At 67.2% G+C, this 57,671-nt stretch carries 49 protein-coding genes and 1 rRNA gene (1 of these 50 running past the window's edge); 37 read left to right on the forward strand and 13 right to left on the reverse strand.

Going from position 1 to position 57,671, the window contains the following annotated elements; genetic code table 11:
* The first annotated feature begins 7 nt into the window (after nucleotides 1–7).
* The 3 genes from rrf to AC1AYX_RS04145 all read left to right on the forward strand — a co-directional run bounded on the left by rrf (nucleotide 8) and on the right by AC1AYX_RS04145 (nucleotide 2,129).
* Nucleotides 8–124, forward strand: a 5S ribosomal RNA gene (gene rrf / locus AC1AYX_RS04135).
* Nucleotides 125–393: 269 nt separating this feature from the next.
* Nucleotides 394–1,278, forward strand: a complete 885-nt coding sequence (locus AC1AYX_RS04140) for a Cof-type HAD-IIB family hydrolase (RefSeq protein WP_476502312.1) — start codon at nucleotides 394–396, stop codon at nucleotides 1,276–1,278.
* 5 nt (nucleotides 1,279–1,283) lie between these two features.
* Nucleotides 1,284–2,129 (forward strand): HAD family hydrolase, encoded by an 846-nt coding sequence (locus AC1AYX_RS04145; RefSeq protein WP_476502313.1) that lies wholly within the window; start codon nucleotides 1,284–1,286, stop codon nucleotides 2,127–2,129.
* 44 nt (nucleotides 2,130–2,173) lie between these two features.
* Here AC1AYX_RS04145 and AC1AYX_RS04150 read toward each other — a convergent pair whose 3' ends face one another.
* Both AC1AYX_RS04150 and AC1AYX_RS04155 read right to left on the reverse strand, forming a co-directional pair.
* Nucleotides 2,174–2,815, reverse strand: coding sequence for an alpha/beta hydrolase (locus AC1AYX_RS04150; protein ID WP_476502314.1), 642 nt, complete (start codon nucleotides 2,813–2,815; stop codon nucleotides 2,174–2,176).
* Between the two features lie 101 nt (nucleotides 2,816–2,916).
* Nucleotides 2,917–4,413: a DASS family sodium-coupled anion symporter gene (locus AC1AYX_RS04155; RefSeq protein WP_476502315.1), complete on the reverse strand. Its 1,497-nt coding sequence runs from the start codon at nucleotides 4,411–4,413 to the stop codon at nucleotides 2,917–2,919.
* Nucleotides 4,414–4,619: 206 nt separating this feature from the next.
* Here AC1AYX_RS04155 and AC1AYX_RS04160 point away from each other — a divergent pair, with 206 nt between their 5' ends.
* The 4 genes from AC1AYX_RS04160 (at nucleotide 4,620) to AC1AYX_RS04175 (ending at nucleotide 8,824) form a co-directional block, all read left to right on the forward strand.
* Complete coding sequence (locus AC1AYX_RS04160; protein WP_476502316.1) at nucleotides 4,620–6,341, forward strand: NAD-dependent malic enzyme; 1,722 nt, start codon at nucleotides 4,620–4,622, stop codon at nucleotides 6,339–6,341.
* A 90-nt stretch (nucleotides 6,342–6,431) separates the two neighbouring features.
* Entirely contained in the window at nucleotides 6,432–7,412 is a 981-nt protein-coding gene (locus tag AC1AYX_RS04165; protein ID WP_476502317.1) for a LysR family transcriptional regulator, read from the forward strand.
* A 142-nt stretch (nucleotides 7,413–7,554) separates the two neighbouring features.
* Nucleotides 7,555–8,184 (forward strand): sugar O-acetyltransferase, encoded by a 630-nt coding sequence (locus tag AC1AYX_RS04170; RefSeq protein WP_476502318.1) that lies wholly within the window; start codon nucleotides 7,555–7,557, stop codon nucleotides 8,182–8,184.
* Nucleotides 8,185–8,194: 10 nt separating this feature from the next.
* On the forward strand, nucleotides 8,195–8,824 hold the full coding sequence (locus AC1AYX_RS04175; protein ID WP_476502319.1) for a sugar O-acetyltransferase: 630 nt from the start codon (nucleotides 8,195–8,197) through the stop codon (nucleotides 8,822–8,824).
* On the opposite strand, the gene AC1AYX_RS04180 is transcribed toward AC1AYX_RS04175, so the two are convergent.
* Nucleotides 8,775–9,539 (reverse strand): MurR/RpiR family transcriptional regulator, encoded by a 765-nt coding sequence (locus AC1AYX_RS04180; RefSeq protein ID WP_476502320.1) that lies wholly within the window; start codon nucleotides 9,537–9,539, stop codon nucleotides 8,775–8,777. The genes AC1AYX_RS04175 and AC1AYX_RS04180 overlap by 50 nt on opposite strands.
* A 207-nt stretch (nucleotides 9,540–9,746) precedes the next feature.
* Here AC1AYX_RS04180 and pyrB point away from each other — a divergent pair, with 207 nt between their 5' ends.
* The 7 genes from pyrB to pyrE all read left to right on the forward strand — a co-directional run bounded on the left by pyrB (nucleotide 9,747) and on the right by pyrE (nucleotide 16,225).
* Nucleotides 9,747–10,709: an aspartate carbamoyltransferase gene (pyrB, locus tag AC1AYX_RS04185; protein WP_476502416.1), complete on the forward strand. Its 963-nt coding sequence runs from the start codon at nucleotides 9,747–9,749 to the stop codon at nucleotides 10,707–10,709.
* On the forward strand, nucleotides 10,709–11,143 hold the full coding sequence (locus tag AC1AYX_RS04190) for an aspartate carbamoyltransferase regulatory subunit (protein ID WP_476502321.1): 435 nt from the start codon (nucleotides 10,709–10,711) through the stop codon (nucleotides 11,141–11,143). The genes pyrB and AC1AYX_RS04190 overlap by 1 nt, the downstream gene beginning before the upstream one ends.
* A gap of 9 nt (nucleotides 11,144–11,152) precedes the next feature.
* Entirely contained in the window at nucleotides 11,153–12,601 is a 1,449-nt protein-coding gene (locus AC1AYX_RS04195; protein WP_476502322.1) for a dihydroorotase, read from the forward strand.
* Nucleotides 12,602–12,694: 93 nt separating this feature from the next.
* Nucleotides 12,695–13,642 carry an orotidine-5'-phosphate decarboxylase gene (gene pyrF / locus AC1AYX_RS04200; protein WP_476502323.1) on the forward strand — a complete coding sequence of 316 codons (948 nt, stop codon included), beginning with the start codon at nucleotides 12,695–12,697 and terminating at the stop codon, nucleotides 13,640–13,642.
* A gap of 55 nt (nucleotides 13,643–13,697) precedes the next feature.
* Nucleotides 13,698–14,525: a dihydroorotate dehydrogenase electron transfer subunit gene (locus AC1AYX_RS04205; protein ID WP_476502324.1), complete on the forward strand. Its 828-nt coding sequence runs from the start codon at nucleotides 13,698–13,700 to the stop codon at nucleotides 14,523–14,525.
* Nucleotides 14,513–15,484, forward strand: coding sequence for a dihydroorotate dehydrogenase (locus tag AC1AYX_RS04210; RefSeq protein ID WP_476502325.1), 972 nt, complete (start codon nucleotides 14,513–14,515; stop codon nucleotides 15,482–15,484). Before AC1AYX_RS04205 ends, AC1AYX_RS04210 begins: the two co-directional genes overlap by 13 nt.
* A 39-nt stretch (nucleotides 15,485–15,523) precedes the next feature.
* On the forward strand, nucleotides 15,524–16,225 hold the full coding sequence (pyrE, locus tag AC1AYX_RS04215) for an orotate phosphoribosyltransferase (protein ID WP_476502326.1): 702 nt from the start codon (nucleotides 15,524–15,526) through the stop codon (nucleotides 16,223–16,225).
* Between the two features lie 151 nt (nucleotides 16,226–16,376).
* On the opposite strand, the gene ybaK is transcribed toward pyrE, so the two are convergent.
* The 3 genes from ybaK to AC1AYX_RS04230 all read right to left on the reverse strand — a co-directional run bounded on the left by ybaK (nucleotide 16,377) and on the right by AC1AYX_RS04230 (nucleotide 19,006).
* On the reverse strand, nucleotides 16,377–16,886 hold the full coding sequence (ybaK, locus tag AC1AYX_RS04220; protein WP_476502327.1) for a Cys-tRNA(Pro) deacylase: 510 nt from the start codon (nucleotides 16,884–16,886) through the stop codon (nucleotides 16,377–16,379).
* Nucleotides 16,887–16,980: 94 nt separating this feature from the next.
* A complete protein-coding gene (gene gap, locus AC1AYX_RS04225; RefSeq protein ID WP_034526007.1) occupies nucleotides 16,981–18,039 on the reverse strand; it encodes a type I glyceraldehyde-3-phosphate dehydrogenase in 1,059 nt (352 codons plus the stop codon).
* A 217-nt stretch (nucleotides 18,040–18,256) separates the two neighbouring features.
* A complete protein-coding gene (locus AC1AYX_RS04230; protein WP_476502328.1) occupies nucleotides 18,257–19,006 on the reverse strand; it encodes a thiamine diphosphokinase in 750 nt (249 codons plus the stop codon).
* 39 nt (nucleotides 19,007–19,045) lie between these two features.
* Between AC1AYX_RS04230 and AC1AYX_RS04235 the strand changes: the two genes are divergently transcribed.
* The 14 genes from AC1AYX_RS04235 to AC1AYX_RS04300 all read left to right on the forward strand — a co-directional run bounded on the left by AC1AYX_RS04235 (nucleotide 19,046) and on the right by AC1AYX_RS04300 (nucleotide 32,055).
* Nucleotides 19,046–20,008 carry a fused MFS/spermidine synthase gene (locus tag AC1AYX_RS04235; protein ID WP_476502329.1) on the forward strand — a complete coding sequence of 321 codons (963 nt, stop codon included), beginning with the start codon at nucleotides 19,046–19,048 and terminating at the stop codon, nucleotides 20,006–20,008.
* A gap of 21 nt (nucleotides 20,009–20,029) precedes the next feature.
* Nucleotides 20,030–20,806 (forward strand): spermidine synthase, encoded by a 777-nt coding sequence (locus AC1AYX_RS04240; protein WP_476502330.1) that lies wholly within the window; start codon nucleotides 20,030–20,032, stop codon nucleotides 20,804–20,806.
* A gap of 278 nt (nucleotides 20,807–21,084) precedes the next feature.
* Nucleotides 21,085–21,804 carry a translation initiation factor IF-3 gene (gene infC / locus AC1AYX_RS04245; protein WP_034526013.1) on the forward strand — a complete coding sequence of 240 codons (720 nt, stop codon included), beginning with the start codon at nucleotides 21,085–21,087 and terminating at the stop codon, nucleotides 21,802–21,804.
* Entirely contained in the window at nucleotides 21,785–21,982 is a 198-nt protein-coding gene (gene rpmI / locus AC1AYX_RS04250; RefSeq protein WP_034526016.1) for a 50S ribosomal protein L35, read from the forward strand. The genes infC and rpmI overlap by 20 nt, the downstream gene beginning before the upstream one ends.
* 52 nt (nucleotides 21,983–22,034) lie before the next feature.
* Complete coding sequence (gene rplT / locus AC1AYX_RS04255; RefSeq protein ID WP_476502331.1) at nucleotides 22,035–22,418, forward strand: 50S ribosomal protein L20; 384 nt, start codon at nucleotides 22,035–22,037, stop codon at nucleotides 22,416–22,418.
* A 119-nt stretch (nucleotides 22,419–22,537) separates the two neighbouring features.
* Complete coding sequence (xerD, locus tag AC1AYX_RS04260) at nucleotides 22,538–23,473, forward strand: site-specific tyrosine recombinase XerD (protein ID WP_476502332.1); 936 nt, start codon at nucleotides 22,538–22,540, stop codon at nucleotides 23,471–23,473.
* 37 nt (nucleotides 23,474–23,510) lie between these two features.
* Nucleotides 23,511–24,350: a ParA family protein gene (locus AC1AYX_RS04265; protein WP_476502333.1), complete on the forward strand. Its 840-nt coding sequence runs from the start codon at nucleotides 23,511–23,513 to the stop codon at nucleotides 24,348–24,350.
* 9 nt (nucleotides 24,351–24,359) lie between these two features.
* Complete coding sequence (locus tag AC1AYX_RS04270) at nucleotides 24,360–25,262, forward strand: segregation and condensation protein A (protein WP_476502334.1); 903 nt, start codon at nucleotides 24,360–24,362, stop codon at nucleotides 25,260–25,262.
* The gene (scpB, locus tag AC1AYX_RS04275; protein WP_476502335.1) at nucleotides 25,259–25,831 is read left to right on the forward strand and encodes an SMC-Scp complex subunit ScpB; all 573 of its coding nucleotides are present in this window, start codon (nucleotides 25,259–25,261) and stop codon (nucleotides 25,829–25,831) included. Before AC1AYX_RS04270 ends, scpB begins: the two co-directional genes overlap by 4 nt.
* A 117-nt stretch (nucleotides 25,832–25,948) precedes the next feature.
* Nucleotides 25,949–26,764: an NUDIX hydrolase gene (locus AC1AYX_RS04280; RefSeq protein WP_476502336.1), complete on the forward strand. Its 816-nt coding sequence runs from the start codon at nucleotides 25,949–25,951 to the stop codon at nucleotides 26,762–26,764.
* Nucleotides 26,765–26,944: 180 nt separating this feature from the next.
* Nucleotides 26,945–28,225, forward strand: coding sequence for a quinolinate synthase NadA (nadA, locus tag AC1AYX_RS04285; RefSeq protein WP_476502337.1), 1,281 nt, complete (start codon nucleotides 26,945–26,947; stop codon nucleotides 28,223–28,225).
* A 29-nt stretch (nucleotides 28,226–28,254) separates the two neighbouring features.
* Complete coding sequence (locus AC1AYX_RS04290; RefSeq protein WP_476502338.1) at nucleotides 28,255–29,892, forward strand: L-aspartate oxidase; 1,638 nt, start codon at nucleotides 28,255–28,257, stop codon at nucleotides 29,890–29,892.
* A gap of 19 nt (nucleotides 29,893–29,911) precedes the next feature.
* Nucleotides 29,912–30,817 (forward strand): nicotinate-nucleotide diphosphorylase, encoded by a 906-nt coding sequence (locus AC1AYX_RS04295; protein WP_476502339.1) that lies wholly within the window; start codon nucleotides 29,912–29,914, stop codon nucleotides 30,815–30,817.
* The gene (locus AC1AYX_RS04300; protein ID WP_476502340.1) at nucleotides 30,814–32,055 is read left to right on the forward strand and encodes a cysteine desulfurase family protein; all 1,242 of its coding nucleotides are present in this window, start codon (nucleotides 30,814–30,816) and stop codon (nucleotides 32,053–32,055) included. Before AC1AYX_RS04295 ends, AC1AYX_RS04300 begins: the two co-directional genes overlap by 4 nt.
* Nucleotides 32,056–32,082: 27 nt before the next feature.
* Here the strand turns inward: AC1AYX_RS04300 and AC1AYX_RS04305 are convergent, their stop codons facing one another.
* Nucleotides 32,083–32,277 carry a hypothetical protein gene (locus AC1AYX_RS04305; RefSeq protein ID WP_476502341.1) on the reverse strand — a complete coding sequence of 65 codons (195 nt, stop codon included), beginning with the start codon at nucleotides 32,275–32,277 and terminating at the stop codon, nucleotides 32,083–32,085.
* 151 nt (nucleotides 32,278–32,428) lie between these two features.
* Here AC1AYX_RS04305 and AC1AYX_RS04310 point away from each other — a divergent pair, with 151 nt between their 5' ends.
* Both AC1AYX_RS04310 and AC1AYX_RS04315 read left to right on the forward strand, forming a co-directional pair.
* Nucleotides 32,429–33,589, forward strand: a complete 1,161-nt coding sequence (locus AC1AYX_RS04310; protein WP_476502342.1) for a DUF2974 domain-containing protein — start codon at nucleotides 32,429–32,431, stop codon at nucleotides 33,587–33,589.
* A gap of 116 nt (nucleotides 33,590–33,705) precedes the next feature.
* Nucleotides 33,706–34,440 carry a hypothetical protein gene (locus tag AC1AYX_RS04315; protein ID WP_476502343.1) on the forward strand — a complete coding sequence of 245 codons (735 nt, stop codon included), beginning with the start codon at nucleotides 33,706–33,708 and terminating at the stop codon, nucleotides 34,438–34,440.
* 85 nt (nucleotides 34,441–34,525) lie between these two features.
* Here AC1AYX_RS04315 and AC1AYX_RS04320 read toward each other — a convergent pair whose 3' ends face one another.
* From AC1AYX_RS04320 to AC1AYX_RS04330, 3 genes are all read right to left on the reverse strand, one after another.
* Entirely contained in the window at nucleotides 34,526–35,449 is a 924-nt protein-coding gene (locus AC1AYX_RS04320) for a LysR family transcriptional regulator (protein ID WP_476502344.1), read from the reverse strand.
* A 92-nt stretch (nucleotides 35,450–35,541) separates the two neighbouring features.
* A complete protein-coding gene (locus AC1AYX_RS04325; RefSeq protein WP_476502345.1) occupies nucleotides 35,542–36,192 on the reverse strand; it encodes an HAD family hydrolase in 651 nt (216 codons plus the stop codon).
* A gap of 85 nt (nucleotides 36,193–36,277) precedes the next feature.
* A complete protein-coding gene (locus tag AC1AYX_RS04330; protein ID WP_476502346.1) occupies nucleotides 36,278–37,192 on the reverse strand; it encodes a helix-turn-helix domain-containing protein in 915 nt (304 codons plus the stop codon).
* 141 nt (nucleotides 37,193–37,333) lie between these two features.
* Between AC1AYX_RS04330 and AC1AYX_RS04335 the strand changes: the two genes are divergently transcribed.
* From AC1AYX_RS04335 to AC1AYX_RS04350, 4 genes are all read left to right on the forward strand, one after another.
* Complete coding sequence (locus tag AC1AYX_RS04335) at nucleotides 37,334–40,063, forward strand: family 43 glycosylhydrolase (RefSeq protein WP_476502347.1); 2,730 nt, start codon at nucleotides 37,334–37,336, stop codon at nucleotides 40,061–40,063.
* A gap of 78 nt (nucleotides 40,064–40,141) precedes the next feature.
* Nucleotides 40,142–42,724, forward strand: coding sequence for a glycosyl hydrolase 53 family protein (locus tag AC1AYX_RS04340; protein WP_476502348.1), 2,583 nt, complete (start codon nucleotides 40,142–40,144; stop codon nucleotides 42,722–42,724).
* Between the two features lie 96 nt (nucleotides 42,725–42,820).
* Nucleotides 42,821–47,989 carry a family 43 glycosylhydrolase gene (locus AC1AYX_RS04345; RefSeq protein ID WP_476502349.1) on the forward strand — a complete coding sequence of 1,723 codons (5,169 nt, stop codon included), beginning with the start codon at nucleotides 42,821–42,823 and terminating at the stop codon, nucleotides 47,987–47,989.
* Between the two features lie 329 nt (nucleotides 47,990–48,318).
* Nucleotides 48,319–50,328, forward strand: a complete 2,010-nt coding sequence (locus AC1AYX_RS04350; RefSeq protein WP_476502350.1) for a bacterial Ig-like domain-containing protein — start codon at nucleotides 48,319–48,321, stop codon at nucleotides 50,326–50,328.
* A 229-nt stretch (nucleotides 50,329–50,557) separates the two neighbouring features.
* Here the strand turns inward: AC1AYX_RS04350 and AC1AYX_RS04355 are convergent, their stop codons facing one another.
* Nucleotides 50,558–52,354, reverse strand: a complete 1,797-nt coding sequence (locus AC1AYX_RS04355) for a bifunctional ADP-dependent NAD(P)H-hydrate dehydratase/NAD(P)H-hydrate epimerase (protein WP_476502351.1) — start codon at nucleotides 52,352–52,354, stop codon at nucleotides 50,558–50,560.
* 179 nt (nucleotides 52,355–52,533) lie between these two features.
* Here AC1AYX_RS04355 and AC1AYX_RS04360 point away from each other — a divergent pair, with 179 nt between their 5' ends.
* On the forward strand, nucleotides 52,534–53,286 hold the full coding sequence (locus AC1AYX_RS04360; protein WP_476502352.1) for a carboxymuconolactone decarboxylase family protein: 753 nt from the start codon (nucleotides 52,534–52,536) through the stop codon (nucleotides 53,284–53,286).
* An 88-nt stretch (nucleotides 53,287–53,374) separates the two neighbouring features.
* Nucleotides 53,375–54,976, forward strand: a complete 1,602-nt coding sequence (locus AC1AYX_RS04365; protein ID WP_034526041.1) for an ABC-F family ATP-binding cassette domain-containing protein — start codon at nucleotides 53,375–53,377, stop codon at nucleotides 54,974–54,976.
* 16 nt (nucleotides 54,977–54,992) lie between these two features.
* Here the strand turns inward: AC1AYX_RS04365 and AC1AYX_RS04370 are convergent, their stop codons facing one another.
* Both AC1AYX_RS04370 and AC1AYX_RS04375 read right to left on the reverse strand, forming a co-directional pair.
* Complete coding sequence (locus AC1AYX_RS04370; protein ID WP_476502353.1) at nucleotides 54,993–56,171, reverse strand: pyridoxal phosphate-dependent aminotransferase; 1,179 nt, start codon at nucleotides 56,169–56,171, stop codon at nucleotides 54,993–54,995.
* A gap of 190 nt (nucleotides 56,172–56,361) precedes the next feature.
* On the reverse strand, nucleotides 56,362–57,306 hold the full coding sequence (locus AC1AYX_RS04375) for a hypothetical protein (protein WP_476502354.1): 945 nt from the start codon (nucleotides 57,304–57,306) through the stop codon (nucleotides 56,362–56,364).
* A 279-nt stretch (nucleotides 57,307–57,585) separates the two neighbouring features.
* On the opposite strand from AC1AYX_RS04375, the gene AC1AYX_RS04380 reads away from it, so the two are divergent.
* A protein-coding gene (locus AC1AYX_RS04380; RefSeq protein ID WP_476502355.1) for an MptD family putative ECF transporter S component crosses the window boundary here: on the forward strand, nucleotides 57,586–57,671 show its beginning. 547 nt of this gene lie beyond the right edge of the window; only the first 86 of its 633 coding nucleotides appear in the window; its start codon is at nucleotides 57,586–57,588; its stop codon lies off the right edge, out of view.

Raw genomic sequence — 57,671 nt, forward strand, 5'->3', positions numbered from 1 at the left:
GAAGATTTGCGGCGGTCATAGCCCAGGAGAGACGCCCGGTCCCATTCCGAACCCGGAAGCTAAGACCTGGCACGGCGATGGTACTGCACCCGAGAGAGTGTGGGAGAGTAGCACGCCGCCGCATCCATACGATAAGGAAGGCCCTTGGTCGAGCAACAGCTCCCAAGGGCCTTCACGCATATCCGAACCCACCCACCACACGCGCCCCCGCCGGCACGCCGGGGACCACCCTCTGACGCGCGTGCCGCGCGCCACCTCCCGCCAGCGGGAGGAAACACACTCCGACATTGGGTAGCTCTTGCGGGGCGGGGAAAAATCTATATAACCTTCGCTTGTTGAAATATGTTGCGGTATGATGTTCTGTGTCCTGCGGCCGCCAAGAGAAAGGCAGCGATGATGCCCGCCGATACTCCGAAAATCATCTTTCTTGATGTGGATGGGACGCTCGTCGATTATGAGAACAACCTGCCCGACTCCGCCGTCGGGGCGATTCGCGAAGCCCGTGCGAATGGACACAGGATCTACATCTGCACCGGTCGTAGCAAAGCCGAGGTCTATCCGCCATTATGGGAGATCGGGCTGGACGGCATGATCGGTGGTAACGGCAGTTATGTGGAGAGCGATGGCGAAATCGTCATGCACCGGACATTGAGCCTCGACCAGTGCACGCGCGCCGTCGACTGGTTGGACGCGCGTGGACTCGCGTTCTATCTGGAAAGCAACAGCGGATTGTTCGCCAGCAGGGATTTCGAGAACGGTGCGTTGGAGGCTGTACGCGCCTATTCGGCGCGCAAAGGCAAAACGAATGCGGATACGATGACCGTTCACGACGGATACCCGGACATGATCTACGGCGGCGAACTGTATCGTGATGACGTGAACAAGATCAGTTACGTACTCGGCTCCCAACAGGATTTCCTCGATGCCGAACAGGAATTCGACGACATGCATAACGGCACCTGGGGCGGTAGGGGAGCGACCGCCCTATGGGGCGATCTCGGTGTCAAGGACATCACCAAAGCACATGCCATCGATTGCCTGCTCGCATATCTCGGTGCCGATCGGGCCGACACCATCGCATTCGGTGATGCGGCCGTCGACGTGCCGATGCTCGAATACTGTGCCTATGGCGTGGCAATGGGTAACGGGTCGCCCGACGTCAAGCGGGCCGCAGATCTCGTCACCGACGACGTCGAAGAGGATGGTCTGGCGCACGCGTTCGCACGACTTGGATTGATCGGGCGTCGGACCACGGAAACAGGACACGGTGAAAGGTGAAGAACATGAACCGCAGCATCATCTTCCTCGACATCGACGGCACGTTGTTCGGGCGTGACCATATCATCGCCCCATCCACGCTTGACGCGATTCATACCGCGCAACGCAACGGACATCTCGTCTTCATCGATACAGGGCGTTCGCGTCCCGAAATCGATGACGACGTGCTCGCGCCCGGATTCGACGGCATCGTCGGTTCGGTCGGCGCCTACATCGAGATCGGCGGCAAAGTGCTGCTCGACCGGTTCATCGATCCCAAGACGGTGACGCGCGTTACGCGCGTGTTCGATGAGATCGGCGTCAACTACATGTGGCAGTCGTCACAGGGATTATGGGCGTCGGCCGGATATATGGCGCACGTCGACTGGGTGCGCCGCAACCTGCGCGCCGACTACGGCGGCGATTGGTGGCGTGTACTCGAAGCGAGCAAAGCCGACGCCTGGCTTGATCACGTCGATCTCGGCGAACTCGTCCCCGCCTCGAAATGCAAGTTCTTCGCACCACCCTCGTCACGACTCACGTTGGACGATATCCGTGAAGCCGTCGGCGATCGTCTCCACATCGTCAGCGGTTCGATGGGATTGGAGGCGCCGACGAACGGCGAAGGGATGACGCCGGGAATCGACAAAGGCACCGGACTCGCATACGTGGCCGGTCTGTATGACGTCGACATCGCCGATACCATCGCCATCGGCGATTCGGAGAACGATACCGAGATGATCGAAACGGCCGGCGTGGGCGTCGCCATGGGCAATGCGACCGACGGCATCAAGGCCATCGCCGATTGGACCACCACCGCGGTGGACAAGGACGGCATCGCCGTCGCCTTCCGGCATCTCGGTTTAATCTGATTCGCAAGCCGCGACACGGCGGAGGAAGGGCGGAATAGGAAAGTTCAAAGTTCAATGAACTTTCTGATGCCCTCGATCTCCGTCTCACGGATGGCGTGGCCCATGCCGGTGTATTCGCGGGATTCGAGGCGACCGGTCTCTCCGAGCACACGGTGCGCGGTACGCTGGTCGTCGATTGGGATCGTGCGGTCTTCGGAACCGTAGAGCAGCAGGAAACGCGTATCGCCGGCGATCGCCGCGCCGTCCGTAGACTCTTCGCCCTTGAACGACGGGCTCATCAGAATCGCGGCATCGAACACATCGGGGTGTTCGCGCACGATGCGGTAGGACATATAGCCGCCCTGCGAGAATCCTACGAGGATCTTCCGCCGGGACGCGAACATCGGCGAATCCAGCAGCGCGACCACCGCATCGCCCACCGCTGAGCACTCCCGGCGTCGCTCCTCGACGCCGCAACCGTCCGGATACCAGTAAGCGCCGCCCATATAGTCGCGGTCGTAGGTGCCGTGGAACGACAGGTAGCTCGGGGTCCGTCCCGTCCCCGCATACACGCCGTCGATGACGCGGATCATCTCACGCTCATCGTTGCCGTAGCCGTGGAACATGACGAACAGACGGTCGTCGGCCGCCCTCCCATCGCCGTCCGTGGCGATGGTTTCGATACGGTTCACCGAACTGAGACGCATGATCGTTCCCTCCTGTCGCACATGGCCGTGCGTCGCATGCCATCCGTGACACGCGACGCACGTTTTCCTTCAGTGTCTTCAGTGTAGAGGGAACCCGGCCGTCACCACAGGCCGATGAGTCTCCACCATCCCAGACCGACGGTCAGATAGATGGCGACCGTCACCACGCCGCATACCAGGCCGACGCACAGGAACTCGGCGGTCTTCACGTAGCCCGCGCCGTAGATGAGCGCGGACGGGCCGGACGCGTAATGCGTCATCGCGCCGATCAGACCGGACGTGCAGCCGAGCAGCAGCGCCGTCGCCATCGGGGGAGCGCCGGCCGCGACCGCCACGGACAGGAACAGCGTGTAGATCGCCACGACCTGCGCGAGTTCGGAGGCGAACATGTAGTGCAGCAGGAAGTAGCAGACGGTGAGCAGGACGAGCACCACCGGCCAGGACCAGCCTTCGATGGAATCGGCGATGAACGCGCCCGCCCATTCGGTCACCCCCAGTTCGTTCAACGGGGTGGCCATGCCGACGAGGATGCCGAAGAAGATCAGCGTGGACCATGCGGACGAGTTCGCCGCCATCTCCTTCCACGTGATGATGCCCGTGACGAGCAGCACGGCGACGCCGAGGAACGCGACGGTCGTGGCGTTGATGCCGGTGATCTGGCCGGTCGCCCACAGGACGAGCATCGCCGCGAAGGTGAGCAGCATGATCCACTCCTTGACGGACAGGCGTCCCAGCGACTTCAGCTCGGCCTTCGCATCCGCCTGCGCGCTCGGCACGTGCCTGACGCTCGGCGGGTAGATGAGATAGACGAGCGCGGGGATGACGATCAGACACAGCAGGCCGGGCACGATTGCGGCCAGAGCCCATGTGCCCCAGGAGATCGGTGCATCTGAATCGGAGGCGAGTTGGGCGACCACCGGGCCGGCGGCCATCGCGGTGATGAACATGGAGGAGGTGATCGCGTTCACGTTGTTCGCGGTGATGCACAGGAACGCTCCGATGCGGCGGCGCGACTCATCGGACTTCGGCGTGGATTCCTGCACGTCGCTGATCGACGTGATGATCGGGAACAGGATGCCGCCCAGACGCGCCGTGTTCGACGGCGTCGCCGGTGCGAGCAGCAGATCGGCCGCGGTCAGACCGTAGGAGATGCCGAGACTGGACTTGCCGAGCAGGCTGATGAACACGAGCGCGATGCGTCGGCCCAGTCCGGTCTTCACGAATCCCTGGGCGATGAAGAACGCGGCGACGATCAGCCAGATCGACGCGGAGCCGAGACCGGAGAACGCGGCGGTCTTCGGATCCATCGTGCCGGTGAGCATCGCCACGGTCAATCCGATGATCGCCACGGCGGACGTGGGCAGCGGCTGGAGAATGAGCCCGAGGATCGTGCCGAGGAAGATCGCCAGCATGTGCATGCCTTGGGCGGTGAGGCCGTCGGGCACGGGCACGACGTAGATGACGAGGGTCACGGCGATGCAGATAGCGGCCTTGAGCGCCTGCGCATGCGGGATGGAGGCTGCGGCCTTGGCCGCCGCCGGCGTCGCGGAGACCGACTGCGCGCTCGGGGAAGACTTCAACGGTATGGACATGGTCATCGTGACTCCTTCATTGGGGCTGTCCCTCCGGACTTCATCGGTGGAGGGAACGGATGATGCGACCGATTGCCCCAAGGCTACGATGTGGGCTTCGGCACCCGCAAATAAGCGACGCCTATATGGGGGCCGACTGTTCCGGCACGCCGTTGCGAATCGTCGGAACCGTTGCGGGGAACGGCGTGTCGTCATAGTGGTCCCGCTTATTTGTGGGGGCGTGCGGTCCGCTCCTATCGTATGAGGCGACGCGGCGACGAAGCCGACGACAGGACCTGAACCGACATCCGAACACAAGGAAAAGGAGCGACACCATGACCGGATTCGCCACACTCAAGGATTCCTTCACCAACCGCGGCCTCGCCGCCACGATCGACGAACGCGTCGCCGCCGACGTGGACGGCCTGCTGCCCGCCGCCGTGCAGTCGCTCGACATGCAGGAGGAGACCGTGTACGAGCGTTTCCGGAGCATCGGTGACGATCTCGGCAAGCGCCTGTTCCTGATGGGCGTGTGCCGCGAGAACCGCCGTCTGTTCTACCATGGCATGTCCAAGCATCTGACCGAATACATGCCGATCGTCTACGCGCCCACCGTCGCCCAGTCGATCATGCAGTACGACAAGTACTATCTCGGTTCCGACGTCGCCTACGTGTCCATCGAACACCCCGAGCGCATCAAGGATGCGCTGCGCCAGTACGCCGAAGGCCGCGACATCGACCTGATCGTCGCCACCGACGGCGAAGGCATCCTCGGCATCGGCGACTGGGGCGCGCAGGGCGCGGAGATCCTCACCGGCAAGCTCGCCGTCTACACGGCGGCCGCCGGCATCGACCCGGCCCGCGTCCTGCCCGTCATGATCGATGTGGGCACCGACCGCAAGGAGCTCCTCGACAATCCGCACTACGTCGGCAACCGTTTCCCGCGCGTGCGCGGCGAACGCTACGATGCGTTCATCGACGCGTTCGTCCACGACTGCCTCGAGCTCTACCCGGACGCGCTGCTGCACTGGGAGGACTTCGGACGCCCCACCGCCGCGCCGATCCTCGAACGCTACCGGGGCGACGTGCTCACCCTGAACGACGACATCCAGGGCACCGGCGTGACCGTGCTCGCCGCGCTCGTCGCCGCCCGCCGCATCGCCGGCACCTCCTACGACGACACGCGCATCCTCGTCTTCGGCGCGGGAACCGCCGGCGTCGGCATCGCCGACCAGCTCGTCGACGACCTCGTCGTCAGCGGCGGCATGGACCGCGCCGAGGCGATGGGACGCGTCGCGCTCGTCGACCGCTACGGTCTCATCGTCGAAGGCCAGGACGGACTGACCGACGGCCAACGCAAGTACGCGCGCAAGGCCGGCGAATTCCCGTCGCTCGCCGATCCGACCGACCTGGCGTCCGTGGTCGACGCGTTCCAACCGAGCGTGCTCATCGGCACCTCCACCCGCCCCGGCGCGTTCGACGAGCGCGTGGTGCGCGCCATGTGCGCCCATGTGGAACGCCCGCTGCTGTGCCCGATCTCCAACCCGACCGAACTCGCCGAGGCGAAGGCGGCCGACGTGATCCGCTGGTCCGAAGGCAAGGCGTTCGTCATCACCGGCACCCCGTCCGCGCCCGTCGAGTACGGGGGAGTGACCTACCGCATCGGCCAGGGCAACAACGCGCTCATGTACCCGGGCATCTGCTTCGGGGCGATCGTCGGCAAGGCGAGGCTCGTCAGCGACCGCATGCTGCTCGCCGCCGCACACGCCATCTCCGGCATGATCGACGTGGACGAGCCGGGCGCCGCCGTCCTGCCGCCCGTCAGCGACCTGAAGGAGATCTCGCGCAGGGTCGCCGTCGCCGTCGCCGAGCAGGCCATCGCCGAAGGCCTCAACCGCGAGCCCGTGCCGGACGTCGAAGCCGCCGTCGAAGCGAACACCTGGCGCATCGGCTGACCGTCCCGGCCGCGTCCCGCCCTCCCGAGCCGCCCCGCCCCGTGGATGCACGCTACAATGGAGTGTGTTTTCCCCGAGGCAAGGCGGCTCATGGCATCGATAGACAACATCCGCGATCTGGAGTTCTTCCAGCTCGTCGCCGAACTCGGCAGCTTCACCGATGCGGCCGCGGCCGCCCGCGTCTCCCAGCCCACCGTCTCCCAGGCGGTCAAACGGCTGGAACGGCGGCTCGGCGCGACGCTCATCGAACGACGCCGCTTCGGCGCCGGGGGAGAGGCGACGCTCACCCCGGCCGGCCTCGCCCTCATCCGCCACACCGCCGCGATCCTCGACGAGATCAACCGCCTGCCCGACGAGATCGCGCGCGCCGGACGGTCGGACCTCGCGGCGGGCGACGACCAGACCGTCTCCTACTCCGTGGGCCTGCCGCCAATCATCTCCGCCTACCTGCTGGGCGACGAGACCATCGACGCCCTGGCACACACCCTGTCCGGCGAACTCGACGGCGAGGTCACCGTGCAATCCGTCGGATCGCGCCGGCTCCTCGACGCCATCGAACGGCATACGGTCGATTTCGGCGCGGTCGCCGCCGTCGAATCATCGCCGTCGTTCGGCGTCGCGCGCACGTTCCGGATCGCGTCGTTCCCGTTCGGTCTCGCCTACGCGAAAGCCGGCGCGGCCGCGACGGCGCTCGCCGGCAGGATGACGTTCGACCTGTCCGACGGGAAGGCGATGCGAGGCATGCGGTTCGTCACCCTGTCCGACGATTTCGTGCATTCGAAGGCGGCGGGCGCGTTCATCCGCTCCCGCATCGACCCCACGGACATCATCGAGGTCGCCGACGTCGGCACGATGAAGTCGGTCATCGCGTCCGGCATCGCCGTCGGACTGATGGCGTCCGTCGCGGTGGAAGGCGACGGACGCATCGCGTTCATGCCGGTGACGGGCGCGACGCTGCCCACCTTCGACGTCTACGTGTTCGACGACACCTCCTCGCATCCCGACGCGCGCCGCCGCCGGGACGGGGCGGACGCCTTCCTCGACGTCATCGGGCGGCGGCTGGCGGGCTGATCCTCCGGGCCCGCCGGCCGTTCCCGATCCGGCACGGAACGTACCGGATGGCCGCCGGAACGGGCCCACGAACCATGGCAACGCTACCATGGGAGTCGTGCCGCGGATCGGCGGCGAAGCGGACGGAAGGCGAGGAACACGCATGGTGGATACGCGGGAGACGATGGACAACGTGGCGCGCAAGGACGCGGGACTGCCGTACCACTACGACGACCCGGCCATCATGGACGGACAGCTCGCATGGCAGGACAAGCTGTGGGAGTACAACCAGACCAAACCCACCGAACAGGACCGCCGCGCCGAACTGCTCAAAGACATGTGCGCCGAGGTCGGCGAAGGCGCGCACATCGAGACTCCATTGCACGCGAACAACGGATGCCGACGCGTGCACCTCGGCAGGGGCATCTACATCAACGCGTTCATGAGCATGGTCGACGACGCGGAGATATGGATCGGCGACTACGCGATGTTCGGACCGTCCGTCACCATCGCCACCGCGGGACACCCGATCCTGCCGATTCTGCGCGAACACCACTACACGTACGCGCTGCCGGTGCATATCGGACGCAACGTGTGGGTCGGCTCCAACGTGAGCATCCTGCCGGGCGTCACCATCGGCGAGAACAGCGCGATCGGCGCCGGCTCGGTCGTCACGCATGACATCCCCGCGAACGTGGTCGCCGTGGGCGTGCCATGCAAGGTGGTGCGCCCGATCGGCGAACACGACCGCGAATACTACTGGCACGACCGTCGCCTCGACGTGACCGAGTGAGGAGAGGACGATGAACGAGCTCGACAAATGCATGGCGGGGGAGATCTACGACTGCCACGATCCGATATTCCTCGACTACAAGAACACCGCGCGACGGCTGCTCGCCGAATACAACCGGCTGCCCTACGACGCGAAGGAACGCAAACGCGAGATCCTCGAATCGCTGTTCGGCTCGATCGGCGCGAACGTGTCCGTCGGCCTGCCGTTCATCTGCGACTACGGGCGCAACATCCGCATCGGCGACAACGTGTCCGTCAACATGAACTGCACGTTCGTCGACTGCAACACGATCGACATCGGATCGGACACGCTCATCGCGTCGAACGTGCAGCTGTACACGGCCACGCATCCGGTGGAGCTCGCGGACCGGCTCGCGGAAGGCTGGAAGCCAGGCGACGCGCACTACCGGTGGAACACGTACGCCAGGCCGATCCGCATCGGGCGCGGCTGCTGGCTGGGAGGCGGCGTCATCGTGCTGCCGGGCGTCACCATCGGCGACGGCACGGTGATCGGCGCCGGATCGGTCGTCACGCGCGACATCCCCGCGAACGTGGTCGCCGTCGGCAACCCGTGCCGTGTGCTGCGGCCGATCAACGGGAACGGGGCCGATCGGGCCGATCCGCATCGGAGCGCAGTCTGACGAGACGACGGGCCAACGATTCGATGACGAACACGGCGGGCAGCTGGCTGGTCGCGTTGTAGCCGCCGTTGACGCGCTCCGGCGCGAGACCGGCGGCGAACGACCAGTCGCACATCCCCGCCAGCGTGCTGCCGGGCGTGTTCGTCAACGCGAGGAGCCTCGCGCCGCGCGAGGCGAAGCCCTCCGCCGTCTCCAGCAGCTTCGGCGTCTCGCCGCTCTCCGACACGGCGACGACCGCCATGCCCGGTCGGGCGAACGTCCCGGACGGATAGAACGCGTCCGTCAACCCGATGGCGAACAGGCCGAGATTCGCGAACAGGCGCGCGCCGTAGTCGGCGATCGTGCCCGACGACCCCTCGCCGATGAAGACGATCGGGTCGGCCTTCTCCAGCAGCGACGTCGCCTCGCCGAGCATCGCCTCGAACGCGGGGGAGTCGGCGCGGGAGAAGAACAACGACAACTCGCCCAGATCGGCCTGCGGGACGGGACCCTGCTCCGGACGTTCGGCGGCGTCGCGCGCGGCCCGTCTGAACGCGTCGAACCCATCGAATCCCATCCGCGCGTACCAGCGCATCACCGTGGACGGCGAGACATAGGTGGCGGCGGCCAGCTCGCGCACGGACATGTACGCCGCGGCCTCCGGATGCGCGGAGACGAACCGGCAGATCGCGAGCTCGGTGCGGTTGCAGCGTTCCAGCTGCTCGAAGGTGAACATGGTTACGTACTGTAGCGCGCATGGCGTGCGACCGATCCGCCGCACGCCCGCGCAAGGTGAACGGAAGGTGACGCGCGGGGGACGGCTTGTGCGGCGTGCGTCGGAGAAATGGTCTATAGTCGGATAGGTCACGTTAGTGGCCACCTTGTCCGTTTCACACACGAAAGGTGAGCCGTGTCAACTGAACAGGAACCGGCGGAGACGCCGATGCTCGGCAAGAGCGTCATCTCGCTCGACGATCTCTCCATCCCCCAGATCACCGATCTGCTGCACAAGGCGCAGTACATCGACGCGCATCGCAGGGAGGTGGCGCACACCTGCGACGGCAGGGTGCTGGCCACGCTCTTCTACGAGCCCTCCACCCGCACGCGTCTGAGCTTCGAGACCGCGATGCTGCGTCTCGGCGGCAAGGTGATCGGCTTCGCCGGCGCGCAGCTCGCCTCCGTCTCCAAGGGCGAATCCATCGCCGACACCCTGAAGACCGTGTCTAACTACGTCGACGTGGTCGCGATCCGCCATCCGAAGGAAGGCGCGGCGCTCGTCGCCTCCCGCGCCGCCTCCGTGCCCGTCATCAACGCGGGCGACGGCGGCCACATGCACCCCACGCAGACGCTCGCCGACCTCGCCACGCTCCAGTCGCGCTTCGGCCGCGTCACCGACCTGACCGTCGGCCTGTGCGGCGACCTCATGTTCGGCCGCACCGTGCACTCGCTCATCGAGACGCTGTGCCGCTTCGGCAACGTTCGCTTCGTGCTCATCAGCCCCGACGAGCTCAAGACCCCGCAGTACGTGCTCGACCGCATCGACGCCACCCCGTCCTGCTCCTACGTGGAGGTCAAGGACCTGGTCTCCGTGATCGGCGACCTCGACGTGCTGTACATGACCCGCGTGCAGCAGGAGCGCTTCTTCAACGAGGACGACTACCTGCGTCTTCGCGACACGTACATCCTCGACGAGGACAAGCTCGCCCACGCCAAGAAGGACATGGCCGTGCTGCATCCGCTGCCGCGCATCAACGAGATCGCCGTCGAGGTCGACGACGACCCGCGCGCCGCCTACTTCGAGCAGGTGAAGAACGGCATGCTCATGCGCATGGCGCTCGAGAGCACGGTGATGGGCGACGAGCTGCCCGGCTACGAACCGTTCGAGAACAAGGAGGTCCAGGCCTGATGGAGGTCACCAGCATCCAAAACGGCATCATCATCGACCACGTGCCCGCCGGCACCGCGCTGAAGGTGCTCGACTACCTGAAGATTAACCCGGCGAAGACCAAGCTCGCCCTCATCATGAACACCGACAGCCACCTGTATGGCCGCAAGGACATCATCAAGATCGAGGACGAGGACGGCAAGAAGGGTCCGTCCATCGACCTCGACGTGCTCGGCCTCGTCGCGCGCACCGCGACCGTCGGCATCGTGCGCGGCGGCAGGATCGTCGAGAAGAAGACGCCCACGCTGCCCGAACACGTGGTGAACATCCTCACCTGCCGCAACCCGCGCTGCGTGACCACCACCGAACGCGGCATCGACCAGATGTTCCACCTGACGCACTCCGAGCGCCAGGAGTACCGCTGCGACTACTGCGACGAGGAAGCGAAACTGTAAGGAGCCGATATGCCGACGCTGCGCAACATCAAGGTGTGGAACACCGACGAGATCATCGACGTGAAGGTGCCGCTCGCCGCGGGATCCGTCCTGGAAGGGGAGCGCTCCGGCGCGGCCGGGTTCGAGCGACTCGAGATCGACGCCACCGGGCTCACGCTCGCGCCCGGATTCGCCGACCCGCACGTGCACTTCCGCGACCCCGGCCAGACCTACAAGGAGTCGATGGTCACCGGTTGCGCCGCGTCGGCCTCCGGCGGATACACCGACGTCCTCATCATGCCGAACACCGTGCCCGCGATGGACGGCGAGACGATTGTCGGCCGGGACGCCCCCGGCGCCGACGAGGTGCTGTCCTCCGGCAGGAACGACGTCATCGACTTCCTGCAGCACTACTCGGCGGACCATGGCGTGACGCTGCCCGTGCGCTATGACCTGTGCGTGTGCGCCTCCAAGGGCCGCGCCGGCCGCGAGGCCACCGAATTCGAACATTGGCGCCGCCACATGCCGGGCGTCGGCGACGAGACCAAGGACGCCGACCAGCTCGCGCATCCGGTCACCGCGATCAGCGACGACGGCTCGGCTGTCACCCCGGAGACGCTTGATGCGGTGTTCGCGCTCGCCAAGGAGTCCGGCCTGCCGCTCATCGAGCACTGCGAGCACCACGACACGGGCGCGGTGAACGAGGGTCCCGTCTCGCGCAAGCTCGGCGTGCCCGGCATCCCCGAGGACACCGAGCTCAGAATCGTCTCGCGCGACATCGCCAAGGCGCGCGAGACCGGCGTGCACGTGCACTTCCAGCACGTGAGCACCGCCGGCAGCTTCGAGGCGATCCGCGCCGCCAAGGCCGAGGGTCTGCCGGTCACCTGCGAGACCGCGCCCCACTACCTCTCCCTGAGCGACGAGGCGCTGCTCACGTACGGCACGCTCGCCAAGATGAACCCGCCGCTGCGCTCGGAGGAGGACCGCAAGGCCACGTGCGAGGCCGTCGCCGACGGCACCGTCGACCTGCTCGCCACCGACCATGCGCCGCACACCATGGCGGAGAAGGGGCTCGGCTTCCTCGACGCCCCCAACGGCATCATCGGCCTCGAATGCGCGTACGGCGTGTGCCACAAGACCCTCGTCGACGGCGGATACATCTCCGACGAACGCCTCATCGAACTGATGAGCGTCGAACCGATGCGTCTCATGGGCCATGAGGCCACCGACGTGACCGCGCTGCTCGACCGCGAGACCGACGCCTCGCGCGAACCGGACGCCAGGCGCGTGCTCGACTTGGGCGCGGTGAAGGACACGACCGGCATCGGCCTCGTCGTGCTCGACACGTCCCAGGACTGGACCGTCGACCCGGAGGCCTTCCACTCCAAGGCGCGCAACACCCCGTTCGGCGGATGGAAGGTGACCGGACGTCCGCTCGCCACCATCATCGGCGGCGAGATGGTGTTCAGCCGACTGTGACGGGCTTTCCGACAACCACCCCCAGTCACTGCGTGACGGCCCCCGCCAGCGGGGGCCGGGGTGAACGATAAGGACTTCAACGAAAGGAAACGCATGGACCGCTTGATCGACGCCATCGAGGCGACGCAGAACCCGAGCGTCGTCGGACTCGACCCCACCGAGGCGCTCGTGCCGCCGCAGGTGGTCGCGGGACTCGCCGAGGAGGTCAGGGATTCGGTGGACGACCCCGCCGAAGCGCCGGCCGTACAGCTCGCCAGCGCCTTCTACGAGTTCAACCGCACCATCATCGACGCCGTCGCCGGCATCGTCCCCGCCGTCAAGCCGCAGATCGCCATGTACGAGGCGCTCGGCCCCGCCGGCGTCGACGTGTACACGATGACCTGCGACTACGCGGCCAGCCGCGGCCTGTACGTGCTCGCCGACGCCAAGCGCGGCGACATCGGCTCCACGGCCGCCGCCTACGCGCACATGCTCACCGGCGTGGACGGCTTCGACCCATGGAAGGTCGACGCCGTCACCGTCAACCCGTACCTCGGCACCGACGGCATCACCCCGTTCGTCGACGCCGCCAAGGAAAGCGACAAGGACCTGTTCGTGCTCGTGCGCACCTCCAACCCCTCGTCCAGCGAGCTGCAGATGCTTGACCTCGCCGACGGATCGAAGGTGTACGAGCGTGTCGCCGACCTCGTCGAAGGCTGGGGCGCCGACTCGATCGGCACGCACGGCTACTCGCGCGTCGGCGCGGTCGTCGGCGCCACCCACCCCGAGGAGGGCAAGGCGCTGCGCAAGCGCATGCCGCACACGTTCTTCCTCGTGCCCGGCTACGGCGCCCAGGGCGGCACCGCCGCCGACGTGCGCGGCATGTTCGACGCGGACGGCTCCGGCGCCATCGTCAACTCGTCGCGCGGCATCATCGGCGCATGGAAGAAGGACGGACGCTACAACCCGTCCATGTCCGCCGACGACGCGCTCGCGCTCGTCGACGAGACGGCGCGCGACGCGGCCATCCGCATGCGCGACGACCTGCGCGCCGTGCTGTAGCCCCCGGATCCGCAACACCGAAACAGACCGACCACCGACCAACGTAAGGAGCACCATGAGCGCCACCTTCACTCCGACCTATGACGTGGTGAACGAGGCCGTCGCCGTGGGATTCTTCCCGCCGCGCCATCCCGTCGACGTCACCGACGTCACCGAACCCGCGCCGGGCGTCGTCCGGCTGACCTTCCGCGACCCGTACATCGCCGAGCACGCACGCCCCGCGCAGTTCGTGAACATCTTCACCGACGACCCGATGATGCCGATGCCGCGCCCGTTCGGCGTGAGCGAGACGCATGACGACGAGGTGAGCGTCATCTTCGCCGTCGTCGGCAAGGGCACCGCCGGATTCGCACAGCTCAAGGCCGGCGACACGATCCAGGTGCTCGGCCCCCTGGGACGCCCGTTCCATACGAAGACGGCCGCCCACTACGTGCTCGTCGCCGGCGGCCTCGGCGTGCCACCGCTCATCTACACGGCGCAGCGTCTCGCCGACGACCCAGCGACGCGCACCACCGCCGTGTTCGGCTACCGCAACGAGCATTTCGCCGACAAGTTCGTCGAGCCGTACGCCGATACCACCGTGAGCATCGACGAGTCGGAAGGCAACGTCATCACCCTGCTCGACCGGCTCGAAGCCGACGGCGGACTCACCGTCGACGGACTCGACACGGTGATCCTGTCTTGCGGACCGCTGCCGATGATGAAGGCCGTCGCCGCATGGGCCGCGGAACGCGACCTCGCCTGCCAGTTGAGCATGGAGCAGCGCATGGGCTGCGGCTACGGCACCTGCGTGCTGTGCACCGTGGACACCGTGGACGGACGACTCAAGGTGTGCGCCGACGGACCGGTGTTCACCCGCGAACAGCTCGGATGGGGGAAGTGAACATGACCGACGCGAAGCACACGGACCACATCAACCTGTATGAGGCCCACGAGTGGAAGCACTCCACCCAAGTGGCGGGCGTCACCTGGAAGAACCCGGTCGGCACCGCCTCCGGCACCTTCCAGTACGCGGCCGTGCGTTGGTTCTACGACGTGAGCCAGCTGGGAGCCGTTTCCACCAAGGGCTGCTCGCCCGTACCGTGGGAGGGCAACCCGTCGCCGCGCACCGCCGAGGGCCCCGCCTCCAACATCAACGCGGTCGGCCTGCAGAACCCGGGCGTCGACCATTATCTCGAGGACGACCTGCCCAAGCTCAAGAAGGCGGGCGCCACCGTCGTGGCCAACGTGGCCGGACATTGCGACGACGACTATGCGGCCGTCGTCGCCAAGCTCGCCGACTCCGACGCCGACATGCTCGAGATCAACGTGAGCTGCCCGAACGTGACGCACGGCGGCATGAGCGTCGGCACCGATCCGGTCGCGCTCGCCAAGCTCATGGACCGTCTGCGCCCGATGACCGACAAGCCGATGATTATCAAGCTCACGCCGAACGTGACCGACATCACCGTGCCGGCGCGCGCCGCCGTCGAACACGGCGCCGACGCGCTGAGCATGATCAACACGCTGCTCGGCATGCGCATCGACATCCGCACCGGCGAGCCGATTATCGCGAACACGACCGGCGGCGTGTCCGGTCCGGCCGTGCTGCCGATGGGCCTGGTCGCCGTCTACCGCACGCGCACCGTGCTGCCTGACATCCCGATCATCGGCATCGGCGGCATCGACTCCGGCGAGAAGGCGCTCGAATACCTGTATGCGGGCGCGAACGCCGTCGAGGTGGGCGCGGCCGCCCTGTTCGACCCGGTCGCGCCGCTGCGCGTGGCCCGCGAGCTCGACGACCTGCTCGACGACCGTCCCGAACTCGCCGCCAAGCTCGCCGCCGGCGAGACCTGGCGCTGAGCGGCATTGGCCGATTCCGCAACGAAGGAAGGAAAAGACATGACCGACAACGCATCGCTCGACATCCGATTCACGCAGTTCCTGCTTGAATCCAAGGCGCTCAAGTTCGGCGACTTCACGCTGAAGTCCGGACGCAAGTCCCCGTACTTCATCAACGCGGGCGCGTTCGACGACGGCCGCAAGATCGCCACGCTCGGCGCGTTCTACGCCGAGAAGATCGCCGCCGAAATCGAGGCCGGCAACCTGCCGAAGGACATCGACACCGTGTTCGGACCGGCGTACAAGGGCATCCCGCTGGGCGTGTCCACCGCGATCGCCCTCACCTCCGCCCACGGCATGGAGGTCGGCTACACGTTCGACCGCAAGGAGAAGAAGGACCACGGCGACGGCGGCATGATGGTCGGCACCCAGCTGAAGGACGGCATGAAGGTGCTGCTCGTCGACGACGTGATGACCGCCGGCACCGCCGTGCGCGAGGTCATCCCGAAGCTCAAGGCCGAGGCGGACGTCGAGGTCGTGGGCCTCGTGCTGTCCGTCGACCGCATGGAGAAGACCAAGGACTCCGACCTGTCCGCGGTGAAGGCCGTCGAGACCGAGTTCGGCTTCCCGGTGTTCGCCATCGCGAACGTGCGCGAGATCTTCGAGGCGGGACGTTCGATCCTCACCGATTCCGGCGAGCCGTATGTGACCGACGCCATCAAGGCCGCGGCCGACGCGTATCTCGAACAGTACGGCGCGTGACGTTCGGGATATCGAATCGGTGAGGCTCCTGCCGCCCGTGACACCGGGCGGCAGGAGCCTCATTCGTTGCGCGAGACACCCCCTCAGTCCGCTTCGCGGACAGCTCCCCCTCAAGGGGGAGCTGGGAGATGAACGGTCGGAGGGTGAACGGTCACCAGGTGCCGATGGGGGCGGCGGTGGCGTCGAGGACCTGGAGAAGATCGGTGGGGGAGACGCCGACGGAGAAGCCGCGCTTGCCTCCCGAGACGAGGATCGTGTCGAATTGCAGGGCGCTTTCGTCGAGCACCGTCTTGTGATGCGTCTTCTGGCCGAGCGGGGAGATGCCGCCGACGACGTAGCCGGATTCGCGCATCGCGACCTTCGGGTCGGCCATCGCGGCCTTCTTCGCGCCCACCGCGGCGGCGAGGGCCTTGAGATCCATGTGGCCGGACACCGGCACGACGCCCACGACGCGTTCCGAACCCGTGTCCGCCATCAGCGTCTTGAACACCTGATGCTCGTCGAATCCGAGCTTCTTGGCGGCCTCCACACCGTAGCCGTCGTCCATGTGGTCGTTCGAGTGTTCGTATTCGTAGGGCGTGAACGCGACGCCCGCCTTCTCCAACTGCACGGTGGCCGGCGTGGAACCGGCGCCTTTCTCATGCTTCTTTTTCTTCGCCATGGCTCCCATGATACGAAGAAACCCCCGCCGGAAGGGCGGGGGTTTCATTCACCTTATATCAGCGGTGAAGCGATGCGGACGGATCCGCGTGGGCTCACTCGGAGATCTCGGCGAAGTACAGCAGGGTACGGATCATGTTGGAGGTGAAGCCGTACTCGTTGTCGTAGAAGGAGACCGTGCGGGCCAGGGTCACGCCGTCGATGGTGTTGACGTCGGTCTGGGTCGGGTCGAAGACGCCACCGTGGGTGTCGCCGAGGATGTCGGAGGAGACGATGCCCTCATCGTTGTAGCCGTAGTAGTCCGTGTCGGAGAAGGCGGCCTTGAAGGCGGCGTTGATCTCGTCGGCGGTGGTCTCGGTGTTGAGGACGGTGGTCAGCTCGGTGACGGAGCCGTCCGGGACCTGCACGCGCTGGGCGTGGCCCTGCAGCTTGCCGTTGACGGACGGGACGACCTTGCCGATGGCCTTGGCGGCGCCGGTGGAGTGGGCGATCGTGTTGATTCCGGCGGCGCGCAGGTTGCGGCCGGACTTGGTGCCACGCGGGCCGTCCAGCAGCATCTGGGTGCCGGTGTAGGCGTGGATGGTGGTCATGAAGCCGGCCTTGATGCCGAACTTCTCGTCCAGCAGCTTGACCATGGCGGCCATGGAGTTGGTGGTGCAGGAGCCGGCGGACACGATGTTGTCGGAGGCCTTGAGGATGTCGTGGTTCACGCCGAACACGACGGTCGGGGTGACGTCGTCCTTGGCCGGGGCGGAGATCAGGACCTTCTTGGCGCCGGCGTTCAGGTGGGCCTGGGACTTCTCGGCGGAGGTGTAGAAGCCGGTGCACTCGAGCACGAACTCGACGCCGTCGTTCTTGACCCACGGAATGTTGTTGGCGTCCTTCTCGGCGTAGACCTTGTATTCCTTGCCGTCGACGACGATGGAGTCCTCGGTGGCCTTCACGTCGACCGGCGTGCCGTCGTCGTGACGGAAGGTGCCGTGGGTGGAATCGTACTTCAGCAGGTAGGCCAGCGTGGCCGGAGTGGTCAGATCGTTGATGGCGGCAACTTCGATGTCGCCGGCCTGGCCGCCGCGAGCCTGGAGCTCGAAGATGCGACGGAAGGCGAGACGACCGATGCGACCGAAGCCGTTGATACCAATCTTAACTGTCATGTAATTCTCCCTTGTAGGGTGACGCCGGCACGCTGGGCACGCCGGAGCCATTGTTTACCAACATCGACCACTCTAGTGCGTCGTCTGTACGAAACGCAACGTCTTCCATCGTGTTTCAGCCGAAAATCCCGAAAATTCCGTGAGCGTTCACATGAGTGGTATCAGGGCGGCTGGGCGTCGGCGGCGGGAGCGTGGCGAAAGCGCGATGCCGCCGCCGTCAGCCCCGCAGCAGCGGCGAGACGCGCGTGTCCAGCGCGCCCAGATCGCCGCCGAACGGATGCCGCCGCGTCACGCGCGGCATCGGTGCCTCGGCGGGGAAGGTGACGACGAGCGTGCCCTCGCGCACGCCGACCGAGGCGGGCACGCCCGGACGGAACTCGTTGCTCACGCCCTGCACCGCGTCGGACGTGAGCGTGCCGTCGAGCATCTCGTATTTGAGGCCCGGCTCGTCCACGCCCCGCGAGACGTCGGAATGCGAGAACACCGACACCATGCGCCCGACCGCCACGTCGTTCGCCAGGAAGTCGAGACGCGCGTCGCAGATCGCCGTCACGACCGTGCCGTCGCCGTGCAGGAACCCGATGCCGCCGTGATGCGCGACGAGCGCCATCAGCCGGATCGCGGAAAGCGTGTGGTCGATGCGCCCGCCCAGCGCGCCGTACACGTGGAACGTGCGGCAGCCGCGCGACCACGCCACCTTCAACGCGCTCAGCAGATCCGGATCGTCCTTGAGCGGCGGCAGCGCGATCGTGCCCGCGCCCGCGGCGGGACGATCGCCTTCGAGCGAATCGAAATCGCCGACCACCACGTCCGGCGTCACGCCGGCCCCGCGCGCATGGTCGAGCCCGCCGTCCGCCGCGACGACGAACGCGCCGTCCGGCACGACGATCGGACGGTAGTCCGGCGAGGCGTAATATTCGCCCGCCGCGAACACGACGCACACGCGTCCCTCGATATCCGCACACATACCGGTCCAGTGTACGCGAGACGCGTTAGTGTTCGTCCCATGGCAGTGAAAACAGCGGCGAGCGAGCGGCCGATCCTCAGATCCAAGACGTTCCTGTACGTCACCGAGTTCTTCTCCGGCATGGCCGTGATGGCCGCCGAGCTCGGCGCGTCGCGCCTGCTCGCGCCCTACTTCTCCAGCTCGCAGATCGTGTGGACCATCATCATCGGCACCATCATGATCGCGCTCGCCCTGGGCGCCGTGTTCGGCGGCAGGTGGGCCGACCGCGATCCGGATCCGGACAAGCTGTACCTGCGCATCATGGCCGCCGCCGTGTGGATCTCGCTCATCCCGCTCGTCGGCAAATACGTGGTCCTCCTCGTCTCCGGACTGCTCATCGTGACCGTCTCCACGAACTTCCTCGTCATCGCCGCGTTCGCCAGCTGCATGGTCGTCTTCGTGCCGCCGCTGTTCCTGCTCGGCACCGTCACCGCCGGACTCAACAAGTTCGCCACCGACTCGCTCGACGACAACGCGTCCGTCGTGGGGCGTCTGTCCGCATGCAACACGATCGGCTCGATCCTCGGCACGTTCCTGCCCACGTTCGTCACCATCCCCGCCGTCGGCACGTTCGTCACGTTCCTCGTCTTCTCCGGACTGCTGCTCGCCATCCCGATCGTCTACTTCGTCTCGATGCGGGCGAGACGCGTCGCCTGCGCCGTCTCGGCCGCCGTGTTCGCCGTCTCCGCCGTGCTCTCGCCGATGAGCGGATTCGCGTTCTGGGAGGACTACTCGACGCTCGCCTACGAGGGCGAGTCCATCTACAACTACCTGCAGGTGAAGAACCTGCCCGACCGGACCATCCTGTCCACCAACGTGCTGTTCGGCGTGCAGTCCGTCACGATGAAGGACCGGGGGCTCACGGGCATGTACTACGACACCGCCCTCGCCGCGCCCGCGCTCGCCGACCACGCGCGCTCTGCGCTCATCCTCGGCATGGGCACCGGCACCTACGCGCGGTAGCTGAGGCGCTACTACCCGAAGATGAGGGCGCAGGGCGTCGAGATCGACGCGAAGATCACGCACCTCGCCGGCGAATACTTCGACGAGCCGGACGACGTGCCCGTCGCCACCTACGACGGACGCGCGTGGCTCGCCGCGTCCCGGGAGCGGTACGACGTGATCATGGTCGACGCGTACCAGGACATCACCATCCCGTTCCAGATGAGCTCCGACGAGTTCTTCACGATGGTCAGGAACCATCTCAATCCCGGCGGCGTGATGGTCGTCAACATGAACATGGTCTCCGACGGACGCGGCTCCATCAACGAGGCGCTCCAGACCACCATCGCCAACGTGTTCGACGGCGCGTGCCGCATCGGCACGACCTACACGGCCGACGTGCCCGGCACCACCAACCGCGAGCTGTTCGCCAAGGCGCCCACCGCCGCCGAACTGAAACGCTACGACGGATGCAGCGACTCGTGGCGGCGCACCGGCGGCATCGCCACCGTCCCCGAACCGGTCGGCAGCGGCATGCGCGACGACGTGAAGGCGACGGCGCTCCGTGCCGCGGCATGGGAGCGCACGCACGACGGCGCGCTCGCCGCGTACATGAGCGAGGTCGCCTCGCGCATGACGCCGGTGCGCGACCCGTCGACCGGCTCCGGCGACCGGTCGCTGATCCTCACCGACGACCACGCGCCCGTCGAACTGCTCGGCATGCGGGCGATCGACAACATCATCGCCGAACAGGCGGGGCCGTACCGCGACATCCTGAGGAAGGAGGGCGTCGGCGTACTGCTGCGCGAGATGCGGTGAGGCGTCCCCGTCCGCCCGCGACACGCAGGGCGGCGATGTCCGGGGGTGTGGTAGACTCTCCATTTGGCTTGAGAAATCAAGAAAGCGGGGCAACCCCACCTGGAAGCCTTTCACGGCCTCGGGTCCACGGCAATGGCCGGCGCATCCTCGGGTGATGCGCGAGCGACGTCAGGAACGTCCGATGTGATGCAACGCGTGTGTGCGATGCCATGTCGTCATGCCATGGAATCGAGACGGTATGAGGTCTTACGGATGGGCTCCGCTACGGAAATCAGAGGATTGGAGTCATCATCAGCGACGAACCACGCATTAACGACGAGATTCGCGTCTCGCAGGTGCGCCTGATCGGCCCGAACGGCGAACAGGTGGGAGTCATCGCGACCTCGGTCGCCCTCAACCTGGCGAAGGAAGCGAACCTCGATCTCGTCGAGGTGGCGCCCAACGCGAAGCCTCCGGTCGCCAAGCTCATCGATTACGGCAAGTTCAAGTACAACGAGAAGATCAAGGCCCGCGAGGCCCGCCGCAATCAGAACACGGCCGAGATCAAGGAGATCCGCTTCCGCCTCAAGATCGACGACCACGACTTCGACGTGAAGAAGGGCCATGTGGTCCGCTTCCTCAACGGCGGAGACAAGGTCAAGGTCACCATCATGCTGCGCGGCCGCGAGCAGTCCCGCCCGATCGGCGGCGTGGAACTGCTGCAGCGTCTCGCCGCCGAGGTGGAGGAGTACGGCACCGTCGAGTCCAAGCCCAAGCAGGAGGGCCGCAACATCATCATGACGCTTGCGCCCAAGGGCAAGAAGGTGCACACCCAGTCCGAGCAGCGACGCCGCGGCGCCGAATCCCGCGCCGAGCGCCAGGCCCGACAGGCCGCGCGTCTCGCCGCCAAGCAGGAGGCGCAGGCGCAGGCCGCCGCGGAGGCGAAGGCCTCGGTCTCCGCCACGACTTCCAAGAAGCACACCAACAAGGAGGGCAGCAATGCCGAAGATGAAAACTAATTCCGCCGCTTCCAAGCGCGTCCGCCGCACCGGCACCGGCAAGCTGATGGCGGCCGGCAGCGCCATGCGCCACAACCTCGAGCACAAGTCCGCCCGCCAGCGCCGCGCGCTGAAGGCCGACGAGGTTCTGCCCACGCCGCAGACCAAGAAGCTCAACCGCCTCCTGGGCGCCCGCTGAGCCTGACCAGAGACAAGACCTGCAAACTTCAGAAAGCTGAGGAAATAGAAATATGGCACGTGTCAAGCGCGCAGTGAACGCCCACAAGAAGCGTCGCGTCGTTCTCGAGAGGGCCTCCGGCTACCGCGGCCAGCGCTCCCGTCTGTACCGCAAGGCCAAGGAGCAGCTGCTCCACTCCTTCAACTACAACTTCCGCGACCGCAAGGCCCGCAAGGGTGACTTCCGCAAGCTGTGGATCCAGCGCATCAACGCCGCCGTCCGCGCCGAGGGCATCACCTACAACCGCTTCATCCAGGGCCTGCACCTCGCCGGCATCGAGCTGGATCGTCGCGCCCTCGCCGAGCTCGCCATCTCCGACGCCGACGCCTTCAAGGCCATCGTCGAGGCCGCCAAGGCCGCCCTTCCGGAGGACGTGAACGCCCCGAAGGCCGCCTGATTCCGCTGACGCGAATCCTGATCGAAGACCCCGCACGCGCGGGGTCTTCGTGTTTGTGACGGGATGCCGCACGGCATCGCCGATACGATCGGACGATACGGGGGTACGGGAGGAGCATCGTGACCGACGGAAACGACGGATTCGGAAGGCTGCTGGAGCAGTTCTCCGCGCATATCGACGTGGAACGCGGGCTCGCGAAGGCGACGGTCGCCGCATACTCGTCGGACCTTGCGCGCTACGTCGCGTTCCTGCGCTCGCGCGGCGTGACGGACCTGCGCGGCGTCACGCGGTACGACGTGGAGGACTTCGTCGCCGCATTGGACGCGGACGGCGAATCCGCGCGTTCGAAGGCGCGCCGTCTCGCCGCCGTGCACGAGCTCCACCGGTTCGCGCTCGGCCGGCATGCGGTCGACGAGGACGTCTCCGCGGATGTGAAGGCGCCGAAGGGGGCCTCCACGCTGCCGGACGTGCTCACCGTGGACGAGGTGGCGCGTCTGCTCGACGCGGTGCCGACCGCCGGCGACGACCCGGTCATGCTGCGCGACAAGGCGCTGCTCGAATTCATGTACGCGACCGGATGCCGCGTTTCCGAAGCGGTGGGCCTGAACCTCGACGACATCGACCTGGCGGACCAGCATGTGGCGCGTCTCATGGGCAAAGGCTCCAAGCAGCGGCTCGTGCCGGTCGGCGGCTACGCGTGCACGGCGATGGCGCGCTACCTCGACCTCGGTCGGCCCGCGTTGGAGGCGCGCGACCGTTCCGGCAGGCCCGAGAGACGGGCCGTGTTCCTCAACAAGCGGGGGAGGCGTCTGTCGCGCCAATCCGTGTGGGAGGTCGTCAAGGTGTCCGGGGAGCGCGCGCACATCACGCGTCCGCTGCACCCGCACACGCTGCGCCACTCGTTCGCCACGCATCTCATCCAGGGCGGCGCGGACGTGCGCACCGTGCAGGAGCTGCTCGGCCACGCCTCCGTCACCACCACGCAGATCTACACCCACGTGAGTCCGGAGAACCTCATCGAAACGTATCTGACCGCGCATCCCCGCGCGCGATGAGCCGGATTGGCGCACCAATGATGATAAGGTAAACCATATGCCTACCGATATGCTTGGACGCGAGTATGAGACCTTTCCCGCCCCCGGACCGTTGCGGCAGCATGGCCCGGCGAGGGTCATCGCCATGTGCAACCAGAAGGGCGGCGTAGGCAAGACCACCAGCTCCATCTCCATCGCCGGCGCGCTGAGCCAGTACGGGCGCAAATGCCTCATCGTCGACTTCGACCCGCAGGGCGCCGCCACCGTGGGCCTCGGCATCAACGCGAACACCGTCGAGAAGACCATCTACAACGCGCTGTTCGACTTCCGCATGGACGTGCACGAGGTGGTGCGCCACACCGCCTTCGAGAACCTCGACATCATCCCGGCGAACATCGACCTGTCCGCCGCCGAGGTGCAGCTCGTCACCGAGGTGGGGCGCGAGCAGATCCTCGCCCAGGTGCTGAAGCCCCTGCGCGACGAATACGACGTAATCATCATCGACTGCCAGCCGTCGCTCGGCCTGCTCACCGTGAACGCGCTGACCGCCGCGGACGGCGTCATCATCCCCGTGGCCGCCGAGTTCTTCGCGCTGCGCGGCGTCGCCCTGCTCATGCAGTCCATCGAGAAGGTGCAGAGCCGCATCAACCCCTCGCTCAAGGTGTACGGCGTGCTCATCACGATGTTCACGCGCACCCTCCACTGCGAGGAGGTCATGCAGCGCATCTACGAGGCGTTCCAGGACAAGGTGTTCCACACTGTCATCTCCCGCTCCATCAAACTGCCCGACTCGACCGTGGCGGCCGCGCCGATCACGATCTTCGCGCCGCAGCACAAGACCAGCAAGGAGTATCGCGAGGTCGCCCGCGAACTCGTCGCCAACGGGGTCATCGCCTGAATGGACGATATGCGCACCACCGCGGCGGCGTCGGATCCGGCCGCGGCGGGGGAGCCGGCCGCGTCGTCGCCCGCCGGCTTCACCGTGAACCTCGACGTGTACTCCGGCCCGTTCGACGTGCTGCTCGGCATGGTCGCCAACCGTCGGCTCGAACTGACCGAGGTGTCCCTCTCCGCGATCACCGAGGAGTTCCTCGCCTACGTGCGCGGGCTCGACTTCGCCGCGAACATGGACGAGGCGAGCTCGTTCCTCGACGTCGCGTCGATCCTCGTCGAGGCGAAGAGCGCGGCGCTGCTGCCCGCCGACCTGTCCGGCGAACGCGACGAGCTCGGCATGGAGGCGCTGCGCGAACGCGACCTGCTGTTCGCGAGGCTCCTGCAGTACCGGGCGTTCAAACAGGCGGCCGGCGAGTTCCGCGCACGCATCGCCGCGAACAGGGGGCGTTTCCCGCATCCCGGCGAACTCGACGAATCGATCACGGCCATGTTGCCGGAGCTCGTGTGGACGATTGGCGCCGACGACCTCGCGTCGATCGCCGCGCGCGTGTTCGCCGACGTGCCGGCGACGACGGTGAGCACCCGCCAGCTGCACGTGCCGCTGGTCGACCTCGAGACGCAGGCCGCGCTGGTGCGCGACAGGCTGCGCGCATTGGGCGAGGACGGGTCGATGACCTTCGCCGAGCTCGCCGCCGACGCGGACGGGCGCGCGGAGGTCGTGGCGAGGTTCCTCGCCGTGCTCATGTTCTTCAAACAGGGCAGCGTGCGGTTCCGCCAGTCCGGACCGTACGCGACGCTCCATCTCAAGTGGGCGCCCGACCAGCCGTCGTTCGCGGACGGCGCCGGGGCCCCGGACGCCGCGGCCGCTCTGGACGACGAGGCCGCCGTATCGATTGACGAAAGGGATTTCGCATGAACGTGGAGGAGTATCCGGGCGGATTGAAGGCGTGCCTGGAGGCGATGCTCATGGTCGCCGACGAGCCGCTGGACCCGGACGCCGCGGCGCGCGTGCTCGGCGTGGACCCGACTACGGTGACCGAGGCGCTGGAACGGCTCCGCGACGCCTACGAGGTGTCCGACCGCGGCTTCGAACTGCGCCGCACCGCGCGCGGATGGCGGTTCGCGAGCCGCGCCGTGTACGAGCCGGTCGTCTCCGCGTTCGTGACCGACGGCCAGACCGCCCGCCTCGGCCAGGCCGCGTTGGAGGCGCTCGCCGTGATCGCCTACCGGCAGCCGGTCACGCGCGCGCAGATCTCCGCGATCCGCGGCGTCAATTCGGACGGCGTGATCCGTTCGCTCATCGTGCGCGGGCTGGTGCGTGGCCAGGGCGTCGACGCCGAATCGCGCGCGACCCTGCTCGTCACCACCGACCTGTTCCTCGAGAAGATGGGGTTCGACTCGCTCGACGAGCTGCCCGAACTCGCGCCGTTCCTGCCTGATTCGATCGGTGAGGTCACCGCCGACGCCAGCGGCATCCATCTGTGAGCTGGTGCGGTGAAGCGCCGGCCGAACATGTCGTGAACAACTTATAGTCAGTTTGACTATAAGCAGTGCTATGCTGATGCACCGTCAACGAAAACCACGATCGGACGGAAGTGGACGATGGGCATCGGCAATGTCTCCGAACGACGGCTCGCGCCGCCGCAGGTCGGCGTATCCGTCGTGATCCTGGCCCTCGGGCCGGATTCGACCGGGCGCAGCCGCCTATGGCTGCCGCTCGTCAAACGCGTGCGCCAGCCGTTCCTCGGCGCATGGGCGCTGCCCGGCGGCGACCTGGCCGCCAACCGGTCCCTCGAGCAGTCCGCGTACGCCGCGCTCGAATCGACCACCACGCTGCACCCGCGGTATCTGGAGCAGCTGTACACGTTCGGCGACCCCGGGCGCTCCCACGGGGGCCTGCCGATGGTCTCTATCGTCTACTGGGCGCTCGTCGGCACCGCGGAGTCGAAGGACTTCGTCGAAGCCGACAACGTCCGCTGGTTCCCCGAGAACGGACTGCCCGAACTCGCCTTCGACCACAGGGCGATCATCGACTACGCGCTGTGGCGGCTGCGCACCAAGATCGCCTACCCCGACGTGGCCGCGCGCCTCGTCGGCGAGACGTTCACGCTCAGCCAGCTGCACGACGTGGTCGAGGCCGTCACCGGCGAACCCGTCGACCTCGCCAACTTCCGACGGCGCATCCTCGCCTCCGGCGAGCTCGAGGACACCGGCGCCAAGCAGCGCGTCGGCAAGCACCGCCCCGCCGCCGTGTACCGGTACGTGGACGCCGCCTCCAAGCCATGGAACCCATACGACTGGCTGAAGGACGATGAAGGCGGCGCGGGCGCGGACGGACGCGCGGCGGACGGCCTGCCCGGGCCCGACCCGCCGCCCGCGGCCGTGGACGACGATCCGATGTCCGCGCTTTCGCGCTGAGCCGGATCCGGTCCGTCCTCCCTCCTCCGGCCATCGACCATTACCCATCACCGCACCGGAACCCCGACGCGCCCCGCGCGCCCGGGGCGGCGAAGCATACCCGAAAACACCGGTGCCCCCATCCGTCGGCACCGATCACCATCCACCAGAACACCAGAACAAAGAAACAAAGGAACGATCATGACAGCGACATTCACCGCGCCCTCCGTCGACGAGATCATCGCCCGGCTCGGCGCGCAAAGCACCTGCGACGCGGGCCTCACCCTCGACCCGTGGCACTTCGACACGACGAAACCCAGCTACGGCCCCGGCGCCTCCATGCTCGACCGCCTGCCCAAGAACGCGCCCCGCCAGCAGGTGCTGCCCGACGAATACCGCAACGCCTCCGACGAGGAGCTCCAGCAGCGCATCCGCGACGCGAAGCGCCGCCTCGGCTCCAAGCTGCTCATCCTCGGCCACTTCTACCAGCGTGACGAGATCATCGAGCACGCCGACTTCGTGGGCGACTCCTTCCAGCTCGCCAAGAACGCGACCGAACGCCCCGACGCCGACCACATCGTGTTCTGCGGCGTGCACTTCATGGCCGAGACCGCCGACATCCTCTCCACGCCCGAGCAGACCGTGACCCTGCCGAACCTCTCCGCCGGATGCTCGATGGCCGACATGGCCAACATCGACCAGGTCGAGGAGGCATGGGAGCAGCTCGGCGAGATCTGCGGCACCAGGCCGGATTCCGACGGCCTGCAGCCGATCATCCCCGTCACCTACATGAACTCGTCCGCCGCTCTGAAGGCGTTCTGCGGCCGCCACGGCGGCATCGTGTGCACGTCGTCCAACGCGCACGCCGTACTCGAATGGGCGTTCGCCCGCGGCCGCCGCGTCCTGTTCTTCCCCGACCAGCACCTGGGACGCAACACGGCGCGCGCCATGGGCGTCCCGCTGAGCGAGATGCCCCTGTGGGACCCGTTCAAGGCGCGAGGAGGCGCGGCCGACCCCGCCGACTACGCGAACGCGAGGATGATCCTGTGGAAGGGCTTCTGCTCCGTGCACCAGCGCTTCACCGTCGACCAGATCGAACGCGCCCGCAAGGCGTACCCGGGCGTCAAGGTCATCGTGCACCCCGAATGCTCGATGCAGGTCGTCGACGCCGCCGACGGCACCGGCTCCACCGCGTACATCGTCAAGGAGATCGAGAACGCGCCCGCCGGCTCCGCCATCGCCGTCGGCACCGAGATCAACCTCGTCAACCGCCTCGCCGCGCAGCACCCCGACAAGACCGTGTTCTGCCTCGACCCGGTCGTCTGCCCCTGCTCCACCATGTACCGCATCCACCCCGCCTACCTCGCCTGGGCGTTGGAGAACCTCGAACAGGGCAACGTCGTCAACCGCATCACCGTGGACGAGGACACCGCCCGCGAGGCCAAGGTCGCGCTCGAACGCATGCTGCGCGTCCACCCGTGAACGCAGAGAACGAGACAGGGAACGAGACAATGAACGACACCGACATCATCGTCATCGGCGCGGGCGTGGCCGGACTGTCCGCCGCGCTCGCCGTGGCGGGCGAAGGCCATGACGTGACGCTCGTCACCAAGACCGAACTCGTCGAATCGAACACCTACCACGCGCAGGGCGGCATCGCCGCGGCCATCTTCGCCGACGACGACCCGAAACTGCACGCCGCCGACACCATCGCCGCCGGGCACGGCCTGTGCGACCCGAAGGCCGTCGACATCCTCACGCGCGAAGGCGCCGACCGCGTGCGCGAATTCGCCGCCGCCGGCGTGCGCTTCGACCGCGACGCCGACGGCCACATGCTGCGCGGACTGGAGGCGGCGCACTCGCGGGCCCGCGTCGTGCACGCCGGAGGCGACGCCACCGGACGCATCCTCGAACTCGACGTGTCCGCCATGGTGCGCGCGAACCCGCGTATCCGCATCGTCGAACACGCGTTCCTCAAGGACCTCCTCGTGCGCGACGGGCGCATCGCCGGCGTCGCGCTGCTCGAGGACGGGCATGACGTCCCCCTGCGCGCGAACCGCGTCATCCTCGCCACCGGCGGGGCGGGCCGCATGTACCCGTACACCACGAACCCGATCGTCGCCACCGCCGACGGACTCGCCGCCGCATGGCGCGCGGGCGCGCAGGTCGCCGACCTCGAATTCACCCAGTTCCACCCCACCGCGATGGCCGTCGGCGAACACTTCCTCGTCTCCGAAGCCGTGCGCGGCGAAGGTGCCATCCTGCTCGACGAGCACGGACACCGCTACATGAAGGACGTGGACCCGCGCGCCGAACTCGCGCCGCGCGACGTCGTCGCCCGCGAGAACTTCCGCGTCATGCAGCGCCAAGACGGCCGCCCCGTCATGCTCGACGTCTCCCCGATGCGCGACGAACACCCCGACCTCGCCGCGTTCCTCGCGAAACGCTTCCCGACCATCGACGCCTACACGCGCTCGCTCGGCTACGACTGGAGCAGGGAGCCCATCCCCGTCGCGCCCGCTGCGCACTACTATATGGGCGGCATCCGCACCGACCTCGACGGACGCGCCTCCATCCCCGGACTGTACGCGGCCGGCGAATGCGCGCGTACCGGCGTCATGGGATCGAACCGCCTCGCCTCCAACTCGCTGCTCGAAGGCCTCGTCTACGGCCGCCGCGCCGGCCTCGCCGCCGTGCATGACACGGACGACACGACATGGACGCCGCAGCCGCTGCTCAACTCCGCGACCGGCGGGGTCTACGACAAGCCGCCCGTCGCGCTCGCCACACCGACTGTCGCCGGTGCCGGCGGCCACGGCGACGACGTCGCGGCATCGGCCGACGTGTGGGACCGCACACGCATCCAGAACACGATGTGGCATGACGTCGGCGTGCTGCGCGACGCCGACGGGCTCGCGCGCGCCATCGCCGCGCTCGGCGACGGTCTCGCCGCCGTGGACGCGCACGCCGCGACTCCGGAGGAATCCGCCGACGTGACCGCGCTCGAGAACCGGAACATGCTCACCGTCGGCTACGTGGCCGCGACCGCCGCGCTCGCCCGCACCGAATCGCGCGGCGCCCACGCGCGCACCGACTTCCCCGAACCCCGCGACGAGTGGGCGCACTCCGTCGCCTACGTCAAGCGGTAATCCACGACCAAGGAGCACCATGCTCACGCAACAGACCATCCATGCCGCCGTCGCGGCGGCCCTCGCCGAAGACGCGCCCTACGGCGACGTGACCTGCGAGACCACCATCCCCGCCGACGAGACCGGCGAAGCCCGACTCGTCGCGCGAGAGAAAGGCGTGATGAGCGGCATCGACGTATTCGCCGCCGCCTTCGCCACGCTCGACCCGTCCGTGACCGTCGAACCCGCCATCCACGACGGCGAACGGTTCGAGGCCGGACAGACGCTCGCCACCGTGCGCGGCCGCGTGCGCGGCCTCCTGACCGCCGAACGTGTCGCATTGAACTTCACGCAGCGCATGAGCGGCATCGCCACGATGACCGCCGCGTTCGTCGCCGCGGTGGACGCGATCTACGAGGACGGGTACGACGGTTCCGCCGGACCGGTCACGCCCCCGCGGCGCTACGCGCGCACGCGCATCGTCGACACGCGCAAGACCACGCCCGGACTGCGCCCGTTCGAGAAATACGCGGTCGTCTGCGGCGGCGGACACAACCACCGCTACGGCCTGTCCGACGCGGTCATGATGAAGGACAACCATCTCGCCGCGCTCGCCGCCCGAGGCATCGACCTCGCCGGCGCGATTCGCCACGTGCGCGACCAGGTGGGGCACACCACGCACATCGAGGTCGAGGTCGACCGGCTCGACCAGATCCCCGCGGTATTGGACGGCGGCGCCGACACCATCATGCTCGACAACTTCACGCTCGACGACACCCGACGCGGCGTGGAGACGATTGACGGACGCGCCATCGTCGAGGCGAGCGGCAACATGACGCTGGAACGCGTCGCCGCGGTCGCCGCCACCGGCGTGGACGTGATCTCCGTCGGCGCGCTCACCCACTCCGTGCGCGCCATCGACCTCGGATTGGACTGGTCGCGATGAGCGGGACGATTCAGGAACGGACGGACGGCGTCGCCGCAACACGGGAACAGGAAGCCGGCAAGGCGCGGGAAGCCGACGAACTCTACCTCGACGCGGCCGCCACCGAACCGGTGAGCCGGGACGTCATCGCCGCGATGACCCCGTTCCTCACCGACGCGTACGCGAACCCGGCCAGCGTGCACCAGCCCGGCAAGACCGCGGCGCGCGCCCTCGACGCGGCGCGAGCCTCCTTCGCCGCCGGTCTCGGCGCCAAACCCGACGACGTGATCTTCACCTCCGGCGGCACCGAATCCGACAACCTCGCCGTCAAAGGCATCGCCATGGCCCGGATGAAGCGGCTGGGAGCACACCCGCGCATCGTCATCTCCTCAATCGAGCATCCGGCCGTCTCCGCGTCCGCCGACTGGCTTGCACGATGGTTCGGTTTCGAGGTCGTGCGCATCCCCGTCGACCGCGAGGCGCACCTCGATTTGGACGCGCTCGAACGGGCGCTCGACGGCGAGGCGGGGGAGCGGACCGCGCTCGTCAGCGCCATGCTCGCCAACAACGAGGTCGGCACCGTCGAGCCCGTGGAGCGGATCGTGGCGATCGCGCACGCGCACGGGGCGCCGGTGCACGTCGACGCCGTACAGGCCGCCGGGCTCATCCCCATCCGCATGCGCGACTGGGACGTGGACGCGTTGAGCGTCTCCGGACACAAATTCGGCGCGCCCAAAGGACTCGGCGCGCTGCTCGTACGCGGGCGCACGCCCATCGAACCGGTGCTCTCCGGCGGCGGGCAGGAACGCGGACTGCGTTCCGGCACGCAGAACGTGGCCGGCGCGGTCGCGCTCGCCATCGCCCTGGACGGCTCGAACCGGCGCATGGCCGCGCACTACCGGGAGCTCGTCGCCTCGCGCGACATGCTCATCGACGCGGTGCGGAGGGTCATACCCCGTGCCGAGCTCACCGGCGACCCGGAACGACGGCTCCCCGGACATGCCTCGTTCGTCTTCCCCGGCGTGACCGGCGAGGCGCTGCTCGTCGACCTGGACGCGCGCGGCATCGCCGCATCCTCCGGATCCGCGTGCGCGATCGGACGGCATGAGATCCCCGCCACGCTGCTCGCCATGGGATTCGAGCCGGCCATCGCGAAATCGGCGTTGCGCATGACGTTCCGCGAACCGCTCACCCGCGAAGAGATCGAACGGATCTCGCTCGCGCTGGAGGAATCCTACACGGAGCTCACGCGGCGGTAGCCGGATGAAACGGGGTCGCTCCGGTGTTCAGAACGGGAAATACCGGCCCTGATCCATCTTCCGGGAGATCTCGTCGAGGTCATGCGCCATCTGCCGCTCCTCCTCGGACCCCCTCCTCAACCGGTCCGCCTTGGCATCGAGATGGTGCTGTACGGAGCACATCGCCACCAGCGCGATGACGACGACGAACGTTACCGTTACTACGATCGCCAACCAATTCATGAGGCCCATCATAGGATTCGCCGCGACGCCCGTCCACCCGTCGTACTGGGGCGCCTTTCACAGGCGACGCACCTAAGATATGCGTAATGTACCTGAGAAATGACGGCGACCGAAGCCATCGCGCATCGCCGCCTGCGGAGGGGAGGTCGCCATGGGCAATGTGACGGATGATCTGCGGGTGCGGTTCGCCACGTTCGGAGACGACGCGTTCGACGAGGTGGACAGTCTGGTGCTGTCGCAGTTGGCGTATGCGCGCATGCCGGACAATGTCCCACGCTGGAACGGCAGCGCCGGCGGTGCCCACGACGCGCATGCCGGCGGGGAAGCGGCATGGGGAGGCCACATTCCGACGGTCCCCGTCCGCGACCTGCTGCGCGCGGAATGCTACGGCGCCATGTTCGGGCGGGTGTGGTCGCCGCAGCTGAACGTCGACCTGCTTCGCGCCGTGTGCGAGAACCCGCGTTGGCGCGCCCTGCGTGTGGGGGCCTATGTGGACGAGTTCGACGCGGCCTCCACCAAGCAGTTCTCGGCGTGCGTGTTCGATGTGGGGGACGGTGCGCTCTACGTCGCCTTCCGCGGCACCGACAGTTCGATCGTCGGATGGAAGGAGGATTTCACGATGGCGTTCCGGCGGCCGGTCGCCTCGCAGTCGGCGGCCGTGCGTTACCTCGCCGACGTGGCCTCGCGATGGGACGGGCCGCTGATGGTGGGAGGCCATTCCAAGGGCGGCAATCTCGCGGTGTATGCGGCATGCGCGATGCCGGACGACGTCGCGTCGCGCATCGTCGCCGTGTACTCGCATGACGGCCCGGGCTTCGACGAGGCGTTTCTGGGATCGCCGGATTATCTGCGTCTGGCCGCCAGGGTGCACAAGTCCGTGCCGGAATCGTCGGTCATCGGCATGCTGTTCGAACGGCGCGAGCAGGCGGACGCCGGCTATGAGGTGGTGGCGAGCGACGGGCTCGGCATCATGCAGCATTTCGCGTTGAACTGGCAGGTGAGGGATGGCCGGTTCGTCCATGCGGACGGTCTGACGGCCGGGGCGCGGTATGCGGCGCGCACGTTGAATGACTGGATGGCTCGGTACGACGACGAACGGCGCCGGCTGTTCATCGAGGGCCTGTTCGCCATCCTCGAGGCGGGCGGATACCCCACGTTCGGCGAGCTCACCGCGCATTGGACGCAGTCGTTGCCGGCCATGCTCGCGGCGGCGCGGGGCATCGCCCCCGACGATCGCGGGGTGATGGTCGAAGTGCTCAAGGGGTTCGCGGCTACCGCGGCCACGTCGGTCATCCCCGGCGGCGATCGGTGAGACGCGAAGCGACGGGACGAGGGAATGACGGAGTGGGATATCGGATCCGCGGAAACATCGACAGGGGTAGTCTGGACTTGTGACACCGTCGCCCGATCGATGAAAGAAGGATATCGATGACCGTTCCACAGCAGCCGCTTCCGCAGAATCCCAATCCTCAGCAACAGCCCCAGTCTCAACAGCAGTCCCAGCCGAGGTACGGCTACGCGCCGCAGGTCCCGCAGACCCCGCAGGCTCAGGCCCCGCAGCCGCAGGTCCCGCAGGCCGCGGGGCAGCCCGTGCCGCCTGCCCAGCCGACGCCCCAGTACGCGCAGCCGGCGGCAGGCGTGCCGCAGCAGCCCGCCCCCGGTTACGGCTATGCGCCCCAGCAGCCGGCGCCCGGCTACGGCGTCCAGCCCGGCTACGGCCAGCAGCCCGTCGCGCCCGCGCGGAAGCCGAACTTCCTCGACACGCTGGATATCGCCAAGACCACGAAGGATTCGCTGATCGCGATGATCGTGTTCCTGGGCATCGATCTGCTGCAGTCGCTCATCTCGCTGATGTCCCGGCCGGGCCTCGGTTACGGCTATGGCGGCCCGTTGGACGTCATCATCGGCTTCTCGCCGTGGGTGTACCTCACCCTCGCGCTGGCGCTGTTCATCATCGGCCTGCACGTGGTCGGATCGGTGAAGTGGTACCGCACGACCGGCTTCGTCCTCCTGGCCGCGGGATCCGCGGTCGAGCTGCTGCTGCAGATCCTGTGGGCCTGCCGCGTGTACGGCACCGGCACGTCGCTGCTGTCGTTCCTCGTCTACGCCGCGTTGCTCGCGCACGTGGTCGTGCTGTTCGTCGCGTACGGGCAGCGTGGCTGAATCGTCTGCCGTAATCGGGGAAAACGAAGAGGGGGGGGGTGCACATGGATTCCATGTGCAACCCCCCTCTTGCCGTCGGCCGCCGTCAGTCGATGAGCTTGTAGCCGTGGTCGGCGACGACGCTCTTGAGCTTCTCCAGATAGGTCTCGGCGGCCTTGGAGAGCTTGGCGCGCTCGTTGGTGATCCAGCCGACGAGCATCGTCTCGTCCGAGTCGAGCGGCACCGTGCAGATCTTCTCGTTGTTGAGATCACCGTTGTCGATGCCCGTGCACACCGTGTAGCCGTTGAGGCCGATGATGAAGTTGAGGATCGTGGCGCGGTCGGTCACGTTGATCTGCTTGGGGGAGTAGTCCGGCCAGACCGCCTCCTCGGCGAAGTAGAAGGAGCCGTCCTCGCCCTGCTCGTACTGGATGAACGGGTAGGGCCTGAGGTCCTTCATCGTGACCATCTTCTTCGAGGCGAGCGGGTTCGTACGCGCCAGGAACACGTGCAGCGGCGCGCGGAACAGCGCGTGGAACTCGAGATGCTTCTCGCGCAGCAGCTTGCCGATGACGTCCTTGTTGAAGTCGGACAGGTAGATGATGCCGACGTCGGAGCGCATGTTCGCCACCGAGTCGATGATGTCGCGCGTGCGGGTCTCGCGAATCGTGAACTCGTATTCGTCGGAATGGATGGAATCGATCATCTCGACGAACGCCTCGACCGCGAACATGTAGTGCTGGGTGGAGACGGTGCACAGCTGCTTGCGCGGCTTCGCGTTCTTGTAGCGTTCCTCGAGCAGCGACGCCTGGTCGAGCACCTGGCGCGCGTAGGTGAGGAACTCCGCGCCGTCGACCGTCAGTGCGATGCCCTGCGAGGAGCGGGTGAAGATCTCGATGCCGAGCTCCTTCTCCAGTTCCTTCACGGAGGAGCTCAGGGCCGGCTGCGAGACGTAGAGCTCGTGCGAGGCCTCGTTCATCGAACCGCATTCGACGATCTTGACGATGTATTTGAGTTGCAGAAGCGTCATAAAATCTCTTTATACCAGTGGGGATGGCCGAGGAATCGGGTTATAGCCGCGGATTCCATCCGCATGGCCGTACGGTGAGACCGGCGGACGGCTCACAACCTCACGCCGAGCGTCGTCAGGTCCTCGCGTGCCTTGGCGGCATCGGTGAACGGCAGTCCGTGGATGCCCACCGCGTCCGCGCCGGCCACGTTCTTCGCGGTGTCGTCGAAGAACACGCACCTGTCCGCTTCGAGGCCGAATCGGGAGAGCGCGAGCTCGTAGATGTCGGCGTTCGGCTTGTGCATCTTCTCGACGCCGGAGACGACCGTGCCCTGAAGCAGCTCGCCGAGCACCGGGTACTTGTCGAACGCAACGTGAATCGTCTCATGCGACCAGTTCGTCAGCCCCCACACGCCGTAGCCATGGGACCTGAGGTCGCGCAGCAGCTGCTCCATGCCAGGCAGCATGCGCGGCAGCGCGTCGCCGTAGTGCTCGATGTAGTACCTGAAGATCCGCGCGATCTCCTCGCCCTGCTCGCGCACCACGTCCGGGTAGATGTCCGCGAAGTCCTCGCCGGCGTCCATGCGGTCCTCGTAGCGGAAGAAGCCGTGCGGATCGTCGTCGGCGCAGATCGCATCCACCACGTCGTCCGGGAAACGCCCTTCGAGGCAGGCGTGCACCTGCCAGTCGAACAGCACGCCGCAGAAGTCGAAGATCACGTCGGTGATGGGGGAGTCGGGGGAAGGCGTGGTGGAGATGGCCATGGAAAGCTCCTGATCGGTGGGGTGCATCACTGTATGCGTCCCAGTGTAGCGGCACGGATGGGGTGGAACGGCGGTTCCGGAAGATTCATCCGGCGGGATGGCCGGCGCGGTACAGCATCGGGGTCATGCCGGACCGCTGCTTGAACGCGCGGGTGAACGTGTTGAGGCTGGGGTAGCCCACGGCGCTCGCCACCTGCCGGACGGGCATGGCGGTCGTGGACAGCAGCCGTCTCGCCTCGTCCATGCGCCGTATGGTGAGGTAGGCGTAGGGCGTCCGTCCGGTCAGCGTCTTGAATTTGCGCAGGTATTGCCGCGGGCTCAGCGAGGCCCGTTGCGCGAGCGCGTCTACGGTGATCGGGTCGCGGTAATGGTCGTCGAGATAGGACAGGGTCTCCCTCACGGCGAGCATGTCGTCGTCGGCGATGGTGGCGGGAGTGCGCAACGCCAGTCCGGTGAGCAGATCGGTGAGGATTCGCGCGCCGATGAGATCGGCGTGCGCCTGGTCCGACGTATAGGCGTCGAGCAGCCGGTCGATGGAGTTCTCCATCAATGCCGGATTGCCCACCGGGAACACGTTGCCCAACGCTCCGACGATACGCTCGTAATACAGACGTGCGGGGGCGCCGTCGAAATGGATCATGCTGGTGCGCGTGGTCTCGTCCGCCCGGCCCTCGTGCTTGAGATAGGTGTCGAACAGGAACACGCTGCCGGCGGCGACGTCATACAGGGTCGGTTCGTCGTCGAGCCAGATGGTGGCGTGCAGCGTGCCCTCCCGCACGATGCCGAGCAGAAAACTGTCGAACCGGGCGCGGGTCAGTTCGAACCCCGGCCGGTAGGTGAACCGTCCGATGCGCAATGGGTACAGCAGATGCCTCTGCGCGCCGGTGGTCGGCGAGACGATGAGCAGTTCGGATTCATCGGGGACGACGCCTTCCTCGACCGGGTGGATGATCTGCGGGGCGTTGCGGCGTGACGACGTCGTTGTCGTTTTCTGCGTCATGGTTGTCTCTTTTTGCGGTTGTCGTCGGGTGTGTGGGCCGTCGGCGGCGGCTGAAATTGATTATATCGTCTGAGTGAGCGTTCACGGGACGGTATGTGGCTTAGATACACCGGTGTGTCAATCGGAATGGAGGAGATGAAGATGTTCATGCGGAAAGTGGCGGCGGCCGTATTGGGGGTGGCGTTGTCCGTTTCCTGTCTCGTCGCCGTGGGGCCCGCATATGCGGCTCAGGGGACGCGGGCCGTCGATCCGGAACCGCGTGTCCCGGCCGATGCGTATGTGATTCCGCCGCTGCTGCGTTCCGGCGACGCGTTGCCCGCGGCCCCGGCCGGCGTGTCGGTCGCGGTGGACGCCCAGGGAGCGACGGTCTCCGATGGCGTCGTCACCTCGGATGCGACGACTCCGGTGACGGCGACGCTCACCGCCACACTGAAGGACGATGGGCCGGATGGCGCGGATGGCGGCACTGTGTCCAAGACCTTCACGGTCACCGTATTGCCCGCGTCCGCCCGAAAGCTGCTCGGGTACCAGCGCACTCCGTATGACGGCGCCGACGGCCCGCTCAAGGGCAACGACGGCTCGTCCGCCTACAGCCTCCATCTGGCGCTTGACGGCGCGGATGGCGGCGCCGGTGAACCGGCCGCCTGGACGCCGCTCAACAAGAACTACGGCATCATGTTCTCGCGCACCTACTCGGCCCGGAAGGACACCGGCACCGGCCTCATCAATCCGAACGTGTTCGTGCGCAAAGACGGTTCCTACGGCGTGATCGCCACACTCACCGGCTTCCAATACAACCAGGCCACCGGCACGCCGGACGCCTCCGCTAGGACGAGCGTGCTCATCGCCACCACGAAGGACTTCCAGACCTTCGAACAGGAAAAGAACGACAATACGGTGAACGTGGGCGAGACCAACGGCGTGAACGATCCCTACGCCGTCTACGATTCCGCCGAAGACCGCTATGTGGTCGGATGGACGGACGACGACGGCGTGAGGAAACACACCACCTTCGCCGAGCTCGACGGACCGGATTCCGTGCACGGCGATGTCGTCGAAGGCGAAGTGCCCCGGTCCGGCGCCGTCGCCACGGCGATCGGCATCGAGGACTACGTGCCCGGATACGCCGTGCCGATCGGCGACGATCTGGCAGACGCGCTGACCAAGCGTTTCGGCCGCGTGACCAACACCGGCCACCGCGAATTCGACGACGTCACCGTCGCGCGGCACTCCGACATCGCCAAGGCCGACCTGCCCAAGCAGGTGACCCTCGACTATTCCGACGGCTCCACCGGCACATTGCCCGTCTCATGGGACACCTCCACCGTGGACACGGGCAAGCCCGGCGTCTACACCATCAACGGCACCGTGCGGCAGACGAACTATGATCCGAAGGCCACGGGCAAGGACTACACCGTGCCGTTCGCCGAGGACCGCGCCGACCCCGACCTGTACAAATTCGCGTGGAGGCACAAGGTCGACGGCAGGGAAGTGACCGAGACCAAGTACCTGTTCACCGCCACCAACGACACCAACGGCGACTGCCGACTGCTGCCCGACGGCAAAGGCAACTACCTCGCGATCCGCTCCGGGGACAGCATCGAGGCGCTCGCCGATACGGCCGGCGATCCCGAACGGACGCTCGACGGCGCGACCGGCGGCAACAAGCTGGAATCCGTGCTGCTGAAACCGGGCGAGCGGATCGAACTCGGCGACAGCGGCCGGACATACGAGATGGAAGGCAGCTTCTGGGCGCCCGAGATCCATCGCATCGGCGGCAGGCTCTCCATCCTGTTCGCGGTGAACAGTCTGGCCAACGGCGCGGAGGACACCAACACGCAGTCCGCGATCATGCAGCTCAGGCAGGATGCGGACGGCTACGACCTCGATCCGACCGTCGCCGCCAATTGGGATACGCCGCGCATCATCACCTACGCCGACGGCAGGACCTGGATGGGATCGTTCTGCGACATGACCTTCCTGAAGAACCATGCCGGCAAGGCGTATTACATGTGGGCCGGGTTCGCGATCAGCCCCATCGACGAGTCCACGCCGTGGAAGATCAAGGCCGCTTCGAACAGGAACGATCCGAATCTAGTCGAACTGCCTGGCAAGGACTACGCATGGGAGGCCGGCGGCGCCTATGAGGGCCAATACGCGATCGAGCATGACGGACGCTACTACGTGACGTACTCCGCCCGCCGCGTGGACGGGCGCTACACGCTCGGCTACCAGTCCGCCGCGGTGGACGCCGACCTCATGGATCCGGCCAGCTGGAGCAAGCCGATGACCCCGACCCTGTTCTCCTCCCTGGTCGACGGCGAATGGCAGTCCGGCCCCGGCCACGCCGCGTTCGCCGAAGGCCCGGACGGCGAGCTGCTGTTCGTCTACCACACCTACTCGCACGTCACCCGCGCCGACGGCTTCAACGGCGGCGGAAAGGGCGACGGCACCGGCGACGCGGTGAAGAAGACCAACGGCCGCGACGCCTACATCCGTCGTGTCCACTGGGGCGCGGACGACCGTCTCATCCTCGACATGACCCCGTCCGAGGAACTTTCCGACGCCAACAGGACGGTCACGATGAACGTGATCGTCGAGGCGGACGGTGCCGCCGGCGGCGAAGGCGACGGCGGCGAAACGGTCAATCCGGAGACGCCGGCCGCCCCGGGCAAGCCCGTCGGACCGGGGACCTCGGAGGGCGCGGGCGGCGCAATCGATCGGCATGAGACGGACAATGCGGCCGATGACGTCCCCGCCCACGTCAAGCTGCCGGCGACCGGCGTCTCGGCGTCCGGTCTGGCCGGCGTGACCGCGCTGATGGCCGCCGCGGGCATCGGCACGGTCGTCTGGCGCAGACGCCGCTCATGACGTTCCGCGGGGCGACCCGGAAGGATTTCCGTGGTCGTCTCATGAAGAGACACCGGTGTACCGAAGAAAGGAAGAACCATGAACATGAATGCGCTGACGCATGATGCCGCACGGGAGAGGCGCCGTGGCCGGTCGGGGATACGCCTGTTGGCGGCGTCCGCGGCTCTGGCCGTGGCGCTCGGCGCGGGAGCCGTTCCCGCGTCCGCGGCGGAAGACGCGACGGACGGCGGCGTACCCGAAGGCGAGGTGAACGTCGGGAAGATCGAAGGACTGAGCTCCGACTTCATCACCGGAGCCGACTTCTCGTCGCTGCTCAGCGAAGAGGAAAGCGGCGTCACCTACCGTAATCCGCAGGGAGAACGGCAGGACGCGGTACGGATCCTCAGGAACGCCGGCGTGAACTATGCCCGCGTGCGCGTGTGGAACGATCCGTTCGACGCGAACGGCAACGGATACGGCGCCGGCAACGTGGACGTGAACCGCGCCATCCGGATCGGCAAACGTGCCACCGAGGCGGGCATGAAAGTGCTGGTGGACTTCCACTACTCCGATTTCTGGCCCGACGGACAGCCGGCGCCGAAGGCGTGGAGGCAGTACGTCTCCGACCCGGACAAGATGGCCGAGGCGGTCCACGACTTCACCAAGGAATCCCTGGAGAAGTTCAAGGCGGCCGGGGTCGACGTGGGCATGGTGCAAGTCGGCAACGAATCCAACAACAAGATCACCGGCATCTCCGGCGCCGCCGACATGGCCAAGATCTACAAGGCCGGCAGCGCGGCCGTGCGCGAGGTCTACCCCGAAACCGACGCCGACGGAGAGCACGCCGTGAAGGTGGCGCTGCACTTCAACCAGAAGGCCAAGGCCTCATGGGCCGACGACTTCGAACGGCGGGGCATCGACTACGACGTGTTCGCCATGTCGTTCTACGCCTGGGGCTCCACCAGCATCGCCCAGGTGGCGAACGTGCTCAGGACCGTGGCGAAGACCCACCACAAGGACGTCATGATCGCGGAGACCGCATGGCCCTACCAGATCGCCGACACCGACGGATACAAGAACAACTACGGCCCCCACAACGCCGACAAACTCAAGGCCTATCCGGTCAGCCCGCAGGGGCAGGCCGACAACATCCACGACGTGGCGGCCGCGATCAGCGCCATCGGAGACAACGACGGCGACGGCCATGACGACGGTCTCGGCTTCTTCTACTGGGAGCCGGCATGGATCGCGGTCGGCCCGGCCGACACTCCCGAACAAATCGAGGCGAACCGCGACAAATGGCGCAAATACGGTTCCGGCTGGATCAGCGAATATGCCAAAGGCTACTACAAGTCCGGCGGTTGGGCCGGCACCACCGACGGCTCCGGCTGGGACAACATGGCGCTCTTCGACGCCAAGGGCAACGCGCTCGGATCGCTGAACTCGTTCGACTATATCCGCACCGGCGCCGCAGCGCCGCACACGTTCCTCGGCGTCGAAGACACGACCGTCACCGTCCCCGAAGGGGAAACCGTCACGCTGCCGCGGCAGGTCACCCTCACCTACAAGGACGGCAGGAACGAACAGGAGGACGTCACATGGCGCGGATCCCTGGACTGGGCCGCCGGATCGGGCACCTTCACCGTTACCGGCGTCACCGCCTCCGGCCATACCGCGAAGGCCGTCGTGACCGTGACCCCCACCAACCATCTGTCCAACCCCAGCTTCGAGGACGACGACATGGGCAAGTGGACCGTCACGCTCGACCCCGGATCCGAAGCAGACGCCCAATTCACCCGCAAGAAGAGCGGCAACTCCTCCGACGGCAGCTACGGCCTGTACTACTGGTCCGGCAAGGACGGCGGCAAAGGGGCGAGATTCAGCGCCTCCCAGACCGTCACCGGCCTCAAGCCCGGCGCCTACCAGCTCACCGCCACCGTGCGCGGCACCGACATGTCGGACACGGACACGATGACCCTCAAAGCCAGCGCCGACGGCAAGGACTACGCCAATCCGATGACCGCCATCAACACAGAGCTCGATTCCACCGCCACCGTGCCGAACATCGTCGTGGGAGCGTCCGGCACCGTGACCGTCACGCTCGACGCGGCGCTCGCCGGCGGCCTGTACGGCACCATCGACGACTTCACCCTCACCCAGGCCTCGAAGCCGGAAGGTATGGACGGATTGAACGCCGCCATCACCAAGGCCGAGGGCATCGACCGTGACGGATACACGGCCGAATCCCTCGCCGCGCTCGACGAGGCGGTCGAAATCGCCAAGGTCGTGGCGGCGGGATCCGCCTCCACATCGGCTTCGATCGCCAAGGCCACCGCATTGGTCGACGACGCCATCGAAGGCCTCGTGCCGGCCGGGACGAACCCGGGCGGCGAGGACAATCCGGGCGGCGGGGACAATCCGGGCGGCGGGGACAATCCGGGCGGCGAGCATCCCGGAAACACGACCGATCCCGGCGATGGCGACTCCGGCGATGGCGACGGCGGCCACGGCAGCGCGGGCAAGCCCCGGGACGAGGCGGGAACCGTGGCGGCCGGCGGCACGGACGTCAGGCGACTGCCGGCCACCGGGGCGTCGATCGTCGGCGCCATCCTCGCCGCCTCGACCATGATCGCCGGCGGCGCCGTGGCGATGGTCGTCTCACGGCGCCGTGCGGACAGGTAGGAGGCCATCGCCGATCCGATCCGACGCACGATCGACATGCCCATGCATCATCCGATCCAACCCACATCCAACCCGATACACACAGAAGGAGCGAGTATGACAACCCCATTACGGAAGGCGCTCGCCGCATTGGTCGCGGTGCCGCTTTCCCTTGCCCAGTTCATGGTGGCCGTGGCGCCCGCCGCGGCCGCGGACACGGCGACGGTCCCCGACCCCATCGCCAGCTATCCGCTTGAGACCGACGCCGACGACTCATCCGCGAACAAGCTGAACGGTGAGTCGAAGGGCGTGACCTTCGCCGGCGGCGAAGGCGCCACATTCGGCGGCGGCAAGTCCAGCGGCGCCGAATACATCAAGCTGCCGGACGGACTGGCGGCGAAGTTCCAATCCAAGAACACCGTCACCATCAGCGCCTGGCTGAGGAACGACACGGCCAAGGCGAACACCGCCGCGCTCTACTTCGGCACGCAGGGGCCCACGCCGGTGCATTACTGGCTGCTCAATCCCAGCTACGGCAAGTTCAAGTCGGTCATCACCGACGGCACCGATGCCGCCAAACCGTGGAACACCGAAATCGGCCTGTCCGACACGGACACCACCGGGTTGCTCGGCAAGTGGGCCAACTACACCACCGTCATCGATGCGACGTCCATCACCGGGTACCTCAACGGCGTCAAGGTGTCCGAGGCCAAGCGTTCGGCTGACCTGACCCTGGCCGGTTTCGGCGAGACCCTGGAGACCTACATCGGCAGGTCGAACTACGCCGCCGACAAGACCTGGGGCGGAGCCGTGCAGGACGTGCGCTTCTACGATTCCGCGCTGGACCAGACGCAGGTGCGCGAGGTGTTCGCCGACGCGCGGACCGATGCCACCAAGCAGGCCGTGGCGCGGAAAGCGGCCGACTCGCTCGACCTGGGGGATCTGGGCGACGTCACGTCGAACCTCACGCTGCCCACCGCCGGTGACTACGGCTCGACCATCGCATGGCGGTCCAGCGCGCCGGACGTCATCGCCGCCGACGGCACGGTGACGCGCGGAACGCGGAACGCCACCGTCACCCTCACCGCGACGGTGAGCTTCGGCGGACAAACCGCCACGAGGGAATTCGAGGCCACCGTCCCCGCGGACACCACCTCGCCGGCCGAGGCGCTGGATGGCCTCGACCTGCCGTATGTGCTCGCGGCGGGGGACACGCTGCCCGCCAAGTCCGGTGCCGTGGCGCTGAGCTGGACCAGTTCCGACGACACGCTCGTCAAGGACGGCAAGGTGGTCGGCAACACGGACGGCAAGGGGCTCGCCGACGTGACGCTCACCGTCACCGCCACCCATGAGGGACAGCCCTCGAACAGCCGGACGTACAACGTGAAGATCGCGGAAAGGCACGCGGTCTATGGCGCCTCCTACACCATCCCCGGCTCCAACCTCAACCGCAAGGCCTCGATGCATCTGGCCCTGAGCGACGACGGCAAGACCTACGAGGCGTTGAACCTCAACGAGGGCGTGCTGTACGCCGCGGCCGACTTCACCGGCGCCAACGAGCTCAACGGCCGAGCCAAGTGGATGTCCAACCCGTACGTGTTCCGCATGAAGGACGGCACCTTCGGCGTGCTCGCCAACCAGACGGACGCCAAAAGCAACAAGAACACCGAAACCCCGGACCCCGCTGCCAAGGGCAAGGTGCTGTTCTTCACCTCCGACGACCTCATCGCCTACAAGCAGGTCGGTCTCGTCACCTTCGACGCGGACGGCGGCGACGTGATCGCGCCCACCGCGCAGTACGACAGCGCGCTTGACGCCTACCGCGTCACCTGGAAGGACGCCGACGGCAACACCTACCGGGCGTCCACCAAGGACTTCGCCGAAGTGACCGCCGGCGAGCGTGTGACCGCCGGCGAGCGTGTGGCCGCCGCCGGCGAGAGCAAGCCGGACATCGGCGTGGCCGACGCGTTGGTGGGCGGCCGCTTCGTGCTCACACGGGCCGAGGCGAAGCGTCTGCGCGCGCGGTTCCTCCAGGCCGTGAACACCGGCGTCGAAGGGGCGTCCAAGCCCATCGAGAAGACGCTGACCGTGGGCGACAAGGCGCCCACCGCGGCCGATCTCGGCTCCGTCACCGCCACATACAGCGACGGCACCACCAGCAAGCTCCCCGTCAACTGGAACGCCGACGAGCTGGCCAAGGTGAACACGAAGAAGGCAGGCACCTACGAGGTGACCGGCACCGTGGAATCCAAGGACTACGACTTCCCGTTCCTCACGGAGATGGTGAACGGCAAGACCAGCGACGTGGGCAGCCCCGACCCGGAGGTGTTCGTCTACAACGGCAGCTACTACTTCGTGTCCACCACCGGAGATTCGGTCGGCGGCGAGCACAACGGCCAGAAGCGGCTGTACATGCGCGGACCCTCGAAGACCATCGAGGGCCTGCAGACCGCCAAGGTCACCAAGATCACGCCCGATTCCGAGGACGAGATGCTCGCGTGGGCGCCCGAAATCCATGAGATCAACGGCATCACGTACCTTTACTATGCCTACGGCGACGTCTGGCAGAACATGCAGAGCCAGATCGTGCCGCTGAAGAAGGGTGGCGACCCCGCCAATCCGAACGACTGGGAATGGTCCAAGCGCAAGGAGGTGAGGCTCGCCGACGGGTCGATGACCCAGCCGCGGGGCAACACCATCGACATGACCGCCTTCGAGAACAACGGCACCTGGTACGCGATGTGGTCCGACCGCATCGTATACACGGACGAGACCCGCACCAAGGAGAAGGCCGGCACCGCCGATCTCAAGATCGCCACGTTCGACCCGGCGAACCCGGCCGTGCTGACGTCCACGCCGGTGATCGTCGCACGGCCCGACGCCGGATGGGAGCGGTACGCGGAGTATCCGATCGTGGAAGGCCCCTACGCGCTGCACCATGACGGCAAGATCGTGGTCACCTACTCCGGCGCCGCCACCAAGCCGTGCTATGCGGTCGGCCAGTTGACGGCCGAGGAGGGCTCGAACCTGCTCGACCTGTCCAGCTGGCGCAAGGAGAACGCGCCGCTGCTCACATCCACGAACATCCAAGGCCAGTGGGGGCCGGGGCACAACGCCTACTTCACCGGCCTCGACGGCAAGCTGTACACCGCCATCCACGCGCGCAAGAGCCCCCAGACCAAGGGCGGCGAGCGCTACGCCACCATCCGCGCCGTGCGCTGGGGGCCGGAAGACAACATCATCCTCGACATGACCTCCGCCCGCGAGGTCGCGGAAGGGCAGCGCAAGGTGACCGTGAGATTCACCGTGGACAAGGCGCAGACTCCGGCGGCCGATCTGGGACTGACCGTGGAGAAGACCGCGCCGAACAACCAGGTGCTCTCGCAGACCGTCAGCGACGGCGGGAACGGCGACAAGCGGCTCGCCCTGGTGCTCGACTACTGGACGCCGGCCGGCGGCAGCGACGGCACGAAGACCGACACATCGAAGCTCTCGCTGACCTTCACCGCGGCCAAGGGCGCCACCGTCACGATGGCGGACGGCTCCGCGATCCCGGCGACCCAGGACCTGACCAAGCCGTTCAAGGTCAAGGTCACCGCCGCCGACGGGTCCGCGTCGCAGGTGTACGACGTCTCCGCGCAGGTGCTCGTCACCCCGATCCGCATCCCCGGCCAGAAGGCTCCGACCGGCGAGACCGGACGCATGTTCTTCGCCGACCCGCAGGTCGTGGCCTGGGGCGGCAAGTACTACATCTTCCCGACCACCGACGGCCATTCCGGCTGGAGCGGATCGCAGATCCACGCCTTCGAATCGTCCGATCTGGTGAATTGGGAGGACAAGGGCGTCGTGGTGGATCTGAAGGACCAGAACCTCGACGGCACCCCGGATTCCGACATCCTGCCCAAGCGCACCTCCACGGCGTGGGCGCCCGGGTTCGTCGAACGCGACGGCAGGTTCTACCTGTACTTCTCGGGCAACGAGGGAGCGAAGGGCACGAACCAGACCAACGTGGCCATCTCCGATCCGGCCAAGGGCGGCACGATCACGTCCGGCTACGTGCTCCAGGGCGACGCCGGCGCCGGCAAGGACGGCAAGGTGACCTCCAACATCGATCCGGCCGCCTTCGTCGACCCCGCCGACGGCTCGTACTGGCTCACCTGGGGCCAGTCCGGGGACCGAGGCGCCTACGCACGGCTCAACGACGACATGAAGACCGTCGGCGCGAAGCATCAGGTCGGCAGGACCGCCGCGCAGGGGCTCAACGAGGGGCAGTATCTCACCGCCCGCAAGGACCCCGCTGACAAGTCCGGCAGGACGTGGATCTACTACTTCACGTATTCCAAGCACGACACCAATGATCCGCGCTACTGTGTGGGCTACGCGATGGCCCGCGGCGAAAGCCTGGCGAAGGTAACGAAGTGGGAGTACGGAGGCGAGATCCTCAACCAGGACACGTCGAAGGGCATCCTCGGCACCGGGCACCATTCGATCCTGCAGGTTCCCGGCACCGACGACTGGTACATCGTGTACCACGCGTTCCTCACCGACGAGATGCGTCCGCGCGGCGTCGACGCCGACACCGGCGAACGGATCCGCACCGGCAACAAGCGCGAGGTGCGCATCGCGCGCATGACCTACGGCGCGGACGGCACGATCACGACCGTGCCGGTGACGTACGAGGGCGTGCCGCCGGAGACCACGCCGTCCGTGTCCGTCACGGGCGCGGTCGCCGGTTCCGGTTCCGGTGATGCCGTGACTCCGGTGGGTACGAAGCTGACGGCCGCGTTCAACGATGGTTGGAAGCTCGCGTCCGTCCAGTGGTATCGTGCGGATTCCGCCGATGCCGCGGACGTCGCGAAGGCCGTCGCCATCGACGGTGCGACCGCCGCCGAGTACACGTTGACCGATGCGGACGCGGGCAAGACCGTGTTCGCGAAGGCGGTCGGCGAGAACACGACCGGCGTGCTCCAGAACGCGCAGCCGGGCACCGCCGGCGCGTCCCCGTCGAAGACGTTCGAGCTGACCAGCGCCGACACCGTCAAGGTCGCCGCCAAGCCGGAGCCGACACCCGAGCCGGAGCCGGAGCCGACACCCGCGCCGAAGCCACAGACCGGTGCGCAGCAGCAGGGTGGTTTGCGGCCTGATGCGGGCGAACCGAGCGGTGACGGCAACGATAACGGCGGCATGCCCGCGACCGGCAGCGCCGTGGCCGGTGTGCTGGGCATGGTGGCCGTCCTTGCCGCTGCGGGCGTCGGCCTGACGGTCTGGCGCAAGCGCCGCGCATGACGCGGCCGTCGGTGTGACGGCCTGATGAACCGGTGATGCCGGATATGGAATCGTCCCTGGACCCGGGGCGCTCCGTATCCGGCATCACCGTCTTCCATGTCGGATACGGAGCGTGGGCGTGGCCTCGGGTGCTCCGTTGTCGTTTTCTGCCGTATGCTTGTCGTTTTCCGATGGTCCGGCCAAGGTGTCGCGGCCGTGGGGGAGTGCGATGATAAAGGGGTTTTGTGAACGCTCACGAAACGAATGGACAAGGCAAAGGGCATTGATGCACCGGTGCATCGATGATGAGACAGAGGGCAATGATGCGTATACGGACATTGACGGCGGCCATGCTTTCGGCCGCGCTTCTCCTTTCGGGATCGCCCGCCATAACCGCCGCGGCGGCCTACGCCGCGGATGGAAGTGCGGCGGATGAGACGACCTCCCGTCAGACGCGAGGCGACACCGACGCCGGTGATGGGCGGAACGCCTTCGACCCCACGAAGACCACCGACTATCTGTTCGCGTACTTCACCGGCGGCGAGACCAAGGCCACCGACGAGCAGATCTATTTCGCCACCAGCCAAGACGGCACCAACTGGACCGATCTGACCGAGGACGGCGATCCCGTGCTCACCTCGGACCAGTACGACAAAGGTCTGCGCGACCCGTTCCTGCTGCGTGGCGAGAACGGCGCATACTATCTGCTCGCCACCGATCTGAGCATCTACGAACGCAGGCGGAACGGCTCGGAGAAACCGTGGACCGATGCCATTACGCCCGGCAGCGGCAGCACCAAGCTGGCGATCTACGAATCCGATGACCTGGTGCACTGGAACGTCTCCTATCCGGATGTGGCGTCCAAGACCGACGGCGGTTGCGCATGGGCGCCCGAAGCGTTCTGGGACGCTGCGAGGCAACAGTATGTCGTGTACTTCGCCGTGAGCTCCGATCCGAACGAACAGTTCAACAAGTCCGACGCGACGAACATGTACTACGTCACCACCAAGGACTTCAGAACCTTCTCCGACCCGGTCAAGTGGATCGACTTCTCCGCCCCCGCGCTCGACATCACCGTGACCAAGGTCGGTGACTGGTACTACCGGTCGATGTCCACAAAGGCCGGTTCGCGCAACCGTGACGGCGTGATCTCGCTGGAACGCAGCAAGGACTTCTACTCCGTGACCACCGGCACCAACTACGCCAGCGCCGACAAGACCGGCGACTGGGAGGCCCTGACCTCCGCCGACCAGATCTTCGGCGCAGGCTACAAATCCAAGATGGAAGGGCCGGAGCTCTTCGAATACAACGAGGACGACTGGTCTAAGGACGCGGACGGCGACGCCGTGCCCACATGGGGACTCATGGCCGACTACATCCGCGACGGCGGCAAGGGATACCAGCCGTTCCGCACCACCGATCTGAACAACACCGTTCCGGCCGGCCAGGAGGGCAGCGCATGGTCGAAGGGCAGCGACATCGACTTCGGCACACTCCTCAAGCGCCACGGCACGATCCTGCCGATCACCCGCGCCGAATACGTGCGCGTGACCAAGGCCTACCACGGTTCCGTGCCGTCCATCCCCGGCTCCGGTGCCATCAACGTCACCAAGCAGCCCGCCAAAACCGAGTATGTGGTAGGCGACGAATTCGATGCCTCCGGGCTGGAAATCACCCTGACCGATGCCTCGACCGGTGAACGGCGCGTGCTCGGCTCCGACGAATACACGATCACCGGTTTCGACTCCTCGAAGGCGGCCGACTCCGTCACCGTCACCGTGAGCCTCAACCTCGACCCGCAGCGAACCACCACCTTCACCGTGAGCGTACGCGACGGCGGTGCCACGCCCGCGAAGTTGCTGACCGTATTGGACGCCGCGAACCGCTCCGTCAAAGACGTGACGGTCAGGGTAGGCGAGAAGACCACGCTGACCGCCGTCGCCAACGGACTGGCCGAGGGCGCCGAAATCACCTGGAGCGCCGCCGACGGTTCCGTGGTCTCCGCCGATTCCGCGACGGGCGAGACCGTCACATTCACCGGCCTCAAAGCCGGTTCGACCACGGTCACGGTGACCGCCGACGGGCAGACCGCCGAATTCACCATCCACGTGGTCGGGGACGGTACACAGAACCCCGGAGGCCCGGGCGACGCGGACAGCCCGGGTGATCCGGGCAATCCGGACAGCCCGGGTGATCCGGGCAATCCGGACAACCCGAACGCGAGCGGAGACAAGGTTGCCGGCAAGCCCGGCGACGCTCTCTCCGCGACCGGTGCCGCAGCACTTGGCTTGGGCGGCGCGGTGGTTCTCCTCGCCACCGCCGGCCTGGGACTGGCCATCCGGCGCAGACGCCACGCCTGACGGCCGATGCCGGCGGTCAGGCGCGACCGGTCCTGATCGTTTGGACGGGTCGGGCAGGATTTCGCCGACGGAGAACAACGCCGCCGTGCCGCCGAGACTCACCCGGTCGCCGTCGACAGTGGCATGGATGACTCCGCCGCGCGCGGACGCCTGATAGGCGACGAGTCCGCTTCTGCGCAGTCGTTCGCTTTAGAACGGCAGGATAAGGCAGTGACCGGCACCGCCGCGGTCAGGAGATCGCGTCCGCCAGGGCGTCCGGAATCGCCGCGACCACATCGGAGGCGACGATCGGATGCCCCAGCGTGTTGAAGCGCTGACGGTGGCCGTTCATGCCGAACAGCTCCGGGGGCTGCCAGCCGCACTGTTCGGATTCGGAGGCGATGGCCGCCGCCGAGCCGTGCAGCCAGGCGGCCGCGGCGACCGTCTCGGCGATGAGCTCCGGATCGACCGACGGGGTTTCGTCATCGTCATCGGCATCGCCGTCGCCCTCATCGTCCACGTCCATCTGGGCGAGCAGGGCGCCGGTCATGCCGGCGAGCACATCACCCGCGCCTGCGGTTCCCAGCCATGCGGGCCCCGCGCCGGCGACCAGCACACGGGAGGAGCCGTTCACGACGATCGTCGCCGCCCCCTTCAGCAGCACCGTGGCTCCGGTGCGTGTCTGCGCCTCGCGCGCGAACCGCAACGGCTCGGCGGCGACGTCGGCGGGGGAGACGCCCAGCATGCGGGCCAGTTCGCCCGCATGCGGCGTCAGCACCACCTGGGCGGCCACATGGTCGGGCAACAGGTCGAGCGCGCCGGCGTCCACGACGATTGGCGGCATCAGCGCAGCCCGTCCCGCGGTCTCGTCGTCGTCGACGGCGTAATGGGCGAGCAACGCGGCGATCGTCTCACGCTGGATGTCCTTCAGTTCGGGGTCCGCGTCGTTGCCGGGCACGCCGGAACCCACCACCCACGACTGCACGTGGCCCTTGCCGATCACGGCCTCCGGCAGCGCGGCGAGCACCATGTCCTGCGCGCGTTCCGGGCCGAGATAGCGGACCATGCCCACGTTCGTGCGGGCCGCCGCGCGCGCGGTCAGCACGGCCGCGCCCGGATAACGCGTCGAACCGGTGACCAGTCCCGTCACGCCGCGCGAATACTTCGCGTCCGCCACGCGCGGCAGACGCACCGCCTGGCCGGCGAGATCGCGGCCCACCGCCTCGACGGCCGGTTCGACGCCGTCCAGATCGAAACCGAAATCGACCAGGGTGATGCGGCCGCATGCGAACGTGGCCGGCGGCAGCACCGCACACGGCTTCATCGCGCCGAACATGACGGTCGCGTCCGCCGGAACGTACGCGCCGACGAGCGAACCGTCGTCCACGCCGACGCCGGAAGGCGTGTCCACGGCGAGCATGAGCGGCAGGTCGCCTTCCGGTTCGCGTCCGGCCGACGCCGGGACGTCGGGCAGCGGCGAACCCCCGTCGCGCGCGTCCTTCGCCGGCATACCCAGCGAGGCGGCGAGCGCCGCGGGAATCCCGCGCAGCGGGCCGTTCAGGCCGATGCCGGTCATCGCGTCGATCACCAGATGCGAGCGGCGCGCCACCCGGACCGCCGTCTCGAGCCGTTCGCCCGCCTCACCGGGCGTGAACCCGGACGCGCAACCGGGAATCTCGGCCTCCGGATCGAGTACGAGGATCTTGCCGCCGGCGCGCACGAACGCGGCGAACGCCTCGTCGTGCAGGGAGCGGCCGACCGCCACGGCGTTCACCTGGGCGCCTTCCTCGGCGAGCATGGCCGCGGCGAACAGGCCGTCGCCGCCGTTGTCGCCCGCGCCGGCGAGCAGCGTGACGACCGCTTCCTCGATGTCGATGCCCTCGTCGTCGAGCATGGCCGCGGCGGTGTGCGCCACCGCGTTGGCCGCCATGCGCATCAGCGGCACGCCGTCGTCCAGCAGGGGGCGTTCCATCCCGCGTACGTCGGCTGCCGTATAGGCGGTGTGCAGCAGGGTCGTGCGACGTTCCGCATCGTTCGGTGTATCCATGGCGGCCTCCTCGGTTCCACAAGATCTGCGACTATCCATCAGTGTAGTCGCGCCCGTCATGCCCGTCCCGTATGACGTGCGCGAGACGGCGGGCATTTGACCGGGGCCGCGCGGGACTCCTACGCTGGCGTCGGAACGATGGAACCGCGCGGCGGGCCGCGCCAAGGAAAGGACCGATCATGTTCAGCAGGAAGAAGGACGGATTGTTCGCGGACGGCAAACCGACGCTCGCCAAGTGCGATCCGGAGTTCATCGGATTCTTCTCGGACTTCGCCTATGGCGAGGTCGTGCGCGAGCCGGGCGCGAACCATCCCGACCTCGACGACGCCACGCGTTCGATGGCGATCCTCGCCGCGCTCATCGGCTGCCAGGGGACGGACGCGTACGCGATGCTGTTGCCCGTCGCCCTGAAAAGCGGCGTGACGCCCGTCCAGGCCAAGGAGGTCACCTACCAGGCGGTCGCCTACTGCGGGTTCGGCCGCGTACTGCCGTTCCTCAACATCACCAACGACGTGCTCGTCGAAGCGGGCGTGGACCTGCCGCTCGAAGGCCAGTCCACCACCACGCCGGACACCCGTGCGGCGGCCGGCGAGGCCAAGCAGGTCGAGATCTTCGGCGAGGGGATGCGTGGATTCGCCTCCTCCGGCCCCGAGGACACGCGCCACATCAACAAGTGGCTGGCCGACAACTGCTTCGGCGACTACTACACGCGCGGCGGGCTCGGCACCCGCGAACGCGAGATGATCACCCTGTGCTATCTGGCGGCGCAGGGCGGCTGCGAGCCACAGCTCACGGCCCACGCGAAGGCGAACCTGGCGGTCGGCAACGACAAGACGTTCCTCATCGCCGTCGTCTCCCAGATCATGCCGTACATCGGCTACCCGCGCACGCTCAACGCGCTCCGCTGCGTCAAGGAGGCCGCAGGCGAGTGATTTTCCAGCCTTCCGTTATAGTGTTCGTTGGCTTGAGAACGGCTTGAGAACGATAAGCGACTATACGGAAAGCGACGGGTGAGGCGACATGGCGATCGACGCACAGGGTCTGGAGATTCAGATCGGGGCGAGGACCCTGCTGCATCCGTGCGACTTCCATGTCGCCAAAGGAGACAAGATCGGTCTCGTCGGGCGCAACGGCGCCGGCAAGACCACGCTGACCCGCGTCATCACCGGCGACATGCTGCCCACCGCCGGCAAGGTGCGCGTCTCCGGCAAGCTCGGCTACCTGCCGCAGGACACGCACGCCGCCGATCCGGAGCAGACCGCGCTCGACCGCATGATGAGCGCGCGCGACATCGCCACGATCATCAACCGCATCCGCAAGGCCGAGAAGGAGATGACCGACCCGGACCCGGACGTGATGACGAAGGCCATGAACCGCTACGACAAGGCCATGCAGGACTTCGACAAGGCCGGCGGCTACGCGGCCCAGTCCGAGGCGACCGCGATGGCCGCCTCCCTGGGACTGCCGCAGGACGTCATGGAGCAGCAGCTCGGCACCCTATCCGGCGGCCAGCGCCGACGCATCGAACTGGCGCGCATCCTCTTCTCCGACGCGGACACGCTCATCCTCGACGAGCCCACCAACCATCTGGACGCCGACTCCATCGAATGGCTGCGCGGCTACCTCAAGAAGTACGAGGGCGGATTCCTCGTCATCTCCCACTCCACCGAACTGCTCGACGAGGTAGTCAACAAGGTGTGGCATCTCGACGCCCAGCTCGGCCAGATCGACATGTACTCGCTCGGCTGGAAGGCGTACCTGCACCAGCGCGTCGTCGACGAGGAGCGCCGCCGCCGCGAGCGCGAGGTCGCCGAGAAGAAGGCCGAACGCCTCATGAAGCAGGGCATCCGCCTGCACGCCAAGGCCACGAAGGCCGTCGCCGCGCAGAACATGATGCGCCGCGCCGAGAAGCTCCTCGAGAACACCTCGGAGGCGCAGAAGAAGGAGAAGGTGGCGGACATCCGCTTCCCCGAGCCCGCGCCCTGCGGCAAGACCCCGATCATGGCGAAGGACATCTCCAAGGCGTACGGCTCCAACATCGTGTTCGCCGGCGTCAACCTCGCCATCGACAAGGGCTCGCGCGTCGTCATCCTCGGCTACAACGGCGCCGGCAAGACCACCACGCTGCGGCTGCTCGCCCACATCGAACAGCCCGACACCGGATCCGTCGACTACGGCCATGGCTGCAAGATCGGCTACTTCGCGCAGGAGCACGACACGCTCGACCTCGACGCCACCGTGCTCGAGAACCTCACGCACGTCGCCCCCGAACTGAACGACACGCAGGCGCGATCCATCCTCGGCTCGTTCCTGTTCTCCGGCGACGACGCGATGAAGCCCGCCCGCGTGCTCTCCGGCGGCGAGAAGACGCGACTCGCGCTCGCCACGCTCGTCACCTCGCGCGCCAACGTGCTGCTGCTCGACGAGCCCACCAACAACCTCGACCCCGCCTCGCGCGAGGAGATCCTCAAGGCCATCGCCAAATACGAGGGCGCGATCGTGCTCGTCACCCACGACGAGGGCGCCGTCCAGGCACTGAACCCGGAACGCGTGCTCCTCATGCCCGACGGCGACGAGGATCTGTGGAACGACTCCTACCTCGAGCTGGTCGCCGAAGAGTAGCGGAGCGTCCCCGGCGTCACTCCACGGCGGCGGCGAGGGACTCCAGATACGCGCGCATGCGGCGCAGTCCCTCGGCGGTGGCCTCGGGCGTGCCCACGTAGCTCAGACGCACGTAGCCGCGGCCGCGCCCGCCGAACCCGGAGGCGGGCGTCACCACCACCTTGGCGTGATGCAGCAGATCGACCGCGAAATCATGATCGTCCATGCCGGTGGCGCGCACGTCGACCAGCACGTAGAACGCGCCGTCGGGCGTCGCGCACGAGACCAGCGGCATGTCCGCCACGGCGGCGACGACCATGTCGCGATTCGCACGGTAGACGGACGTCATCTCGTCGAGGATCTCGTTCGACCCCTCCAACGCGGCGACGGCGCCCTGCTGCAACGCGCCAGGCACGCAGGAGACGATGTCCTCCTGCATCACCGTCATGCGGTCGACGATCGGCTTCGGGCCGAACGCGGCGCCGATGCGCCAGCCGGTCATCGCGAACGTCTTCGAGAAGCTGTCCACCACCACGGTGCGCCGGCGCATGCCCGGCACCGCGGCGATCGACAGGCATTCGACCGACGGATCGTAGACGAACGAGCGGTACACCTCGTCGCTGATCACCCACAGGTCGTGCCGTTCGCACACCTCGGCGATGAGGTCCAGCTGCTCCGGGTCGATGACCGCCCCGGTCGGGTTCGACGGCGAATTGAGCAGGATCGCGCGCGTGCGCGGCGTGACGGCCGCCTCCACGTCCGCCGCCTGCATACGGAACCCGTGCGCCGCGTCGAGCGGCACCGGCACGACGTTCGCGCCGACGAGCCGCACCTGGCCGAAATAGTTCGCGTAGCCGGGATCGGGGATGAGGATGTCGTCGCCCGGATCGAGCGTGGCCAGCAGCGCCAGATACACGGCCTCCATGCCGCCGGCCGTGACGATCACGTCCGTGTCCGGATCGTAGTCGGTGCCGTCCGCCGCGTTGCGGTGCTCGCACCACACCTCGCGCAACGCGGCCGCGCCCCGGTTCGGCGTGTAGTGCGTGTCGCCGAGGCTCGCGGCGCGGTAGGCGGCGTCGATGACCGGCTGCGGGGTGTCGAACCCGGGTTCCCCGATCGCGAACGAGACGGCGTCCGGCACGTTCGCGGCGAGCTCGAACATCTCGCGCACGCTCGGATACAGCGCCTCGGCGGCGCGCTTCGATACCTTCGGCATGGCGGCATACTCCTTACACATCCGTCCGGCGGCGTATGGCGGCGGGCTCACGGTCTCCCTTCACACGACCATGAACCCGCCGCGGCATCCGCATGATTGCCGGCCAGTATGCCATCGGGGCGTTTCCCATGGACCGGAGCGTCCGATGCGCGGAATCGCCGGGGCGCCGGAAGGCGCGGAACCATCGCGATCAGTCGAAGAACCCGCCGTTGCCCATCGAGGGCGCGCCGTGGCGCGGAGGCCGGCGCGTGCGGTCCGGGTCCCTGCGGACGCGCCCCGACACCGCGGTCCTCCTGTCGCGATGCATGTACTCGTACACGTCCACGTCCGAGGGTTCGGGCTGGTCCATCCATGCCGTGCCGCCCGACAATAGCGGGTCGCGGGCGTCGATGCGACGCCTCATCGACGCGATGTCGCCCGACGCCTGCCGCAGCTCCTCCGGATCCGTGCGGCGCAGCCGCTGCTCGACCAGATCGAGGTAGACGCGTTGGCTCTGCAGGACGTCATGCAGCCGCACCTCCTCGCACAACGCCGTGTACATCCGTTCGCCGCGGCACGCCCGTTGCGCCTGGTCGACGGTCATCTCGCGGCGCCGGTCCTCCTCGGCGCGGGCGAGACACCCACGCGCTTCGGCGGACAGCGAATCGAACAACGCGGGAAGCCGCTCGTCCATCAGGGAGTTCGCCGTGTCGCGCATGGAACGCTGACGGGAGTGCGGCATGTCCCCGTCGACGCGCAGCGACATCACGCCCGTCGGCTTGAACTCGCGCGACCGCTCCTCGATCCACAACGGCGCGTCGCCCTTCGGTGTGCCGGCGAGCGTGCGGGACTTCGGTGCGGTCCCCGGCTTCGACAGTTCGGACAGATGGAAGGAGAGGAGGAATCCCTCCCCGTTGCGGATGACGATGTGCGGCCACGGCCATTTGGCCGCGCGCGTCCGTGCGAGCAGCGGTTCCGAGGGCGCGACGACGGAGAACCCGTGCTCCGAAGCCAGCCCGGCGATTCCGCCGATGAGCTTCGTCGCCCTGTCGACGCATCCGGCCGACACGTAACGCCTGTCGATGTCCCGCACGAACCGCCTCATCCACGCGTCCCCCGGCATATCCTCGTCCTGATCGATGACTTCATCCGACATGATGCTGCATCCCTTCCTCTGCACGGCCCCCGGGCTTGGGGCCGCCGTCCGGCCTTCCTCGGCCGACGCCACGCACCACGATGGCGCGGATGCCGACGTGCCGCAACCCCGGGGACTCCATTGTGCATAACGGTGCATAACCCGGTGCATAAGTCGGCGTCGGAACCCGCCGCATGGACGGACCGGGAGAGACCGGAGGGGAATCCGCTCGGGGGTATTGCCAACGCGGCCCTTCGCCGCTACATTGATAGAGCCCGATACGGAAACGGAGAACCCGACATGAGCGAAACGAACCCCGCCCGCCCCGCGACGACGCCGAAGACGAGGGGCTTGTCCGTCCCGGACCTCATCTCGATAGGCGTGTT

This window comes from Bifidobacterium sp. LH_419 (assembly GCF_056356955.1).

Bases quoted from the DNA above. Each gene is read 5' to 3' on its own strand.
- AC1AYX_RS04140 (WP_476502312.1), top strand. From the start codon at position 394: ATGATGCCCGCCGATACTCCGAAAATCATCTTTCTTGATGTGGATGGG.
- AC1AYX_RS04145 (WP_476502313.1), top strand. From the start codon at position 1,284: ATGAACCGCAGCATCATCTTCCTCGACATCGACGGCACGTTGTTCGGG.
- AC1AYX_RS04150 (WP_476502314.1), bottom strand. From the start codon at position 2,815: ATGCGTCTCAGTTCGGTGAACCGTATCGAAACCATCGCCACGGACGGC.
- AC1AYX_RS04155 (WP_476502315.1), bottom strand. From the start codon at position 4,413: ATGACCATGTCCATACCGTTGAAGTCTTCCCCGAGCGCGCAGTCGGTC.
- AC1AYX_RS04165 (WP_476502317.1), top strand. From the start codon at position 6,432: ATGGCATCGATAGACAACATCCGCGATCTGGAGTTCTTCCAGCTCGTC.
- AC1AYX_RS04170 (WP_476502318.1), top strand. From the start codon at position 7,555: ATGGTGGATACGCGGGAGACGATGGACAACGTGGCGCGCAAGGACGCG.
- AC1AYX_RS04175 (WP_476502319.1), top strand. From the start codon at position 8,195: ATGAACGAGCTCGACAAATGCATGGCGGGGGAGATCTACGACTGCCAC.
- AC1AYX_RS04180 (WP_476502320.1), bottom strand. From the start codon at position 9,539: ATGTTCACCTTCGAGCAGCTGGAACGCTGCAACCGCACCGAGCTCGCG.
- pyrB (WP_476502416.1), top strand. From the start codon at position 9,747: ATGCTCGGCAAGAGCGTCATCTCGCTCGACGATCTCTCCATCCCCCAG.
- AC1AYX_RS04190 (WP_476502321.1), top strand. From the start codon at position 10,709: ATGGAGGTCACCAGCATCCAAAACGGCATCATCATCGACCACGTGCCC.
- AC1AYX_RS04195 (WP_476502322.1), top strand. From the start codon at position 11,153: ATGCCGACGCTGCGCAACATCAAGGTGTGGAACACCGACGAGATCATC.
- pyrF (WP_476502323.1), top strand. From the start codon at position 12,695: ATGGACCGCTTGATCGACGCCATCGAGGCGACGCAGAACCCGAGCGTC.
- AC1AYX_RS04205 (WP_476502324.1), top strand. From the start codon at position 13,698: ATGAGCGCCACCTTCACTCCGACCTATGACGTGGTGAACGAGGCCGTC.
- AC1AYX_RS04210 (WP_476502325.1), top strand. From the start codon at position 14,513: ATGGGGGAAGTGAACATGACCGACGCGAAGCACACGGACCACATCAAC.
- pyrE (WP_476502326.1), top strand. From the start codon at position 15,524: ATGACCGACAACGCATCGCTCGACATCCGATTCACGCAGTTCCTGCTT.
- ybaK (WP_476502327.1), bottom strand. From the start codon at position 16,886: ATGGCGAAGAAAAAGAAGCATGAGAAAGGCGCCGGTTCCACGCCGGCC.
- gap (WP_034526007.1), bottom strand. From the start codon at position 18,039: ATGACAGTTAAGATTGGTATCAACGGCTTCGGTCGCATCGGTCGTCTC.
- AC1AYX_RS04230 (WP_476502328.1), bottom strand. From the start codon at position 19,006: ATGTGTGCGGATATCGAGGGACGCGTGTGCGTCGTGTTCGCGGCGGGC.
- AC1AYX_RS04235 (WP_476502329.1), top strand. From the start codon at position 19,046: ATGGCAGTGAAAACAGCGGCGAGCGAGCGGCCGATCCTCAGATCCAAG.
- AC1AYX_RS04240 (WP_476502330.1), top strand. From the start codon at position 20,030: ATGAGGGCGCAGGGCGTCGAGATCGACGCGAAGATCACGCACCTCGCC.
- rpmI (WP_034526016.1), top strand. From the start codon at position 21,785: ATGCCGAAGATGAAAACTAATTCCGCCGCTTCCAAGCGCGTCCGCCGC.
- rplT (WP_476502331.1), top strand. From the start codon at position 22,035: ATGGCACGTGTCAAGCGCGCAGTGAACGCCCACAAGAAGCGTCGCGTC.
- AC1AYX_RS04265 (WP_476502333.1), top strand. From the start codon at position 23,511: ATGCCTACCGATATGCTTGGACGCGAGTATGAGACCTTTCCCGCCCCC.
- AC1AYX_RS04270 (WP_476502334.1), top strand. From the start codon at position 24,360: ATGCGCACCACCGCGGCGGCGTCGGATCCGGCCGCGGCGGGGGAGCCG.
- scpB (WP_476502335.1), top strand. From the start codon at position 25,259: ATGAACGTGGAGGAGTATCCGGGCGGATTGAAGGCGTGCCTGGAGGCG.
- AC1AYX_RS04280 (WP_476502336.1), top strand. From the start codon at position 25,949: ATGGGCATCGGCAATGTCTCCGAACGACGGCTCGCGCCGCCGCAGGTC.
- nadA (WP_476502337.1), top strand. From the start codon at position 26,945: ATGACAGCGACATTCACCGCGCCCTCCGTCGACGAGATCATCGCCCGG.
- AC1AYX_RS04290 (WP_476502338.1), top strand. From the start codon at position 28,255: ATGAACGACACCGACATCATCGTCATCGGCGCGGGCGTGGCCGGACTG.
- AC1AYX_RS04295 (WP_476502339.1), top strand. From the start codon at position 29,912: ATGCTCACGCAACAGACCATCCATGCCGCCGTCGCGGCGGCCCTCGCC.
- AC1AYX_RS04300 (WP_476502340.1), top strand. From the start codon at position 30,814: ATGAGCGGGACGATTCAGGAACGGACGGACGGCGTCGCCGCAACACGG.
- AC1AYX_RS04305 (WP_476502341.1), bottom strand. From the start codon at position 32,277: ATGAATTGGTTGGCGATCGTAGTAACGGTAACGTTCGTCGTCGTCATC.
- AC1AYX_RS04310 (WP_476502342.1), top strand. From the start codon at position 32,429: ATGGGCAATGTGACGGATGATCTGCGGGTGCGGTTCGCCACGTTCGGA.
- AC1AYX_RS04315 (WP_476502343.1), top strand. From the start codon at position 33,706: ATGACCGTTCCACAGCAGCCGCTTCCGCAGAATCCCAATCCTCAGCAA.
- AC1AYX_RS04320 (WP_476502344.1), bottom strand. From the start codon at position 35,449: ATGACGCTTCTGCAACTCAAATACATCGTCAAGATCGTCGAATGCGGT.
- AC1AYX_RS04325 (WP_476502345.1), bottom strand. From the start codon at position 36,192: ATGGCCATCTCCACCACGCCTTCCCCCGACTCCCCCATCACCGACGTG.
- AC1AYX_RS04330 (WP_476502346.1), bottom strand. From the start codon at position 37,192: ATGACGCAGAAAACGACAACGACGTCGTCACGCCGCAACGCCCCGCAG.
- AC1AYX_RS04335 (WP_476502347.1), top strand. From the start codon at position 37,334: ATGTTCATGCGGAAAGTGGCGGCGGCCGTATTGGGGGTGGCGTTGTCC.
- AC1AYX_RS04340 (WP_476502348.1), top strand. From the start codon at position 40,142: ATGAACATGAATGCGCTGACGCATGATGCCGCACGGGAGAGGCGCCGT.
- AC1AYX_RS04345 (WP_476502349.1), top strand. From the start codon at position 42,821: ATGACAACCCCATTACGGAAGGCGCTCGCCGCATTGGTCGCGGTGCCG.
- AC1AYX_RS04350 (WP_476502350.1), top strand. From the start codon at position 48,319: ATGCTTTCGGCCGCGCTTCTCCTTTCGGGATCGCCCGCCATAACCGCC.
- AC1AYX_RS04355 (WP_476502351.1), bottom strand. From the start codon at position 52,354: ATGGATACACCGAACGATGCGGAACGTCGCACGACCCTGCTGCACACC.
- AC1AYX_RS04360 (WP_476502352.1), top strand. From the start codon at position 52,534: ATGTTCAGCAGGAAGAAGGACGGATTGTTCGCGGACGGCAAACCGACG.
- AC1AYX_RS04365 (WP_034526041.1), top strand. From the start codon at position 53,375: ATGGCGATCGACGCACAGGGTCTGGAGATTCAGATCGGGGCGAGGACC.
- AC1AYX_RS04370 (WP_476502353.1), bottom strand. From the start codon at position 56,171: ATGCCGAAGGTATCGAAGCGCGCCGCCGAGGCGCTGTATCCGAGCGTG.
- AC1AYX_RS04375 (WP_476502354.1), bottom strand. From the start codon at position 57,306: ATGTCGGATGAAGTCATCGATCAGGACGAGGATATGCCGGGGGACGCG.